This is a genomic window from Pantoea sp. USHLN256, from assembly GCF_037149875.1.
In the GTDB taxonomy this organism is placed as follows: domain Bacteria; phylum Pseudomonadota; class Gammaproteobacteria; order Enterobacterales; family Enterobacteriaceae; genus Pantoea; species Pantoea nemavictus.
The window spans coordinates 343,033-399,436 of record NZ_JBBCQO010000001.1 but is presented as its reverse complement, the minus strand read 5'-3'; the positions used below and the strand labels follow the sequence as shown (position 1 = coordinate 399,436).

General features: G+C 54.2%; 62 protein-coding genes (2 of these 62 running past the window's edge). 41 read left to right on the top strand and 21 right to left on the bottom strand.

Going from position 1 to position 56,404, the window contains the following annotated elements:
* From WFL93_RS01950 to WFL93_RS01940, 3 genes are all read left to right on the top strand, one after another.
* Positions 1-592, top strand: the final stretch of a protein-coding gene (locus WFL93_RS01950; protein ID WP_180823737.1) for a glucan biosynthesis protein G. Its footprint begins 944 nt before the window's first position; the window shows 592 of its 1,536 coding nt (coding positions 945-1,536); its start codon lies beyond the left edge, outside the window; it ends in the stop codon at positions 590-592.
* Positions 585-3,134 (top strand): glucans biosynthesis glucosyltransferase MdoH, encoded by a 2,550-nt coding sequence (mdoH, locus tag WFL93_RS01945; protein WP_180823404.1) that lies wholly within the window; start codon positions 585-587, stop codon positions 3,132-3,134. The genes WFL93_RS01950 and mdoH overlap by 8 nt, the downstream gene beginning before the upstream one ends.
* Before the next feature lie 143 nt (positions 3,135-3,277).
* Complete coding sequence (locus WFL93_RS01940) at positions 3,278-3,517, top strand: YceK/YidQ family lipoprotein (RefSeq protein ID WP_007893679.1); 240 nt, start codon at positions 3,278-3,280, stop codon at positions 3,515-3,517.
* Between the two features lie 3 nt (positions 3,518-3,520).
* Here the strand turns inward: WFL93_RS01940 and WFL93_RS01935 are convergent, their stop codons facing one another.
* From WFL93_RS01935 to WFL93_RS01925, 3 genes are all read right to left on the bottom strand, one after another.
* The gene (locus WFL93_RS01935) at positions 3,521-3,919 is read right to left on the bottom strand and encodes a MysB family protein (protein WP_007893677.1); all 399 of its coding nucleotides are present in this window, start codon (positions 3,917-3,919) and stop codon (positions 3,521-3,523) included.
* Positions 3,920-4,038: 119 nt separating this feature from the next.
* Positions 4,039-4,305 carry a hypothetical protein gene (locus WFL93_RS01930; protein WP_007893676.1) on the bottom strand — a complete coding sequence of 89 codons (267 nt, stop codon included), beginning with the start codon at positions 4,303-4,305 and terminating at the stop codon, positions 4,039-4,041.
* Positions 4,306-4,864: 559 nt separating this feature from the next.
* Positions 4,865-5,788: a Kdo(2)-lipid IV(A) acyltransferase gene (locus WFL93_RS01925; protein WP_049851077.1), complete on the bottom strand. Its 924-nt coding sequence runs from the start codon at positions 5,786-5,788 to the stop codon at positions 4,865-4,867.
* A gap of 267 nt (positions 5,789-6,055) precedes the next feature.
* On the opposite strand from WFL93_RS01925, the gene trhO reads away from it, so the two are divergent.
* Entirely contained in the window at positions 6,056-7,111 is a 1,056-nt protein-coding gene (gene trhO, locus WFL93_RS01920; RefSeq protein ID WP_336777144.1) for an oxygen-dependent tRNA uridine(34) hydroxylase TrhO, read from the top strand.
* Between the two features lie 36 nt (positions 7,112-7,147).
* Here trhO and WFL93_RS01915 read toward each other — a convergent pair whose 3' ends face one another.
* The 10 genes from WFL93_RS01915 to mdtH form a co-directional block, all read right to left on the bottom strand.
* The gene (locus tag WFL93_RS01915; RefSeq protein ID WP_007893670.1) at positions 7,148-7,723 is read right to left on the bottom strand and encodes a YceI family protein; all 576 of its coding nucleotides are present in this window, start codon (positions 7,721-7,723) and stop codon (positions 7,148-7,150) included.
* 1 nt (position 7,724) lies between these two features.
* Positions 7,725-8,297, bottom strand: coding sequence for a cytochrome b (locus tag WFL93_RS01910; RefSeq protein ID WP_336777143.1), 573 nt, complete (start codon positions 8,295-8,297; stop codon positions 7,725-7,727).
* Positions 8,298-8,592: 295 nt separating this feature from the next.
* Positions 8,593-9,708, bottom strand: a complete 1,116-nt coding sequence (gene solA, locus WFL93_RS01905; protein WP_336777142.1) for an N-methyl-L-tryptophan oxidase — start codon at positions 9,706-9,708, stop codon at positions 8,593-8,595.
* 106 nt (positions 9,709-9,814) lie between these two features.
* Complete coding sequence (bssS, locus tag WFL93_RS01900) at positions 9,815-10,069, bottom strand: biofilm formation regulator BssS (protein ID WP_007893664.1); 255 nt, start codon at positions 10,067-10,069, stop codon at positions 9,815-9,817.
* A gap of 278 nt (positions 10,070-10,347) precedes the next feature.
* The gene (locus tag WFL93_RS01895; protein ID WP_007893663.1) at positions 10,348-10,617 is read right to left on the bottom strand and encodes a hypothetical protein; all 270 of its coding nucleotides are present in this window, start codon (positions 10,615-10,617) and stop codon (positions 10,348-10,350) included.
* A gap of 143 nt (positions 10,618-10,760) precedes the next feature.
* Positions 10,761-11,006 (bottom strand): DNA damage-inducible protein I, encoded by a 246-nt coding sequence (dinI, locus tag WFL93_RS01890; protein ID WP_049851082.1) that lies wholly within the window; start codon positions 11,004-11,006, stop codon positions 10,761-10,763.
* 68 nt (positions 11,007-11,074) lie between these two features.
* Positions 11,075-12,121, bottom strand: a complete 1,047-nt coding sequence (gene pyrC, locus WFL93_RS01885) for a dihydroorotase (protein ID WP_336777141.1) — start codon at positions 12,119-12,121, stop codon at positions 11,075-11,077.
* Between the two features lie 135 nt (positions 12,122-12,256).
* Positions 12,257-12,820, bottom strand: a complete 564-nt coding sequence (locus tag WFL93_RS01880; protein WP_049851084.1) for a lipoprotein — start codon at positions 12,818-12,820, stop codon at positions 12,257-12,259.
* A gap of 112 nt (positions 12,821-12,932) precedes the next feature.
* Positions 12,933-13,580 (bottom strand): glutaredoxin 2, encoded by a 648-nt coding sequence (gene grxB / locus WFL93_RS01875; RefSeq protein ID WP_007885827.1) that lies wholly within the window; start codon positions 13,578-13,580, stop codon positions 12,933-12,935.
* An 89-nt stretch (positions 13,581-13,669) separates the two neighbouring features.
* The gene (gene mdtH, locus WFL93_RS01870; RefSeq protein ID WP_049851086.1) at positions 13,670-14,872 is read right to left on the bottom strand and encodes a multidrug efflux MFS transporter MdtH; all 1,203 of its coding nucleotides are present in this window, start codon (positions 14,870-14,872) and stop codon (positions 13,670-13,672) included.
* Positions 14,873-15,117: 245 nt separating this feature from the next.
* Between mdtH and rimJ the strand changes: the two genes are divergently transcribed.
* From rimJ to murJ, 4 genes are all read left to right on the top strand, one after another.
* Positions 15,118-15,711 (top strand): ribosomal protein S5-alanine N-acetyltransferase, encoded by a 594-nt coding sequence (gene rimJ, locus WFL93_RS01865; RefSeq protein ID WP_007885825.1) that lies wholly within the window; start codon positions 15,118-15,120, stop codon positions 15,709-15,711.
* A gap of 14 nt (positions 15,712-15,725) precedes the next feature.
* A complete protein-coding gene (locus WFL93_RS01860) occupies positions 15,726-16,367 on the top strand; it encodes a DUF480 domain-containing protein (protein WP_336777140.1) in 642 nt (213 codons plus the stop codon).
* Position 16,368: 1 nt separating this feature from the next.
* Complete coding sequence (locus WFL93_RS01855) at positions 16,369-17,289, top strand: Gfo/Idh/MocA family protein (RefSeq protein WP_336777139.1); 921 nt, start codon at positions 16,369-16,371, stop codon at positions 17,287-17,289.
* Between the two features lie 121 nt (positions 17,290-17,410).
* On the top strand, positions 17,411-18,949 hold the full coding sequence (murJ, locus tag WFL93_RS01850; RefSeq protein ID WP_180823410.1) for a murein biosynthesis integral membrane protein MurJ: 1,539 nt from the start codon (positions 17,411-17,413) through the stop codon (positions 18,947-18,949).
* Between the two features lie 319 nt (positions 18,950-19,268).
* Here the strand turns inward: murJ and flgN are convergent, their stop codons facing one another.
* From flgN to flgA, 3 genes are all read right to left on the bottom strand, one after another.
* Complete coding sequence (gene flgN, locus WFL93_RS01845; RefSeq protein ID WP_007885821.1) at positions 19,269-19,700, bottom strand: flagellar export chaperone FlgN; 432 nt, start codon at positions 19,698-19,700, stop codon at positions 19,269-19,271.
* Positions 19,701-19,705: 5 nt separating this feature from the next.
* Positions 19,706-20,011: a flagellar biosynthesis anti-sigma factor FlgM gene (flgM, locus tag WFL93_RS01840; protein ID WP_007885819.1), complete on the bottom strand. Its 306-nt coding sequence runs from the start codon at positions 20,009-20,011 to the stop codon at positions 19,706-19,708.
* A 105-nt stretch (positions 20,012-20,116) separates the two neighbouring features.
* Positions 20,117-20,776, bottom strand: coding sequence for a flagellar basal body P-ring formation chaperone FlgA (gene flgA, locus WFL93_RS01835; RefSeq protein ID WP_007885817.1), 660 nt, complete (start codon positions 20,774-20,776; stop codon positions 20,117-20,119).
* A gap of 153 nt (positions 20,777-20,929) precedes the next feature.
* On the opposite strand from flgA, the gene flgB reads away from it, so the two are divergent.
* The 11 genes from flgB (at position 20,930) to flgL (ending at position 30,844) form a co-directional block, all read left to right on the top strand.
* Positions 20,930-21,343 carry a flagellar basal body rod protein FlgB gene (flgB, locus tag WFL93_RS01830; protein ID WP_007885812.1) on the top strand — a complete coding sequence of 138 codons (414 nt, stop codon included), beginning with the start codon at positions 20,930-20,932 and terminating at the stop codon, positions 21,341-21,343.
* 2 nt (positions 21,344-21,345) lie between these two features.
* Positions 21,346-21,750, top strand: a complete 405-nt coding sequence (gene flgC, locus WFL93_RS01825; RefSeq protein ID WP_049851089.1) for a flagellar basal body rod protein FlgC — start codon at positions 21,346-21,348, stop codon at positions 21,748-21,750.
* 12 nt (positions 21,751-21,762) lie between these two features.
* Entirely contained in the window at positions 21,763-22,437 is a 675-nt protein-coding gene (gene flgD, locus WFL93_RS01820; RefSeq protein ID WP_049851090.1) for a flagellar hook assembly protein FlgD, read from the top strand.
* A gap of 25 nt (positions 22,438-22,462) precedes the next feature.
* Positions 22,463-23,683, top strand: coding sequence for a flagellar hook protein FlgE (flgE, locus tag WFL93_RS01815; protein WP_049851091.1), 1,221 nt, complete (start codon positions 22,463-22,465; stop codon positions 23,681-23,683).
* A 20-nt stretch (positions 23,684-23,703) separates the two neighbouring features.
* Complete coding sequence (locus WFL93_RS01810) at positions 23,704-24,462, top strand: flagellar basal body rod protein FlgF (protein ID WP_007885802.1); 759 nt, start codon at positions 23,704-23,706, stop codon at positions 24,460-24,462.
* 17 nt (positions 24,463-24,479) lie between these two features.
* Complete coding sequence (gene flgG / locus WFL93_RS01805) at positions 24,480-25,262, top strand: flagellar basal-body rod protein FlgG (protein WP_007885801.1); 783 nt, start codon at positions 24,480-24,482, stop codon at positions 25,260-25,262.
* Between the two features lie 63 nt (positions 25,263-25,325).
* The gene (locus WFL93_RS01800; RefSeq protein WP_007885798.1) at positions 25,326-26,036 is read left to right on the top strand and encodes a flagellar basal body L-ring protein FlgH; all 711 of its coding nucleotides are present in this window, start codon (positions 25,326-25,328) and stop codon (positions 26,034-26,036) included.
* Between the two features lie 12 nt (positions 26,037-26,048).
* Positions 26,049-27,155, top strand: coding sequence for a flagellar basal body P-ring protein FlgI (locus WFL93_RS01795; RefSeq protein WP_007885796.1), 1,107 nt, complete (start codon positions 26,049-26,051; stop codon positions 27,153-27,155).
* Complete coding sequence (flgJ, locus tag WFL93_RS01790; RefSeq protein WP_336777138.1) at positions 27,155-28,096, top strand: flagellar assembly peptidoglycan hydrolase FlgJ; 942 nt, start codon at positions 27,155-27,157, stop codon at positions 28,094-28,096. Before WFL93_RS01795 ends, flgJ begins: the two co-directional genes overlap by 1 nt.
* A gap of 119 nt (positions 28,097-28,215) precedes the next feature.
* Positions 28,216-29,862, top strand: a complete 1,647-nt coding sequence (gene flgK / locus WFL93_RS01785; RefSeq protein WP_336777137.1) for a flagellar hook-associated protein FlgK — start codon at positions 28,216-28,218, stop codon at positions 29,860-29,862.
* Positions 29,863-29,881: 19 nt separating this feature from the next.
* A complete protein-coding gene (gene flgL, locus WFL93_RS01780; protein ID WP_049851095.1) occupies positions 29,882-30,844 on the top strand; it encodes a flagellar hook-associated protein FlgL in 963 nt (320 codons plus the stop codon).
* Positions 30,845-31,135: 291 nt separating this feature from the next.
* Here the strand turns inward: flgL and rne are convergent, their stop codons facing one another.
* Entirely contained in the window at positions 31,136-34,453 is a 3,318-nt protein-coding gene (gene rne / locus WFL93_RS01775) for a ribonuclease E (protein WP_336777136.1), read from the bottom strand.
* Between the two features lie 251 nt (positions 34,454-34,704).
* Entirely contained in the window at positions 34,705-34,884 is a 180-nt protein-coding gene (locus tag WFL93_RS01770; protein WP_152929112.1) for a hypothetical protein, read from the bottom strand.
* Positions 34,885-35,025: 141 nt separating this feature from the next.
* Between WFL93_RS01770 and rluC the strand changes: the two genes are divergently transcribed.
* Entirely contained in the window at positions 35,026-35,982 is a 957-nt protein-coding gene (gene rluC, locus WFL93_RS01765; RefSeq protein WP_007885787.1) for a 23S rRNA pseudouridine(955/2504/2580) synthase RluC, read from the top strand.
* A gap of 11 nt (positions 35,983-35,993) precedes the next feature.
* Here rluC and WFL93_RS01760 read toward each other — a convergent pair whose 3' ends face one another.
* Positions 35,994-36,575, bottom strand: a complete 582-nt coding sequence (locus tag WFL93_RS01760) for a Maf family protein (RefSeq protein WP_200902257.1) — start codon at positions 36,573-36,575, stop codon at positions 35,994-35,996.
* Positions 36,576-36,718: 143 nt separating this feature from the next.
* On the opposite strand from WFL93_RS01760, the gene yceD reads away from it, so the two are divergent.
* The 14 genes from yceD to ptsG all read left to right on the top strand — a co-directional run bounded on the left by yceD (position 36,719) and on the right by ptsG (position 48,902).
* Positions 36,719-37,240: a 23S rRNA accumulation protein YceD gene (yceD, locus tag WFL93_RS01755; protein ID WP_007885785.1), complete on the top strand. Its 522-nt coding sequence runs from the start codon at positions 36,719-36,721 to the stop codon at positions 37,238-37,240.
* Positions 37,241-37,254: 14 nt separating this feature from the next.
* On the top strand, positions 37,255-37,425 hold the full coding sequence (gene rpmF / locus WFL93_RS01750; RefSeq protein WP_007885783.1) for a 50S ribosomal protein L32: 171 nt from the start codon (positions 37,255-37,257) through the stop codon (positions 37,423-37,425).
* 26 nt (positions 37,426-37,451) lie between these two features.
* Positions 37,452-38,492, top strand: coding sequence for a phosphate acyltransferase PlsX (gene plsX, locus WFL93_RS01745; protein ID WP_180823414.1), 1,041 nt, complete (start codon positions 37,452-37,454; stop codon positions 38,490-38,492).
* On the top strand, positions 38,493-39,446 hold the full coding sequence (locus WFL93_RS01740; protein ID WP_007885779.1) for a beta-ketoacyl-ACP synthase III: 954 nt from the start codon (positions 38,493-38,495) through the stop codon (positions 39,444-39,446). It begins immediately after the preceding gene.
* 16 nt (positions 39,447-39,462) lie between these two features.
* Positions 39,463-40,395 (top strand): ACP S-malonyltransferase, encoded by a 933-nt coding sequence (gene fabD / locus WFL93_RS01735; protein WP_336777135.1) that lies wholly within the window; start codon positions 39,463-39,465, stop codon positions 40,393-40,395.
* 10 nt (positions 40,396-40,405) lie between these two features.
* Positions 40,406-41,140 (top strand): 3-oxoacyl-ACP reductase FabG, encoded by a 735-nt coding sequence (gene fabG, locus WFL93_RS01730; RefSeq protein WP_007885776.1) that lies wholly within the window; start codon positions 40,406-40,408, stop codon positions 41,138-41,140.
* A 153-nt stretch (positions 41,141-41,293) separates the two neighbouring features.
* Complete coding sequence (acpP, locus tag WFL93_RS01725) at positions 41,294-41,530, top strand: acyl carrier protein (RefSeq protein WP_007885774.1); 237 nt, start codon at positions 41,294-41,296, stop codon at positions 41,528-41,530.
* A gap of 86 nt (positions 41,531-41,616) precedes the next feature.
* On the top strand, positions 41,617-42,858 hold the full coding sequence (fabF, locus tag WFL93_RS01720; RefSeq protein ID WP_049851100.1) for a beta-ketoacyl-ACP synthase II: 1,242 nt from the start codon (positions 41,617-41,619) through the stop codon (positions 42,856-42,858).
* A 75-nt stretch (positions 42,859-42,933) separates the two neighbouring features.
* A complete protein-coding gene (pabC, locus tag WFL93_RS01715; protein ID WP_336777134.1) occupies positions 42,934-43,746 on the top strand; it encodes an aminodeoxychorismate lyase in 813 nt (270 codons plus the stop codon).
* A complete protein-coding gene (gene mltG, locus WFL93_RS01710; RefSeq protein WP_336777133.1) occupies positions 43,743-44,762 on the top strand; it encodes an endolytic transglycosylase MltG in 1,020 nt (339 codons plus the stop codon). Before pabC ends, mltG begins: the two co-directional genes overlap by 4 nt.
* Complete coding sequence (gene tmk, locus WFL93_RS01705; RefSeq protein WP_336777132.1) at positions 44,752-45,387, top strand: dTMP kinase; 636 nt, start codon at positions 44,752-44,754, stop codon at positions 45,385-45,387. Before mltG ends, tmk begins: the two co-directional genes overlap by 11 nt.
* Entirely contained in the window at positions 45,384-46,373 is a 990-nt protein-coding gene (gene holB / locus WFL93_RS01700) for a DNA polymerase III subunit delta' (protein ID WP_336777131.1), read from the top strand. Before tmk ends, holB begins: the two co-directional genes overlap by 4 nt.
* Before the next feature lie 17 nt (positions 46,374-46,390).
* Entirely contained in the window at positions 46,391-47,182 is a 792-nt protein-coding gene (locus tag WFL93_RS01695) for a metal-dependent hydrolase (RefSeq protein ID WP_007885767.1), read from the top strand.
* Between the two features lie 286 nt (positions 47,183-47,468).
* The gene (gene ptsG, locus WFL93_RS01690; protein ID WP_049851105.1) at positions 47,469-48,902 is read left to right on the top strand and encodes a PTS glucose transporter subunit IIBC; all 1,434 of its coding nucleotides are present in this window, start codon (positions 47,469-47,471) and stop codon (positions 48,900-48,902) included.
* Positions 48,903-49,081: 179 nt separating this feature from the next.
* Here ptsG and bglB read toward each other — a convergent pair whose 3' ends face one another.
* Both bglB and WFL93_RS01680 read right to left on the bottom strand, forming a co-directional pair.
* Entirely contained in the window at positions 49,082-50,221 is a 1,140-nt protein-coding gene (gene bglB / locus WFL93_RS01685) for a beta-galactosidase BglB (RefSeq protein ID WP_336777130.1), read from the bottom strand.
* Positions 50,218-51,825 (bottom strand): MFS transporter, encoded by a 1,608-nt coding sequence (locus WFL93_RS01680; RefSeq protein WP_336777129.1) that lies wholly within the window; start codon positions 51,823-51,825, stop codon positions 50,218-50,220. Before WFL93_RS01680 ends, bglB begins: the two co-directional genes overlap by 4 nt.
* A gap of 355 nt (positions 51,826-52,180) precedes the next feature.
* On the opposite strand from WFL93_RS01680, the gene hinT reads away from it, so the two are divergent.
* The 7 genes from hinT to WFL93_RS01645 all read left to right on the top strand — a co-directional run.
* A complete protein-coding gene (hinT, locus tag WFL93_RS01675; protein ID WP_007885755.1) occupies positions 52,181-52,531 on the top strand; it encodes a purine nucleoside phosphoramidase in 351 nt (116 codons plus the stop codon).
* Positions 52,532-52,548: 17 nt separating this feature from the next.
* Positions 52,549-52,914, top strand: a complete 366-nt coding sequence (locus WFL93_RS01670) for a YcfL family protein (RefSeq protein WP_007885751.1) — start codon at positions 52,549-52,551, stop codon at positions 52,912-52,914.
* A 10-nt stretch (positions 52,915-52,924) separates the two neighbouring features.
* Positions 52,925-53,521 (top strand): penicillin-binding protein activator LpoB, encoded by a 597-nt coding sequence (gene lpoB, locus WFL93_RS01665; protein ID WP_007885749.1) that lies wholly within the window; start codon positions 52,925-52,927, stop codon positions 53,519-53,521.
* Between the two features lie 16 nt (positions 53,522-53,537).
* Positions 53,538-54,323, top strand: a complete 786-nt coding sequence (gene thiK / locus WFL93_RS01660) for a thiamine kinase (protein ID WP_442955876.1) — start codon at positions 53,538-53,540, stop codon at positions 54,321-54,323.
* 15 nt (positions 54,324-54,338) lie between these two features.
* Complete coding sequence (nagZ, locus tag WFL93_RS01655; protein ID WP_049851112.1) at positions 54,339-55,382, top strand: beta-N-acetylhexosaminidase; 1,044 nt, start codon at positions 54,339-54,341, stop codon at positions 55,380-55,382.
* A gap of 39 nt (positions 55,383-55,421) precedes the next feature.
* Positions 55,422-55,964, top strand: a complete 543-nt coding sequence (ycfP, locus tag WFL93_RS01650; RefSeq protein WP_007885741.1) for an alpha/beta hydrolase YcfP — start codon at positions 55,422-55,424, stop codon at positions 55,962-55,964.
* Between the two features lie 212 nt (positions 55,965-56,176).
* Positions 56,177-56,404, top strand: the 5' end (the start) of a protein-coding gene (locus tag WFL93_RS01645) for an NAD(P)/FAD-dependent oxidoreductase (RefSeq protein ID WP_336777128.1). The gene runs 1,077 nt beyond the window's last position; the window shows 228 of its 1,305 coding nt (coding positions 1-228); the start codon lies at positions 56,177-56,179; the stop codon falls past the right edge of the window.

The window sequence follows — 56,404 nt, the reverse complement described above, 5'->3', positions numbered from 1 at the left end:
CACGCGTGATTTCAGCCGTTTCCAGGATCTCGACGATCGCTACGATCTGCGCCCAAGTGGCTGGGTTGAGCCGCAGGGTGACTGGGGCAAAGGCCGCGTTGAACTGGTAGAGATTCCGACTGCCGATGAAACCAACGATAATATCGTCGCGTTCTGGACGCCGGAAAAACTGCCAGAGCCAGGCAAAGAGATGAACTTCCAGTATCGTCTGCACTTTACGCGTGATGAAAATCAGCTGCATTCAGATGACATCGCCTGGGTGAAAGATACGCTGCGTTCAGCGGGTGATGTGAAACAGTCGAACCTGGTGCGTCAGCCGGATGGTTCTATCGCCTTCACCGTGGATTTTGTCGGCAAAGCGATGAGCAAGCTGCCGGAAGATACGCAAGTGGCACCGCAGGTTAGCGTGGGTGACAACGCTGACGTGGTTGAACAGAGTGTACGCTACAACCCGGTAACCAAAGGCTGGCGTTTAGTGTTGCGTCTGCGTGTGAAAGATAACAAGCAGCCGACCGAAATGCGTGCGGCGCTGGTAAGCGGCGACAAGACATTGACGGAAACCTGGAGCTATCAGCTACCTGCCAATGAATAAATCGATATTTTTACCTCAATCTTACGTGGAGGCTCTGCCGCTTGATGCGGCAGGGCGCGCCCGTCTGAGCGATTCGCTACAGAATGCGCAGGCGTTCCACGCTATTCATACGTCGCTGGGGCACGATATTGCCGCCAGCGAGCGCCCGGATGATGCGCCGCTGAAATCGGTGTCATCCCGTGTGCAAATGGCCTGGCCAGACTCATTGGCGGATGGTCAGCAGCTGAGCAAGGATTATCTCGACCGCACCACGCTGAAGGCGATGCCGAAGGTGAAGCGTTCGCTGATGTTCCCAGAGATCTGGCGCACTAACCCCATTGCGCGCGCCTGGGATTCTGTCCGTGGTAAGAAATCCACGCCGCGCTATGCCTCGGTGGAAGAGCAAAAAACCGAGGACAAGTGGCGTCACGTGGGTTCAATGCGTCGTTACGTGTTGCTGATTCTGACGATTCTGCAAACCGTGGTGGCCACCTGGTACATGAAAACCATTCTGCCGTATCAGGGCTGGACGTTGATCGATCCGATCGAGATGTTTAACCAGAACTGGTTGCAGTCGGTTGAATTGATTCTGCCTTATATCTTGCAGACCGGGATTCTGTTCCTGTTTGCCATTCTGTTCTGTTGGGTTTCAGCCGGTTTCTGGACCGCGCTGATGGGCTTCCTACAGCTGCTGATTGGCCGTGATAAGTACAGTATTTCGTACTCGACCACCGGGGATGAACCGCTGAATCCGGAACATCGTACTGCGTTAATCATGCCGATCTGTAATGAAGACGTTGAGCGCGTGTTCGCGGGCCTGCGTGCGACCTGGGAATCGGTCAAACGTACGGGTAATGCCGAGCATTTCGACGTTTACATTCTGAGTGACAGCTACGATGCGGATATCGCTATCGCCGAGCAGAAAGCCTGGATGGAGCTGGTACGCGATGTCGGTGGTGCGGGTAAGATTTTCTATCGTCGTCGTCGTCGTCGTGTGAAGCGTAAAAGCGGCAACATCGATGACTTCTGCCGTCGCTGGGGCGTCAACTACAGTTACATGGTGGTGCTGGACGCCGACAGCGTGATGAGCGGTGAGTGTCTTACCGGTCTGGTGCGCATGATGGATGCTAACCCGAACGCCGGTATTATCCAGTCTTCGCCAAAAGCGTCTGGCATGGATACGCTGTATGCGCGTTGTCAGCAGTTTGCCACGCGTGTTTACGGTCCGCTGTTTACCGCCGGTCTGCACTTCTGGCAGTTGGGTGAATCGCACTATTGGGGCCATAACGCCATCATTCGTGTGAAACCGTTCATTGAGCACTGTGCGCTGGCTCCGCTGCCGGGAGAAGGTTCTTTCGCCGGTTCGATCCTGTCGCATGACTTCGTTGAAGCGGCGCTGATGCGTCGTGCGGGTTGGGGCGTATGGATTGCCTACGATCTGCCGGGTTCTTATGAAGAGCTGCCACCGAACCTGCTGGATGAACTGAAGCGTGACCGTCGCTGGTGCCACGGTAACCTGATGAACTTCCGCCTGTTCCTGGTAAAAGGTATGCACCCGGTACACCGTGCGGTGTTCCTGACGGGCGTGATGTCGTATCTCTCTGCGCCGTTGTGGTTCATGTTCCTTGCGCTCTCCACCGCCTTGCAGGTGGTGCACACGCTGATGGAACCGACCTACTTCCTGCAGCCGCGCCAGCTGTTCCCGGTGTGGCCGCAGTGGCGTCCTGATCTGGCGATCGCGCTGTTCTCGACCACGCTGGTGCTGCTGTTCCTGCCGAAACTGTTGAGCGTGGTGTTGATTTGGTTCAAGGGAGCGAAACCTTACGGTGGTGCCATCCGCTTGTTCTGCTCGCTGATTCTGGAGATGCTGTTCTCGGTGCTGTTAGCACCGGTGCGCATGCTGTTCCACACCGTCTTCGTGGTCAGCGCGTTCCTTGGCTGGGAAGTGGTATGGAATTCACCGCAGCGTGACGATGATGCGACGCCGTGGAGCGAAGCCTTCCGTCGTCACGGTTCACAGATGCTGTTGGGTATCGTGTGGGCGGGCGGCATGGGCTTGCTGGATCTGAACTTCCTGTGGTGGCTGTCGCCGATTGTCTTCTCGCTGATCCTGTCGCCATTTGTGTCTGTGATGTCGAGCCGTGCGACGGTAGGGCAGAAGAGCAAGAACGCTAAGCTGTTCTTGATTCCCGAGGAGTACGAGCCGCCAAAAGAGCTGGTCGATACCGATCACTATCTGCAGATCAACCGTCAACGTGCGCTGAAAAATGGCTTTATGCACGCGCTGTTTAACCCTGCGTTTAATGCGCTGGCGACGGCGATGGCCACATCGCGTCACAAACAGAGTGATTTGCTGGACCATGCGCGCGATCGTCGCGTTGATCAGGCACTGAGTGATGCGCCAGAAAAACTTAACCGCGAGCAGCGTTTGCAGCTGATTAGCGATCCGGTGGTGCTGGCACGTGTTCACTCACGCTTGTGGGAAAGTGCGGACAAATATCATCAGTGGGTGGAAAGCTATCAAAAGCTGAAGCTCAACCCTGAGGCGCTGCCACAGCGTTAAGGTTAATAAAGTAAAAAGCGGCAGAGATGCCGCTTTTTTTATGCCGTTAATCTGCAGGGAATAACGCAACCTTTACACCTGAAGAAGTAGTCACTCCCCGTAGAGAGGGTTAAACTGGCGCCAGTTCATTGTGAGTACACGTCGTGAATGCTTTCCTGAAAATAACTGCGCTTAGCGCCACCATTCTGCTGCTTACCGGCTGTGGCAGTATTATTAGCCGCACCTTTCCCGGACAGGGGCATGGCAACCAATATTATCCCGGCGTGCAGTGGGACGTTCGTGACGGACCGTGGCGTGTGCTGACCATTCTCGATTTACCGCTATCGCTGGTCATGGACACGCTGTTATTGCCGGTTGATGCCAATCACGGCCCGTACGAATAACGCTTAAGGCAAGTTGTCAGAAGGGCTGTTGTCGTCTTCCCACTCCTGCGCCGCCGCTTCACCTTCTTCAAGGTCGCGCGGTGGCTCTAACTGAAATTCGCCCTCATCCCATTCGTGCAGGGTATTTTCAGCTTGCCACTCCTGACGTAACTCGACTTCATCGAAATCACCGTCGAATATCGCCTGTGCGGCTTCACCGCTGGAGATGGGCAGGCATTCGCCCTGGCCATCCTCTTCAGCGAAAAATTCGGCCTGCCACATAATGTCGCCGTCCTGCATCACGTACTTTTGCAGGGCGAACTGGCTGACATTGGCATCTTCTTGTGCAATCTCGGGTTGGCTGGCGAGAAACTCCTCGCGTGCCGCTTCAATGGCTTCTTCCAGGGTGCTAAACAGGCTCATCATCAACTCCATGTCTGTAAAAAAGGGATTTCACAGAAGGATAGACGAAAAAACAGCAAGTGAAGGGAAGAGAGTGAATATCGGTTGGGCGGTTGAGTGAAATTCAACCGCCCAACCCTTCAGGCTAATTTCTGGGGAAAGTGTAATACCGGGCGTACTGACTCATGAATAATGGGAGCAGAGTAACGAATGCAACATTTAATACAGGGCTTAACTTTTTTGAAATTAATACGAGCGGTTGTAAGTGCCTGATTTAAATTATACAGCGTGCCGATAAAAACCATATCCTCCTTCACAGGTAAACGTTTGCACTCTTTCCGATGCAGCAGATGATAACCTTCTTGATCGGTACTGACCGTCACGTAGTAGTAGATGCCTTTATTCATATAATATGTATCCTGAGATATATTTGCTGTGTGAAATCTTTTTATATTTTTTAAAATTTGAACTTATTATGCTAACTGTCATCACCGAAATTAACTGCATTCGATTTTGGCGACAAATTCCATAATGATATAAGAAGGCTGATTATTTTGCCTGTATGGAATATGGCGTTTTTTGTTCAGACAATGCCTTGTTTATTAAGTTAATTTTACTGCATTGATAAGTGAAGTCGAAGGGTTTAGCAATATTAAATAGGAATAGCCCTGGAAATGATCGGAATCAGGTCCGTAGTGGCACAATTTGGTGAGTAAATATTAATGAGGCGCAAATCAATAATCAGCTCGAAGCGCAGATTTTCGCGCTGGTTAACTCACTTAATCCTCACTTTTAGCAAGCTTGTCGCAGGATATCCGCATGCTGTCTGACTTTATCTGGCGCTAAGTTAACTATCAGCCTAAGTTCAGGCTGGTCCGACTCGCTTATTAATAACCGGCGAAAATCGCGGGATAAGGCAAATTAGAATGGAGATGTGTGGGGCACCAGCAGTACCCCGAAAAGATTTTAATAAACGGAAGGTTGTCCTTCAGGACGGGTTTTAAAGCGGCGGTGCAACCACATATATTGCTCTGGAGCCAACAGGACCGTTTCTTCAACCACTTTATTCATCACTACCGCGGTATCAAGCTCAGTTTCAAGTGTGAACTTATCGCGGATGTCCGGCATCATTTTAAGTTCATAGCCGCGCGCATTCGGCAGGCGTCGTGCAAGGAACGGCACTACGCTCGGATTGGCGAGACGGATCAGCATATGTGTCCCGGTGGTGGTCGCCGCATCCGGCACCGCAAAGAAAGGGGCAAACACACTACTGCGCGGGCCGTAATCATGATCCGGTGCATACCAGATAATGTCGTTGTTCTTCATGGCGCGGATCATGCCTTTGAGATCTTTACGGTCGAGCATGCTTTTGTTGGAGCGCATGCGGCCCCAGGTTTGCAGCCAATCGATCAGCTTGTTGTCGTTGGGGCGATACACGCCAATGCCTGGATTGTGCATGCCAAATACGCGGGCACCCAGTTCCAGCGTCAGGAAGTGCATACCTATTAATAAGATGCCACGCTTCTGTTCCAGCGCATGGGTAACATGCTCAAGTCCGCTGGTGGCCACCCATTTACGAATACGCCAGTCCGGCCAAAACCACGCCATCCCCGTTTCAATCAGTCCCATACCCACCGATTCAAAATTGTGTTTCACCATCGCTTCACGTTCATTAGTCGGCATAGTCGGGAAGCACACCTCCAGATTGCGTTGTGCCACCTCGACGCGCCGCTTCATAAAGCGCATCGCGATGCGTCCCAGTCCGCAGCCAATCGCGTGTAGCACTGGATAAGGTAAGAGCACCAATAAATAAAGAAAACCAATGCCGATCCAGGTCGGCCAATAGCGTGGATGAAGCAGTTCGCGGGTGAGTTGGGGAAGTTGAGTCATGAAAATGTCAGTATCCTGCGTCTTATGCCAGAGAGTCCGGTTTCTGTAATTTTTTAGCATTATGCCATTTTTTCACTCTGGCTGAAATCAAGCATAGACGGTGGACTGTCATCCGGCAGCAGCTATGCGCACGAAAATGCAATTGTGACGCAGAATTACGTCGGTTATGTCTCGCGTTAGGCTTAACACACCAAAGATTTTGCATCCGGCAGAATTCGGGTATCATACGCGCGCTTAATTTCTCTGATTGCTAACAGGACGAACACCATGCCAGTGTTACATAACCTTGTTTCCAATAAAGAGCTGAAGGAACGTATGTTGGCGGAAACCGAACCACGTACCACAGTCTCTTTTTATAAATACTTCCAGATTGCCGATCCCAAAGCGTTCCGTGATGCCCTCTACGTTGAGTTAACTAAGCTCAAGGTGTTTGGCCGCGTCTATGTGGCGCATGAAGGCATCAACGCGCAGATCAGCGTGCCCGCCAGCCGTTATGAAAAAATGAAGGCGACCTTGTACGCCTTCGATGCGGCGCTGAATAATCTGCGCATGAATATTGCGCTGGATGATGACGGCAAGTCCTTTTGGGTTCTACGTTTGAAAGTGCGTGAGCGCATTGTTGCTGATGGAATTGAAGACAACAGCTTTGATGCCAGCGATGTAGGCGCTTACCTGAAAGCCGCCGACGTTAATGCGCTGCTCGACGATCCTGATGCGTTATTTGTCGATATGCGCAATCACTACGAATATGAAGTAGGGCGTTTTGATAATGCGCTGGAAGTCCCCGCAGATACCTTCCGCGATCAGCTGCCGATGGCAGTGGATATGCTGCAGGATAAGAAAGACAAAAAGATTGTTATGTACTGCACCGGCGGCATTCGTTGTGAAAAAGCTAGCGCCTGGATGAAACATAACGGCTTCAATGATGTTTACCACATTGAAGGCGGCATTATTGAGTACACCCGTCGTGCGCGTGAGCAGGGTTTACCGGTGCGTTTCAAGGGCAAGAACTTTGTCTTTGATGAGCGCATGGGCGAACGCATCTCCGACGATATTCTTTCCAGCTGTCATCAGTGTGGTACGCCTTGTGATAGCCATACCAACTGCATCAATGATGGCTGTCATTTGTTGTTCATTCAGTGCCCAAGCTGCGCTGAAAAGTATAACAACTGCTGCAGCCCGATCTGCATGGAAGAGTCAACGCTGTCGCCAGAAGAGCAGCGCACACGCCGTGCGGGCCGTGAGAATGGCAATAAGGTGTTCAATAAATCGCGTGGTTTACTGAACATGACGATGGCGATTCCGGCACCGGATAAAAAGTAATTTCAGTGCAGCCTGAAGCGCTCAGGCTGCATTTTATTACTTGCGCACGCCTTCAACCGAAATAATCAGTTCTGCTTTTTGTGATGCCGGGCCAAGGTCTTTGCTGATATTGAACTCTTTCAGCACAATCTCTCCGCTGGCTTCAAATCCGGCACGATAACCGCCCCACGGATCTTTGCCTTCGCCCATCAATTTTGCATCCAGGGTGATCGGTTTGGTCACGCCATTCAGCGTCAAATCGCCGGTGATTTTGTAATCCTTACCCTCTTTCTTCACCGCGGTTGAAGCAAAAGTTGCCTGCGGGAATTTGCCGGTGTTAAGAAAATCTGCGCTACGCAGATGCTTATCGCGTTCGGCATGGTTGGTATCGAGACTATTCGTGTTAATGGTGACATTCACTTTGTCCGCCGACGGATTGGCTTCATCGAAGGTAAAGCCGCCATCGAAATCTTTGAACGTGCCGTATAACCAGCTGTAGCCCAAATGCTGAATACGGAACTGGACAAACGCATGCTGGCCTTCCTTATCAAACTTATAATCCGCTGCGCTGGCGGTCAGGCTGGCGCTTAATAATCCGGCCGCGGCTACTGCCAGTAATGTTTTCTTTAACATGTTACTTTTCCTTTTCAGAGGTTAACGGGATGCGGTAGCCCAACATCCTTTTCAGAGTCACATCACGGTCGATGAAATGGTGTTTCAAGGCAGCCAGCGCGTGCAGTGCTGAAAGCAGCACTAAACCCCAGGCCAGCCAAAGATGAATGGCCCCAGCCAAATCGGCTTGTTGGCCGGCGCCGCTGAACAGGGCTGGCACGTCGAACCAGCCAAATACGGAGATGGCTTTGCCATCGGCGGTGGAGATGAGGTAGCCGCTGATCAGCAATACGCTCAGCAGGCTGTATAGCATCCAGTGTGCCGCAGTGGCTGAACGACGCACTGCAGGTGAATAGCCTGGCAACGGTTTAGGCGGCGGCGAGATAAATCGCCAGCCGACACGCAACAGCAGAGCGGCAAAAAGCAGAATGCCGATGCCTTTATGAATCTCAGGTGCATCGTGATACCAGCCGTCGTAATAACCTAATCCAACCATCCATAATCCCAGCGCAAACATGCCGTAAATAACCAGCGCCATGAGCCAGTGCATGAAAATTGAGACGATGCCGAAGTGCTGTGTGGAATTGCGCCACATATTAAATGTCCAGCAAAATGAAATAAGTGGTAATGAGCATCTACATTTTGTAATACAAAATCAATTCACCTTACTTTTCTATAAAGTTGAAAATGATCTTCGGATTAAATGAGTAATTAACGTTAACTCCTTCAGGATAATTGAAAGGGTTAAGTCATAGTGAAAGGCTATCGTGCAAGCGAGGGGGAATACTTCACTAAATGCGCTGAATGAGGAAATTAAGCGTCATGAAAGGTAATTTATTGTCAGGTTGCGTCAATTGAGTCGGCGCACTTTATGCGCCGACCAGAAAATATTAGTAAAAACGGCTCAGCGAGAAGGGCTTAATATCGAAAGAGAAGGGTTTATTTTGCGCAAATTCGCTGGCAAGCTCGCCCAGCACGCTGGCGAATTTAAAACCATGCCCGCTCAGGCCGGTAATAATCAGGCGATTGGGCTCACCTGGCAGCGTATCAATAATGAAATCTTCATCCGGCGTATTGTCATAACTGCACGCTTCGCCGTGCAAACAGACACCGACGCCCGGCAAAAACTTGCGCAGGAAGTTAAACGACTCGTTACCGTCGACTGCGATACTGCCAAAAGGTTTACGATCTTCAGGTGCATGCATTAACTGCCCACCATCATGACGTCCCACTTTCAGAGCATTGTTATCCGCCGGGAAGCCGTAAAAATGGCTGCCATCACTCATCTCCACGGTAAAACCTGGGAACTTGTTATTCTCGCTATAGCGGCCATCGGCCTGATACCAGGCGAACACTTTGCGCACCGGCGCCACCGGCAAACCATCAACTAAATGACTAACCCAGGTTCCGGCGCTGATCAATAACTTGCGAGCGCGGAAAATACCGTCGCTGGTGGTGACCTGCTGTAAATCACCGTCGCGGCCGATTTCCGTCACCGGACAGTTAAACAGTTGCGCGCAGCCCGCCTGCTCAGCCAGCTGCACCCAGCTGCGCACCGCCTGCTCGCATTTGAGGAAGCCGGAGTTGGGTTCGAACACGCCGATATAACCATCCGGCACGGTAAATTGCGGCCAGCGTGCCCGCACTTCGTCAGCCTGCAGCAGGGTGACATCCAACTGCCACGCTTTTGCGCTGTCGATGACATTTTGAATAAACGGGGAGGTGATCGGCGCTAAATTGAGAATGCCGCTACGATGCATAATGCGCTCGCCGCTCTGACGCTCCAGTTCATCCCATAACGTTTGGGCGCGCAGCACTAACGGGACGTAGCGTTCGCCTTCGCCGTAAGCATGGCGAATCAGGCGGGTTTCACCATGATGGGTGCCCTGATTGTGCGGTGGATGGGCGCTGTCAATCATCAGCACGGATAAGCCAGCCTGAGTCGCGTAAAAGCCAGCGGCTGCACCTACCGAACCGCTTCCTACCACAACCAGATCATAAACCATAACGACATCACTCCAGCAAAACGGCGAAATTTTTCAACAGCATATCAAAAGAGAGCGCCCATGAAAAAGGCACCCTGTTGGGTGCCCTTTCACGCGATAGTGGAAATTAATGCTTTTGATTGTCGCGTAGGTACTGCTCGGTCGACTCTATTTTTGCAATGCCAGCTTCGAGTAGGGAGATAAACTGTCTGGCGACATCGGTAGTCAGCCAGTAGGTCGGGCCCACGTCAGCTTCTTCTTCTTTCTGATCCTGCGAGGAGAGCGAGTGCAGGCGAATCATCATGGCGTCATAACTGTCTACGGTGCTGATGTCCCATCCCACCAACGGATGAGTCTGGATGACGTCTTTATTTCTGTCCATTATAACCTCCGTATTACTCGTTAAACGAAGTGCTTCTTGAGGTTCAATGCGGCTGTATCGTGCACTAGCGAAACAATTATAACATGGATCAGCGGGTACAATAGTTAAAAGGTATGACGAAAGTTAACGGCGATGAAATAAACGCGTTTATAAAACCCTTTTTACCGAATAATAAAATGCCCGAAGCGCCAGGCATTTTATTGGCAATATTACTGCCGGGACGTAAGAGATTATCGGCATTTTTACCGCGAAACTTTAACGTAAAAAGGGTGGTGCTGTTACGGTTGTGACTCTGCCGGCAGCAGGCCGTGACGCTTCTGAATCTCTTCGGCCAACCGGGTAAAATGCTGCTGTAACTGCTCGTCGTGGTTCTGGTTTTGCGCTTCAAGCGTCAAATTGTGTACCAGCAGCTGGTTGGCACGATCGTCGAGACAGAAGGTCAGCGTGGCAAAAGCATTTTCTAATACGGTTAAGCGGCGCTGTTGGTCAGCAATAAATGCCAGCAATTCCCCAAAGGTCATCGCCTCTTCTGGTTTTTCAGTAGTCATGTAAAACACCTCCTGTAAGCATGACGAGGCAAGAATAGGGGATCGTTTAACATGAGTCTAGATGCAGGAAGTTTTTCTGGCGAGAGCGAAATAAAAACAAAAAAGCCGGGTGGCGAAACCCGGCAAAAACGGCACAGTGGCAGTTAATCGTTATTAAACCAGTCGTCAGCGCTTTCCCAGGTTTCTTGTAATAGTTCGCTGATGCGCTCACGTGACGCTTTACAGCCACCAAAGACGCTGAGCTGATTGCCGCCGGCATAACGGACTTTGACGTGATGATCGTCGTCAGGAAAATCCTGCGTAATGCGACGGACCAGTTCGATGCTCAGTGCGTCCAGTGCACCTGCGGGCAGGGGCGAAGTTTTTGCTACGGTAATTTCAACACGCATAGAAGCCTCCGGAATAATATACTGTTTATTTGTACAGTATAGTTATCCCGAAGGCAAGCAGCATTGAATTAATCTTTAATGCGCCAGTTCAGGGTTTCACCGGCAAGGAACGGCACCAACGTATCGTCAGCCAGCGCAATACTCTCCTCAACCTTCCAGGACTCACGCACCAGCGTTATGGTGCCTTCGTTCAACGGCAGACCATAGAAGTTGGCGCCGTTCTCAGAGCAGAAAGCTTCGAAATGTTCTAACGCATGCAACTCTTCAAATACCGTGGCGTAAGCCGGCAGCGCGGTAGGGGCATTAAACACGCCTGCACAACCGCAGCTGGCCTCTTTCAGGTGGCGCAGATGCGGTGCGGTATCGGTACCGAGAAATACACGACGATTACCGCTGGCGACCAGCTTGCGCAGCGCTTCCTGATGGATATTGCGCTTCAGAATCGGCAAGCAATAGAGATGGGGACGTACGCCGCCCACCAGCATGTGGTTTCGGTTAAACATCAGGTGCTGCGGCGTAATTGTTGCGCCCAGCAGATCGTTACCTGCAGCCAGATACTCGGCGGCTTCTTGGGTGGTGATATGTTCCATCACCACTTTCAACGCCGGGAACTGTTTGCGCAGCGGTTCCAGCACGGTTTCGATAAAGCGGGCTTCACGGTCAAAAATATCGATATGCGCATCGGTCACTTCGCCGTGCACCAGCATTGGCATTCCGATTTGCTGCATGCGATCCAGCACCTTAGCAATGGAAGCGATGTTGGTGACACCATGGCTGGAGTTGGTGGTGGCGTGTGCAGGATAGAGTTTGGCTGCGGTAAAGGTCCCATCACGGAAACCGCGTTCGATCTCATCAGGATCGAGCGAATCGGTGAGGTAGCAGGTCATCAGCGGAGTAAAAGCATGCTCAGCAGGCAACGCGGCCAGAATACGTTCGCGATAAGCTACGGCAGCCGCCACGCTAATGACCGGTGGCACCAGATTTGGCATGACAATCGCACGACCATTCACGGCGCTGGTATAAGGCAGCACGGCGTTAAGCATCGCGCCATCGCGCAGATGGATGTGCCAGTCGTCAGGGCGGCGAATAGTGATTTGCTGAGGTTGGGCTGTCATTCAAAAAGACTCCGGCTGAGAAGAAAACGAGAGGCGCGTTTAGGCCGGGGAGTAATCATAAGGATGTGGGCAACCGTTTGCACGGGATTTTATCGTGACATACAAAAACCGCACCCGGAGGTGCGGTTGCGCGGATTATTCGGTAAACGGAATCACTAATTGTCCCGGTTTTACTTCAATCCCTTTAGCGAGTTTCTTCGCCAGCGCTTCGCCTTTACTGCGGTCTGCACTCAGCACATAGGCCGGCTTCTCATTGAAGTAGCGTTTCAGCGACTCATTGAGATAAGGCGTCAGCGTTTTCATGATTGAAGCCATTTTCTCTGGCTGCACCTGCGCATCAACAATCTCCATGTCATGCAGATAAATCGCGCCTTCCTGGGCGTTATACACCGGCTGCGCCTTCATTTTCAGCAGCATTTCTGCCTGCTGCGGACCAAACAGCGAGCTGACATTGATATTGGCTTTACCGGAAAGCGTGATTTTGCCCGGCTCTTCGCGGCCAATTTGGCTATTGAGTTCACTCAGCACGATATGCGCATTTACCAGCCCGGAAACGCCGATGTCTTTTTCAAAGTTATTGCGCTTTTGCAGCGCCTGATTCACTTCCTGCTCGCTGATGGTGTATTGCGTTAATTGGTTACAGCCGCTGAGTAGCACGGCTAAAAACAGGGCCAGCAGCCCGGAAAACGCCTTTTTCATAGTGTCCTCATCCTGATCGAAACGGCAAAACAGCGATAGCCTGCCTGAATATGGACAAGGTGTCACCAGGCCAGAGCTGAGAAGCGCGACTGCGCTTCTCATTGCAGGATGATTAAGCGGCGATAGAGGAGAGGAGATTAACCTGGGTTTGTTTCGCCATATTGTCGCGATAATCGGCCACACGGCTCGGCCATTCAATGCCGCTAACCAGCGTCAGGGAGCGCAGCAGCGGGAACAGATGAATGTCATCTTCGGAAAGCTCGCCGTTAACGGCGTTAGGTTTGACAATCAACTTATCGAGCTGGCGCAGATCATCGCTGATGTTTTTGATCAAACCCGGCGCGTGTTTACGCAACTCAGTGAAGTCACCGATGCTGGCCTGTTTTTTCTCGCTAAAGTAGCGGCGTGCTTCCGGCGTGGCAAATTCGGCAAAGGACGCATCGGCGATGCGCGGTATCAGCAGCTTATTGACGTAGCCGTTCACGCGGCGCAGCCAGTCGCTAATCGCGGGATTACTTTTGCCATTCAGCAGCGGTTCATGATCGGATTTATCCACCAGACGTACAATATCCATGCTTTCCGGCACGGCACTGCCATCGGCTTTTTGCAGAATCGGCGCCATTTTCTGGCCAATCAACCTCTTCGGTGTTTGCTCATCGTCATTGAGCATCACGATCAGTTCTAACGGCAGATTTTTTAACCCGAAAATCATGCGTGCCTTCACGCAGAAAGGGCAGTGATCGTAGATGTAAAGTTTCATCCCGTTTCTCCTGTGGTTCTCAGGGTGACGGAGGTCACCCTTTTTTCGGACGTGCGGGAAGTATGGAAGAGATCTTTGGCCGGGGCAAACTAGCTGCTGAAAATCGCCGGAGCCACCGGGCGCGGCTGGAACTGCCACCACAGAGCGAAAAGCGTGACCATGCCCACGCTGCTGAGCAGCATCCACGGCAGTTCGGGTAGCGCCCATTGCTGGCCCATATCGAACATCCAGCCGCCGCCGGAATAGCCGATTAAGCCGCCAATGGCGAGGCCGAGACGACTAAAGCCCATATAGCTGCCACGCGCGCGCGAACTGGCCAGCGACGCGCTGAGCGTTTCACGCGCCGGTTCGGCAATAATCGAACCGAGGTAAAATATCGCGATCAGCATAAACAGCGACGGCAGTGAATCGGTCATGCCAACCGGTAGCAGACTGAAAGTCATCAGGAACAATCCTGCCATCAAACGCGTTTCGAGGCGGAAGCGTTTTTCGCTCCAGCGCGCCAGCGGATAGAGCAGGCTCAACGACAGCAGCGCTTCAATGGCGTACATCCACTTCACGGCAGCCGGTGCCCCAGCCACCTGATTCACCATCACCGGCAGCATCAACATCACCTGTACGGCGAGAATGTAGTAGCCGGTCAACGTCAGTACATACAGGCGGAAGCGCTTGTCCTGCCAGACGCGCTGCATGCCCGCACGCATCGCGATGCGTTCGGTCGAGATGCGCCATGCCGGTAGCCAAATCGCGTTAAACAGTGCTGCGCTAACAAACACCGCTGCGCCAACCCAGCATACCAGACGAAAATCCCACGCCAGCAACCAACTACCTATGAGCGCACCCAGTACCGCGCCAGCGCTGTCCTGCATCATCAACAGTGAGAAGAAGCGACCGCGTTCACGCGCGCGCACCAGTTTCATCACCAGCGCACTGCGTGGTGGATCAAACAGCGTGCCGCCCAGACCAGAGAGCAAACAGGCGAGCCATAACAGCCAGGGCTCATGCGCCAGCGCCATGCAGGCAAAACCCGCCGCACGCATCAGCATGCCGGTCACAATCAGCGGACGCGCACCGAAGCGATCGGCGATAGCACCGCCGAAAATGCCAAATCCCTGCTGAACGAATTGACGCAAGCCGAGCGCGATGCCAACCATCAGCGCGGCCCAACCCAGCTGTTCAACAAAATGGATAGAGATGAGGGGAAATACCACGAAAAATCCCAACACCACCAGCATGTTATCAACTAAAAGAAAAGTTTTACCGAGGCGTCGTGCCCGCGCAACCCGAGACATGCTAATTCCTGAGCAAGTGAGAGGAGATAAGAGACCAGTTGGTCTATTTTCCACCTGCAGCAGGGCGAAAAACAGCTTTCTCAGGATGATATTTTTTCATCGAATCCGCAGAAATATTAATCCTAATTCAGGATCAATCACCTGGAACGCGTTGCAGGGTTTTACCGCAAGCGGGGTGGCGGTTATAGTGAGAAGTATCGCCGCTGGCGTACATCTTTCTTAAGTTATGGATTTCAGGAGTCATGATGTTTGGCTATCGTTCTGCTGGCCCACGCGTGCGCCTCACTACCGATCGCTTAGTGGTCCGTTTAGTACATGAACGCGATGCCTGGCGGTTGGCCGATTATTATGCGGAAAATCGTGCATTTCTTAAGCCCTGGGAGCCGGTTCGCGACGAAAGCCATTGTTATCCTTCGGGCTGGCAAGCACGCCTCGGACTGATCGCCGACATGCATAAACAGGGCTCTGCCTACTATTTTGTGCTGATGGACCCGGAAGAGCATGAAGTGCGTGGCGTTGCTAACTACAGCAACGTGCTGCGCGGATCGTTCCACGCTTGCTACCTTGGCTATTCGCTCGGGGAGAAGTGGCAAGGTCAGGGGCTGATGTTTGAAGCGCTCAGCACCACGATTCGTTATATGCAGCGGCAGCAGCGCATTCACCGCATTATGGCCAATTACATGCCGCATAATCAGCGCAGTGGCGACTTGCTGGCGCGCCTCGGATTTGAAAAAGAGGGCTACGCCAAAGATTACTTATTGATTGATGGGCGCTGGCAGGATCACGTGCTGACTGCGCTCACTTACCGGGAGTGGACCCCGGATCGCCGTGGACAATAAAAAAGGATATCCCAATGAAAATGGCCTTATCCGCGCAGGCGTTGCGCGTGATTGGTTGCCTGCTGGAGAAGCAGGTCACCACACCGGATCAATATCCGCTCTCACTCAATGGCGTAGTGACCGCGTGTAATCAAAAATCCAACCGTGAACCGGTGCTGAATCTCAGCGAAATGGAGGTGCAAGCGCAGCTCGATGAGCTGGTGAAAAAGCATCTGGTGACGGCCAATAACGGTTTTGGCCAGCGCGTGAGTAAGTATGAGCAACGTTTCTGTAACTCGGCTTTCGGCAATCTGCAATTGAGTAGCGCCGAAGTGGCGGTGTTGACGCTGTTATTCCTGCGCGGTGCGCAGACGCCCGGCGAGCTGCGTACGCGCAGCGGCCGCCTGCATGAATTCAGCGATATGAATGAAGTGGAGCAGACACTCAACGGATTATCCACGCGCGATGATGGTCCGATGGTGGTGCGGCTGGCGCGTGAGCCGGGCAAACGTGAGAGCCGCTATATGCACTTGTTCGGTGGCGAGGTAGTGGAAGAGGCGGCCAACGGCGAAGCCGCAGCGGATAATGACACGCTTGCGGCGCGCGTGGCGCAGCTGGAAGAAACGGTTGCACAGTTGCAGTCGCAGTTGGAACAGCTGCTGGCAAAGGAGAACTGAGATGACGCTACGTATTGGCATTGTGGGTTTAGGCGGCATCGCGCAAAAAGCGTGGCTGCCGGTGCTATCTCAGGCCAGCAGCTGGCAGCTGGCGGGGGCATTTTCTCCCAACCAGGCAAAGGCACAACCGATTTGCGACAGCTATCGCATGCCGTACTTTGGCCAGCTGGATGCCCTGGCGGCGGCCAGCGATGCGGTGTTCGTGCACAGTAGCACCGCTAGCCATTACGAAGTCGTCAAGGCGCTATTGCTGGCGGGCAAGGATGTGTGCGTCGATAAGCCATTAGCCGAAACCCTGCAGCAGGCCGAGGCGCTGGTGGCGCTGGCTGACAAGCATAAGCGTAAGCTGATGGTGGCGTTCAATCGCCGTTTTGCGCCGCGTTATCAGCAGCTGAAAAGTGAAATGCCGCGTGCCGCATCCTTGCGCATTGAGAAGCACCGCGCAGATAGCGTCGGCCCGCACGATCTGCGTTTTACCTTACTGGACGATTATCTGCACGTGGTTGATACCGCGCTGTGGCTGGCTGGCGGTAGTCTAAAGCGCGAGTTGGGACACATCGAAACCAATGATGATGGCGCGATGCTTTTCGCCGAGCACCACTTCTCCGCCGGATCGCTACAAATCACCACCAGCATGCACCGTCGTGCGGGTACGCAGCGCGAGGTGGTGAGCGCCATCTGTGAAGGCGATTACATTGAAATTAATGAGATGCGCGACTGGCAGCAGGAGAACCGTAGCGGAATCGTGCGTGATGTGCCGCCCGCGTGGCAAAGTCATCTTACCCAGCGCGGTTTCAGCGGCGCAGCGCAGCATTTCATCCAGTGTGTAGAAAATCAGACGATGCCTGAAACCAGTGGCGAGCAAGCACTGGCGGCGCAGCGTCTGGTGGAAAAACTGTGGCGCGATGCCGAACAGGAATAACCCCTTGTAACACTCAATGCTGGTCATTTCCCGCCGTGTCAGTAGACTATCGCCGGACATCAAGGGATGTCCGCGCTAAGTCGCTCATTTCTCCGACACTTTTCAGGATGCGCCACTCAATATGAATTTGTTGAAATCGCTGGCTGCGGTCAGTTCGATGACCCTGTTTTCCCGCGTGCTGGGCTTTGCCCGCGATGCCATTGTGGCGCGTGTGTTTGGTGCTGGCATGGCAACCGATGCCTTCTTTGTTGCCTTCAAACTGCCCAACCTGCTGCGTCGTATTTTCGCTGAGGGCGCGTTCTCTCAGGCCTTTGTGCCGATTCTCGCGGAATATAAAAGTAAGCAGGGCGAAGATGCCACCCGTGTATTTGTCGCCTACGTCTCCGGTTTATTAACGCTGGTACTGGCGGTGGTGACCGTATTGGGGATGATTGCGGCGCCCTGGGTGATTGTGGTGACCGCGCCAGGCTTCGCCGATACGCCCGATAAATTCGCCTTAACCAGCGCACTGCTGCGCGTCACCTTTCCCTATATTCTGCTGATCTCGCTGGCCTCGCTGGCGGGGGCCATTCTTAATACCTGGAACCGTTTTTCGGTGCCGGCGTTTGCGCCAACATTGCTAAACATCAGCATGATTGGGTTTGCGGTGTTTGCCGCGCCGCATTTCCATCCGCCGGTGATGGCGCTGGCCTGGGCGGTGGTGATGGGCGGCGTGCTGCAGCTGTTCTATCAACTGCCGCACCTGAAGAAGATTGGCATGCTGGTCTTGCCGCGCCTGAATTTGCGCGATGCGGGCGTGTGGCGCGTGATGCGTCAAATGGGGCCGGCGATTCTCGGCGTCTCGGTCAGCCAGATTTCACTGATCATCAACACCATCTTCGCCTCGTTTCTGGTGTCCGGTTCGGTTTCGTGGATGTACTACGCCGATCGTCTGATGGAGTTTCCTTCTGGCGTGCTCGGTGTGGCGCTGGGGACCATTTTGCTGCCATCGCTGGCGAAAAGCTTTGCCAGCGGTAACCAGGATGAGTATTCACGCTTGATGGATTGGGGCCTGCGTCTCTGTTTCCTGCTGGCGTTGCCGAGCGCGGTGGCGTTGGGCATTTTGTCCGGCCCGCTGACGGTAGCGCTGTTCCAGTACGGTAAATTTACCGCCTTTGATGCGTTAATGACGCAGCGCGCGCTGATTGCCTATTCGGTAGGTTTGATGGGACTGATCGTGGTGAAAGTGCTGGCACCGGGCTTTTACTCACGTCAGGACATCAAAACGCCGGTGAAAATTGCCATCGTGACGCTGGTTGTCACGCAGTTGATGAACCTGGTGTTTATTGGTCCGCTGAAGCATGCCGGTTTGTCACTGTCGATCGGTTTGGCCGCTTGCCTGAATGCCGCGCTGCTCTACTGGCAGCTACGTAAACAGGATATCTTCCAGCCGCAGCCAGGCTGGTTCAGCTTCCTGTCGCGCTTGCTGATTGCGGTGGTGGTGATGGCTGCGGCGCTGCTGGGTATTTTGCAGGTGATGCCGGCCTGGGAAGAGGGGCAGATGTGGTGGCGCCTGATTCGTCTGGCCGCAGTCTGCGCCATCGGCGGCGGGGCTTATTTTGTGATGCTCGGCCTGCTTGGCTTCCGTCCCCGCGATTTTGCGCGCCGTACGCTGGCGTAATAATTATGCACTCACGCAGACGGGAGTTTATTTTGGTCCGGCGGTCCTCGCGCCACTGCGCGGTACCTTCACGTCGTACGTCAGCCTGACGGACCGGCTCAGACGGGACCTCCTTGTCCCGGCTGAGCCTTTTGCCCGCGTCCTGCGGGCAAATCCTGGCTTCCTTTCTCCGTTCAGCGCTGTGGATGCCTGCCCAAAATAAACGCCCGACTGCTATTTATCTCTCATGCCTTCTGTCTAAAAGCAAAACAAAAAGGCCGCCATCCCGCAAGATGGCAGCCTTAATCAAACCCGCAATATTACGCCACGAACAGCGTTTTTACCCTTTACGACTCAAGGTCGCCTGACCTTTACCTAAACCATCCGGGCCGTAAAATGCCTGAGTTTGATGGGGTCGCAACACCGCCAGGGCTTCATTGGTGAAGCCAATCTGATGCTGCAGCAGAATCCCGTTATGCGTGTTGGTATCACGCAGGCGGCGCGTATGCTGCTGAATGCGTGTCCAGCGGATCTCGCGTTCACTGTGATCACCATAGGGCGCCTGTGTACCAAGGGTTTTCTCGGTATTACGGCGCATTTCGTCCAGATAATTCAACGTCGTCAGCAGCGCGCTTTTATCTTCGGAGATACGCTGCAGCATGTTGCCATTAACCTGACCGGCAGAAAGTTGCTGCTGCTCCTCATCCATTATCACGGTTAGGGAAGCCAGCACGTCCTGCATTTTATCTAAGGTGATCAGCAGATTGTCCATTGGGATTAGTTACCCTCTAAATACGCCTTGGTATCGGCGATCAGCGCATCGGCGATCTTACCGGTATCCATTTTCAGTTCGCCATTACGAATGGCCGTTTTCAGCTGCTCAACGCGCGCTGTATTAATATCTTTGCTGCCAGGCTGCATCAGCTGCGCCTGCGCGGTGCTCAACTTCACTTCCGCACCGCTTTCACTGGTGGTGCTGGCTGCTGGCGTGGCGCTCTGGCGCACTTTGCCGCTGTTATCGTTGTTGTCGCGTGTTTGAACAGTGCTAACCGGGTTAGTAGGCTGCGTTCTGTCGATGCTCATGGTAAGGCTCCTGTAAGGTCAGTTGGGGGTCAGCCAACTGAGTCAGCATAGGGTAATGTCTTTGTTGATATCTCTATCGGCAGAACAACAGGGTTCTTTAACGCTTTATAGCGATATCAGAATATTCCCATCCGCGTCGACGCGACCACTGACAACCTGACCATTTCCCATCCTCACGCGCACCATTTGGGCCGCGCTGGCGTTGTTCAGCGCACGTCCTTCGCTGCTGGCATTAAACCCGTTTCCGCTCGCCACCACCATCACATTTTGACCGGCTTTCACCCGCCACGGCTGACGCACCATGGTCGCGGTCACTGGCTGTCCTGGCGGGATATCGCGCAGTGCTACTGCATCAATGACGCCGCTGCTATCCATCAATGCGCGTGCCGGCAATTCATCCAGGCGGCCGGTTTCCAGACGCACGTCCGCCGGGCTGAGATTGCTGCCGCGCGCTACCTGACGGCTCGCCACCAGATATTGGCCGGTGACCTGCACCTGCACCTGCAAGAAACGCCGATTTTGATCGCAGTTGGCGGCAATGCTGATGTTGCCCCACTGGCGGCTGTTGCCCGGCAGCTGTAACTCCGGGGTTTCACAGCTTGGCCATTGCGCCTGCGGTGTACGCACCACCACCGTCATACCGGCGGCATGTTGCGGGTCGCGCGCTTTAAAGAATTGCGTCAACTGTGCGGTGAGATCCGCAGCATGACTGGGTAGCGCCAGTGCCAGCCAAAGTGTGGTTAGCAAGGTGGAATATCTGCGCATAACGCCTCCTGACGAGAAGATGGCACTGAGTCTACGCCTTGCGCAAAAAAATCAATGTCAAAAATAGCCGTCATTTTTGCTGCTATTCAGACGATCACCCTTGCTTTTGTCCACTTAAGCTGTCAGCTCAAAATTCTCATTCGCGGAGGAAGCATGCTCGACAAACTCGATGCCGCGCTGCGATTTGGTACTGAAGCGTTAAACCTACGTGCTCAGCGTCAGGAAATTCTGGCGTCAAACATTGCCAACGCCGATACCCCAGGTTACCAGGCCCGGGATATCGACTTTGCCAGCCAACTGAGCAAGGTGATGCAAAACGGTCGCGCCGAAGGCAGCAGCCTGGCGCTGAATGTGACGTCCTCACGCCACATTGAAGCGCAAACCAACTCTCAGCCGTCACTGGATCTGATGTACCGCATTCCCGATCAACCCGCCGCGGATGGCAACACCGTGGATATGGATCGCGAGCGTACGCAGTTTGCTGATAACAGCCTGAAATACCAAACCGATCTCACCCTCATCAGTAGCCAGATCAAAGGCATGATGAGCGTACTGCAGGGGCAATAAGCATGGCATTGCTGAATATCTTTGATATCGCCGGTTCTGCGATGACAGCGCAATCTCAGCGCCTCAACGTCAGCGCCAGTAACCTGGCGAATGCCGACAGCGTAACCGGGCCCGATGGCCAACCGTACGTGGCAAAGCAGGTGATTTTCCAGACCGATGCGGCGCAGGGCGCAGCCACCGGCGGCGTGAAAGTCGCCGGCGTGGTTGACGATCCGACACCGGCAAAACTGGTGTATGACCCAGGCAATCCGATGGCGGATCAGAAAGGCTACGTCAAGATGCCGAACGTTGACGTCGTGTCTGAGACCGTTAACACCATGTCAGCGTCGCGCAGCTATCAAGCCAACGTGGAAGTGCTGAACACGGTGAAGTCAATGATGATGAAAACCCTCACCATGGGTCAATAACGGAGAGACATGATGGGCATTGCAGTAGGTGTTAACGAGTCACTGGACCCCACGGTACTGAGCTCCTCCAGCAGTTCGAGCACGGGTAACAGCGCGCAAGATTTGCAGAATCAGTTTCTGACCATGCTGGTGACGCAGCTGAAAAACCAGGATCCCACCAATCCGATGGATAACAGCCAGCTGACAACACAGCTGGCACAGATCAATACCCTGAGTGGCATTGAAAAGCTGAATACCACGCTGGGTTCAATTTCCGGACAGATTAGCTCAAGCCAATCGTTGCAGAGTGCGACCCTGATTGGCCATGGCGTAATGGTCAAAGGAAGCCAGGTTCTGGTGGGCAGCGGCACCACCACGCCATTTGGTGTGGAGCTTGGTAGCGCATCCACCGCCACAACCGCCACCATTAAAGATGCCAGCGGCACCACGGTTCGTACCATCGATTTGGGCGCATTGACCGCGGGCGTGCATACCTTCTCTTGGGACGGCACCCTGACCGACGGCAGCACCGCGCCAGATGGCAAATATACCGTTTCACTGGCCGCCAGCAATGGCAGCACCCAACTGGTGGCACAACCGCTGAACTATGCCTACGTCAATGGCGTGAGCACCGTGGATGACACCGCAAAACTGGATCTCGGCACTATGGGCTCCGCAACCCTCGATGAAATTCGTCAGATTCTCTGATTAACCTTTTAGCAGGAGAAATACTATGTCTTTTTCACAAGCGGTGAGTGGTCTGAGTGCTGCTTCCAGTAACCTCGACGTCATCGGTAACAACATCGCCAACTCCGCCACAGCCGGTTTCAAATCCAGCACCATCTCGTTTGCCGATATGTTTGCCGGTTCAAACGTCGGCATGGGTACTAAAGTTGCCGCGGTAATCCAGAACTTTAACGACGGTACCACCACCACCACCAGTCGTGGTCTGGACGTGGCACTGAGCGGTAACGGCTTCTTCCGTATGACCGATACCAGCGGCGCGGTTTACTACTCGCGTAACGGCCAGTTCACGCTGGATGAAAACCGTAATCTGGTGAATACCCAAGGCTTATCCGTCACCGGTTATCCGGCAACCGGCACGCCGCCAACCATTCAGACCGGTGCTAACCCGGTGGCGCTGAGCGTACCGACTACCCAGATGTCAGCCCGTGCCACTGGCACCGCGACGCAGGTGGCTAACCTGAACTCCACCAGCACCGCGCTGGATGACACTAAATTCGATGCATCTAACGTGGATACCTATAACGCTAAAAGCACCGTGACCGTGTATGACTCGCAGGGTAACGACCACGCGCTGGATTTGTATTACGTCAAAACCGCGGATAATACCTGGTCGGTGCATGCTATTGACTCCACCACCGGTAAAAGTGCGGGTGATTTTGCAGCGGGCTTCGACGCCAGCGGCAATATGACCAGCCTAGGCGGCACGGCTGGCGCAACCAGCGTAAATCTGACCATTGATGGTAGCAACGGCGCAGCTGCGGGGCAGGTTATCTCCCTGAGCATGGCCGGCAGCCTGCAGCAGAACACCGGCACCACCACTTTTGGTAACCCAACGCAAGATGGTTACGCACCGGGCGATCTCACCAGCTACGCCATCAATGATGACGGCACCATCACTGGTACCTATTCCAACCAGAAAACCCAACTGCTGGGTCAGGTTGTGCTGGCTAGCTTCTCCAACCCGGAAGGCCTGAAGTCAGAAGGCGACAACGTCTGGTCCGCTACCAGCTCTTCAGGTCAGGCTGCTATCGGTTTAGCCAACACCGGCACCTACGGTTCCCTGACGGCAGGCGCGCTGGAAGCATCCAACGTCGATATGAGCCAGGAACTGGTCAACATGATCGTGGCACAGCGCAACTATCAGGCTAACGCCCAGACCATCAAAACTCAGGACCAGATTCTTAACACCCTGGTTAACTTACGTTAATTCGCTAAGGGGATTGCTTTATGGATCACGCAATATATACCGCGATGGGCGCGGCCAGTCAGACGCTGGATCAGCAATCGGTTACCGCCAGCAACCTCGCCAACGCCTCAACGCCGGGCTTCCGTGCTCAGCTCAATGCGTTGCGCGCCGTGCCGGTCAGTGGCTGGTCGCTGCCGACGCGTACCCTGGTTGCTGCTTCAACGCCGGGCGCTGATATGTCGCCCGGCGCGATGGACAACACCGGCCGTGCGCTGGATGTGGGCGTACAGCAAGACGGCTGGCTGGCGGTGCGTACCGCTGACGGTTCTGAAGCTTATACCCGCAACGGCAACATGCAGATCAGCTCAACCGGTATTTTGACCATTCAGGGCAATCCCGTGATGGGCGATGGCGGTCCAATCGCCATACCGCAAGGCTCCGAACTGACGATTGCGGCAGACGGCACCATCACCTCGCGTAACGCTGGCGATGCGCCTAACGCGACGGTACAGATTGGCAAACTGAAGCTGGTACGTGCCACAGCCAAAGAGTTACAGCGCGGTGATGACGGCATGTTCCGCCCAACCCAGCAGGCGCAGGCCACGCGCGGTGCCGCATTGGCCAATGATGCCACGGTGAGCGTTATGCCTGGCGTGCTTGAGGGCAGTAACGTCAAGCCGGTGGAAACCATGGTCGATATGATCGCCAACGCCCGACGTTTTGAGATGCAGATGAAAGTGATCTCCAACGTCGATGAAAACGAACAAAAAGCTAACAGCTTGCTCAACATGAGCAGCTAAGGCGTAAGGAAAACACCATGATTCGTTCTTTATGGATCGCCAAAACCGGTCTTGACGCTCAGCAAACCAACATGGACGTCATCTCCAACAACCTCGCGAACGTGAGCACCAACGGCTTTAAACGTTCGCGCGCGGTATTCGAAGATTTGATGTACCAAACCCTGCGTCAGCCGGGCACGCAGTCGTCGGAGCAAACCACGCTGCCGTCAGGTCTGCAGATCGGTACCGGTGTGCGTCCCGTCACCACCGAACGTCTGCATCAGCAGGGTAACCTGTCGCAGACCAGCAACTCGAAAGACGTGGCAATCAACGGCCAGGGTTATTTCGAAGTGCAGATGCCGGATGGCACCTCAGCCTATACCCGTGATGGTTCGTTCCAGGTGGATCAGAACGGCCAGCTGGTAACCAACGCCGGTTATCCAGTGCAGCCGGGCATTACCATTCCGGCCAATGCCACCAGCATCACCATCTCGCGTGATGGTGTGGTGAGCGTGACGCAGCAGGGCCAGACCAACCCGGCGCAGGTTGGTCAGCTGACGCTGAGCACCTTCATGAACGATGCCGGTCTGAATAGCCAGGGTGAAAACCTCTATCAGGAAACCCAGGCATCGGGCGCAGCCACGCAGAGCACGCCGGGCCAGAACGGCGCGGGCTTGCTGTATCAGGGTTATGTGGAGACCTCGAACGTCAACGTGGCGGAAGAGCTGGTCACCATGATTCAAACGCAGCGCGCTTACGAGATTAACAGCAAGGCGATCAGCACCTCCGATCAGATGCTGGCGAAATTAACCCAGCTGTAAGGCTGGTGTCGTTGGGCCAGCTTAGCTGGCCTGATTAAGCAACATGAATAAGGTCAGAACTCCGTGGCGAAGCAAGTGATTCTCAAGCCTGGTCATTGGTTGGTAGCCACGCTGCTACTCACTCTTAACGGTTGTGCGCTGGTACCGCGCACGCCACTGGTACAAGGATCGACAACGGCTGAGCCGACGCCATCCGCACCGCCGGTGGTGAACGGTTCCATTTTTCAGGGCGTCGCACCGCTGAACTACGGCTATCAGCCGCTGTTTGAGGATCGCCGTCCACGCAATATTGGCGACACATTGACGATTACCTTGCAGGAAAACGTCAGCGCCAGCAAAAGCTCCTCCGCCAACGCCAGCCGCGATGGCAGCAACAGTTTAGGCGTCACGGGCGTGCCAACCGGTCTGAGTGGCCTGCTGGGTGCGAGTGGCGAAAAAGCCACGCTTGATGCCAATGGCAAAAATGACTTCGCAGGTAAAGGCGGCGCGACCGCGAATAACACCTTTACCGGCACCATCACCGTCACCGTGAATCAGGTGTTGTCGAACGGCAACCTGCGCGTAGTGGGTGAGAAACAGATCGAAATTAACCAGGGCACCGAATTCATCCGGTTCTCCGGTGTGGTAAATCCGCGCACCATCAGCGCCAGCAACGCTGTGTTATCTACACAGGTGGCCGATGCACGTATTGAGTACGTCGGAAACGGTTATATCAATGAAGCGCAGACGATGGGCTGGTTCCAGCGTTTCTTCCTGAACGTCTCGCCGATGTAAGAGGTAGTAAGAATGACTATGACGACTCTGCTCCGCCTGAGCCTGGGCTTGCTGCTCGGTTTCAGCGTAATGGCACATGCTGACCGCATCCGCGATCTCACCTCGGTGCAGGGCGTGCGCGATAACCAGCTGATTGGTTACGGTTTGGTGGTGGGCCTCGACGGCACCGGTGACCAGACTACGCAAACCCCATTTACCACGCAAACCGTTAGCAACATGCTCTCGCAGCTCGGTATTACGGTACCTGCGGGTACCAACATGCAGCTGAAAAACGTGGCGGCGGTGATGGTCACCGCCAAGCTGCCGACGTTTGCGCGTCAGGGGCAAAACATCGACGTGGTGGTTTCCTCGCTGGGTAACGCCAAAAGTTTGCGCGGCGGTACGCTACTGATGACGCCGATGAAAGGCGTCGATAACCAGGTGTATGCGCTGGCGCAGGGCAACATTTTGGTCGGTGGTGCCGGTGCATCGGCCGGCGGCAGCAGCGTGCAGGTTAACCAGCTCAACGGTGGCCGTATTACCGGCGGCGCTACGGTGGAGCGTGAACTGCAGAGCAACTTCGGTAGCCAGAACACCATTAACCTGCAGCTGAATAATGAAGACTTCAGCATGGCGCAGCGTATCGCCGACGCGATCAACAGCCGTGGTATCGGCTCGGCGCAGCCGCTGGATGCGCGCACCGTGCAGATTCGCGTCTCACCAAATAACAGTTCGCAGGTACGACTGCTGGCAGAGATTCAGAACCTCGATGTTTCGGTACCGCTGGAAGATGCCAAGGTGATTATCAACTCACGTACCGGTTCGGTGGTGATGAATCGCGAAGTGACGCTGAACACCTGTGCCGTAGCGCAGGGCAATCTGTCGGTTACCGTCAATCAGCAGCAGAACGTCAGTCAGCCTGATACGCCATTGGCCGGTGGTCAGACCGTGACGACCAACAATACCCAGATCGATCTGCGTCAGAGTGGTGGCGCGCTACAGCGTGTGAACTCCAGCGCCAATCTCAACAACGTGGTGCGTGCGCTTAATGCGCTCGGTGCATCGCCGATTGATCTGATGTCGATTCTGCAATCGATGGAAAGCGCAGGTTGCTTACGCGCCAAACTGGAAATTATCTGATGACCGACACGCAATCGCTGATGAATGCGGCCTATGACAGCCGCTCACTGAACGACCTAAAACGTGAAGCCGCCGCCGATCCGAAAGGGAAGGCGATGCAGGTGGCAAAGCAGGTTGAAGGGATGTTTGTGCAGATGATGATGAAGAGCATGCGCGCAGCGCTGCCGCAGGATGGCATGCTGAGCAATGACCAGACGCGGCTTTTCACCTCAATGTACGATCAGCAGATTGCGCAGGAGATCGGGAAACGCGGGCTGGGGATGGCGGATCTGATCGCTAAACAGATGCAGCCCGCGCAGGAGCCAGACGAAACGGCGGGCACGGTGCCGATGAAGTTGGATAACAGCTTCATTTATAGCAATCTGCCCTCCAGTCAGCTCGAGCAGATGGTGCGTAAAGCGGTGCCACGTCTGCCAGTTTCACCGAGCAGTTTGCCCAGTGACAGCAGCGACTTTATCGCGCAACTGGCGCAGCCGGCTCAGGTCGCCAGCCAGAAGAGTGGTATTCCGCATCACCTGATTCTGGCGCAGGCCGCGCTGGAATCAGGCTGGGGCCAGCGTCAGATTCTGACGCGCGATGGCAAACCGAGTTACAACGTGTTTGGCATCAAGGCGAGCGGCGACTGGAAGGGGCAAACCACCGATATCATGACCACGGAATATGAAGGCGGCGAAGCGAAAAAAGTGCGCGCCAGCTTCCGTGTCTATGGTTCGTATATGGAAGCGCTCAGCGACTACGTCAAACTGCTTTCCAGTAATCCGCGTTATGCCGCCGTGGCGAATGCGCCAAGCGCCGAGCAGGGCGCCCGTGCTCTGCAGGCCGCCGGTTACGCCACCGATCCGAAGTATGCGCAAAAATTGGTGGGAATGATCCAACAATTCAAAAACATGGGCGAAAAAGTGGTGAAGGCGTACAGCAACGATATCACCGATTTGTTCTGATTTTTGCCCTCAAGTTTCACTTAAGCACGCCGATAACAATCACATGCCGCGGGCGTTCTCCGCCCGCGCAATCGCACTGATGACTGCCAGCCCGGTTAACGGGAAATTAAGGAACCGAGATGTCCAGCATAATTAACTCAGCGATGAGTGGGCTGAGCGCCGCACAGGCTGCATTAAGCACCACCAGTAATAACATCAGCAATTACACGGTAGCGGGCTATTCGCGTCAGACTATTTTGTTAAGCCAGGCCAACAGCACGCTCTCCGGCAGCAGTTACTACGGAAATGGTGTCAACGTGACCGGCGTCCAACGTGAATACGATCAGTTCATTACTGCGCAGCTGCGCGGCTCAAGCGCCAACTACAGCGCGGTAAACACCCAGTACTCGCAGATCTCCAATATTGATGATTTGCTGTCAACCTCGACCACCAGCCTGTCGACGTCGATCCAAAACTTTTTCACCAACGTGCAGAGCGTGGTGAGCAATGCGGACGATCCGTCGGCACGCCAGTCAATGCTGAGTTATGCGCAAGGCCTGGTTAACCAGTTCCAGACCACCGCGCAGTATCTCAACAATATGCAGAGCAGCGTCAATACCGACATCGGCTCCAGCGTTGACCAGATTAATACCTATACCAAACAGATCGCCGATCTTAATACGCAGATTGCGAAGCTGACCACCGGCGGTGGCGCGGCGCCTAACGATCTGCTCGATCAGCGCGATCAGTTAGTAAATAACCTGAATAACGTGGTTGGCGTCAGCGTGTCGCAGCAGGATGGGAGCTATGTGGTTTCCATGGGCAGCACCACGCTGGTTAACGGCAAAAACACCACGCAGCTGGTGGCAATGCCATCCAGCAGCGATCCTTCGCGCACCACTGTGGGCTATGTCGATAAGCTGGCGGGTAATGTCGAAATTCCGGAAAAAACCCTGACCACCGGATCGCTAGGCGGTTTACTGGCATTCCGTACTCAGGATTTGGATACCGCACAGAACCAGCTGGGCCAACTGGCTGCTGCATTCACCACCAGCTTCAACGCGGTGCAGACTCAGGGCTACGACAGTAACGGCGACAAGGGTACCGATTTCTTCACCATCGGTAGTCCTACCGTGGTCAGCAATAGCAAGAATACCGGCAGCGCAACCGTCAGCGCCGCCTGGTCTGACAGCAGTGCGTTAAAAGCCTCGAACTACACCGTGAGCTATGACGGCAGCAACTGGTCTGTGACGCGCATGTCGGACAACGTGAAAATTACCCCGACGCAGGGAACGGATGGCAGCGGCAATACCACGTTGAGCTTTGATGGTCTCGATCTCACTGTGAGCGGTAGCGCGAGCGCAAAAGATAGTTTCCTGGTGAAACCGGTACAGAACGTGATCGGTGGCATGACGGTGGCGATTACCGATGAGTCGCAAATTGCAGCAGCCTCGTCAGCCACCAGCGGCGAAAGCGATAACACCAACGCGCAAAAAATGCTGGATCTGCAGGACGCTAACCTGGTCAACGGCAATGCCACCATTGCTCAAGCCTACGCCAGTATCGTGAGCACCGTGGGTAACAAAACCAGCTCGCTGGAGACAGCCAGCACCACTCAGGAAAACGTGGTCAATCAGTTAACCGATCGTCAGCAATCCGTATCGGGCGTTAACCTTGATGAGGAGTACGCCAACCTGACCAAGTATCAGCAATTTTACATGGCGAATGCGCAGGTGCTGCAAACAGCGAGCACCATTTTCAGCGCGCTGATGAACATCCGCGGCTAAGCAGAGAGGATAAAAGTCCATGCGTTTAAGTACAAATATGATTTTTAACCAGCAGGTACGCGGAATTACCGATTCCCAGGCTTCCTGGTTAAAAGTGGGTGAGCAGCTTTCGAGCGGCCTGCGCGTTAACAATCCCTCTGACGATCCGATTGCTGCTTCACGTTCGGTCGTGCTGTCGCAGTCACAGGCAAAAAGTAGCCAGTATGCCACCGCGCGCAGCTTCGCCGATCAGAGTCTATCGATGGAAGAGAATGCGCTCTCCAGTGTCACTGGCAGCATTCAGGATGCGCAGACGCTGATTGTTTATGGTTCTACCGGTACGCTGAGTGATGATGACCGCGCGTCGATTGCCACCCAGTTAGAAGGCATCCGTTCGCAGTTACTCAACCAGGCAAACAGCCAGGATGGCAACGGCCGCTACATTTTTGCCGGCTACAAAACCGATACGGCACCTTTCACGGATTCTGGCACCGGCGTGACCTATACCGGCGGCAACGAGGCCATTTCGCAGAAAGTGGATTCCAGCCGCACGATGACAGTGGGTGATACCGGCGACTCGGTCTTTATGTCGATCACCGGCAACGCAAAAGCCGAGCCTAACGGCGATCCTAGCGAAACCAACCTGTTTAATATGCTGGATAGCGCAATTGCCGCTTTAAAAGTCCCGCAGGATAACGCTGATGATGCCACTAAACAGACCTTCCAGGATGCACTGGACAAGACTAACCGTGGCTTGAGCAACTCACTCAACAATGTGTTGACCGTGCGCTCTGCCGTGGGAACCAAGCTGGCTGAACTGGATACGTTGGATGCGCAGGGCGACGATCGTGACACCATTATGGCGTCGCAGATGAGTGACCTGGTTGAAGTGGACTACACCTCGGCGATTTCCAGCTACACCATGCAGCAGACGGCCCTGCAGGCGTCATACAAGACCTTCACCGATATGTCGCAGATGTCGCTGTTCCAGCTTAATTCGTAATTGATCTGAACATTTGAGCGTACTTTAACCGGGTGCGCTTAGTTTCTCCCACCGCCTTTCGGGGCTGTGGGATTTTTTTTGCCTGCTGCTCGGGTAGCCACAAATGGCGTCATGCCGCTCACTCAGGCAATCATTGGCCTACATATGCAGATGCGCTTGAATACGCACCCTACAAAAACTCAGCTAAAAAAACGTAGGAGTGTCAGTTATGGTATCAATCTAACGCCGCCAATCGCAGGCAATAAAAAACCCCGGACTGGCCGGGGTTCGATTTTACTGACTTGCTAACGCTTAGGCGCTTTCCGGACGGGTAGCCGGAGCGGTTGCCTGATGCGTTGCGCTGTGACCACCTGCAGAACCACGACCTTCGAAGCCAAACGCGGGACGAACCCAATCGCTATGACGAGCCGGTTCAGGTTCCCATGCCGGTGCCGGTGCTTTGGTCATCGGGGCGGTAGCATGATGTTTGAAGCGCGTTTCAACGGTCGTTACCGCAGTGTCACGTGCCGCAACCGGCGCATGCGGTTCCGTTACCGGTGTGACATCAGCTTCTGCGGCCACTGGCGCAGCCAGTACTTCTTTAACCTGTGCTTCCACTGCTGGCGAAACATTAGCCGGCGCCTGCTCAACAACGTCAGCCACTGCGCTAACTTCAGGCTGCGCTTCTTCAACGCTGGCCGCCGGTTCCGCTTCAGCTGCGGTTTCCTGCGCAACTTGTTCATCAGCAGCAGAAATCACTGATGGTTCTTCGTTGACGGGCGCTGCAATCGGCGTGACGTCATCAGTGTTCACTACCGGCACCTCAGTATGCGCCTGCGGTTCAACCTGATGCACGGCTTCTTCAGCGGCAACCTGCTCAACGGCCGGTTCAACAGTAGCTGGTTCAACAGCAGCTGGTTCAACCGTAGCGGTTTCAACAGCAGCGGTTTCAGCCACGGCGGCGGTTTGTTGATAGCCGTAATCCGACACTTCATGCATGGCATCTTGCGTGGTGTACTCTTCCTGCGCTTGCGCAACCGGGTAAGAAACCCACACTTTACCGGATGCCATTTCTGGCGAAGCTGCAGCAGACTCCAGCGGCATTGCAGACTGCGTTGGGTAACGCTCGTCACGATAACGACGACGACGCTGGCCGCTTACGCGCAGGTGACGCGGTGAACGACGTGAACGACGTGGCATATTGGCGCTGTCACGGTTCTCGCTATCATCTCGCTCGTCATTGCTGGCTTCCGGATGTTCGATGTACTGAGCACGTGGTGCAGTTTCAGCGGCGGCTTCATGCACAACTGGCGCTGGCGCTTCAGCGGTGACTTCACCGGTGTCACCCACACGTACGCGTTGTGACAGCTGACGCTGTTTACGACGCGGCATAACCTGTACACGCTCTTCTTCCTGCGCAACATTTTCGTCTACGACGTCAGCCTGAACGACCGGTTCAGCGACTTTCTGATCCTGCTGCTGAGTACGTTTTTCTTCCTGACGACGACGCTGGCGATCGGCACGCTGTTCGCGGCGCTGTTGCTGCTGCTCATCACGTTGCTCAAGTGCTTCATCGCTCAGTACAGGACGCGCTTCACGCGGTTCGTTCTGACGCTTGTTGCGACGATTGTCCTGATTGTCACGCGGTTCGCGGGCTTCACGTGGCTCACGTGCTTCGCGCGGCTCGCGTGGTTCACGCGCTTCGCGACCTTCACGCACCTGACCATTCTCGCCATTACGCGGTGTGCGCTCACGACGATTATTACGACGGTTGTTATTGTTGCGACGTTCGCCACGCTGTTGCGTATTTTCCGCTTCAACAGCCGCTGGCGTCTCTTGCTGAGTTTCAGCCGGAGCCACAGCAGGCGTATCGCCGGCAAACAGTTTCTTCAAGCCGTTCAGCAGGCGTGCAACGAAGCCGGTGCTGGTCACTGCAGGTGCGGCAACAGCAGGTTTGGCTTTCGCTTCAACGGCTGGCGCTGGCTGTGTCTCTTTCACCACTTCAACCGGTGCTGGCGGCGCATCTGGCATCGCGAAGGCGGCCAGGGCTGGCTGCTCCGGACGACGACGCTCAGCGTGCTCTTCTTCAGAAGGCAGCGCCATTTCCGCTTCGTGCAGTTTTGGCAGATGGTAGCTCAGGGTTTGCGTCTCTTCACCGGTGCGGACACGCAGTACAGAGTAATGTGGCGTTTCCATCTGATCGTTTGGCACGATGATGGCACGCACGCCGCCCTGACGTTTCTCGATGGCGCTCACCGCATCACGTTTTTCGTTCAGCAGGTAAGAGGCCACCGGAACCGGCACGATCGCATGCACTTCTTTGGTGTTGTCTTTCAGCGCTTCTTCTTCAATCAGACGCAGAATAGACAGCGACAGCGATTCGTTATCACGGATGGTGCCGGTACCGCTACAGCGTGGGCAGACATGATGACTGGATTCACCCAGTGACGGGCTGAGGCGCTGACGCGACATCTCCAGCAAACCGAAGCGTGAAATGTGGCTAATCTGGATGCGTGCACGATCCTGACGCACGGCTTCACGCAGACGGTTCTCGACGGCGCGCTGGTGACGCACTGGCGTCATATCGATAAAGTCGATAACAATCAGGCCGCCTAGATCGCGTAGACGCAGCTGGCGAGCGATTTCATCGGCCGCTTCCAGGTTGGTATTAAACGCGGTCTCTTCGATGTCACCGCCGCGCGTAGCACGTGCGGAGTTAATATCGATGGCGGTCAGCGCTTCGGTGCTATCGATAACAATCGAGCCGCCTGACGGCAGGCGCACTTCACGCTGGAAGGCAGATTCAATCTGCGATTCAATTTGGTAATGGCTGAACAGCGGGATTTCACCGGTGTACAGTTTGATTTTGCTGCTAAAGTCGGGACGGCCTAGCGCAGCAATGTGCTGACGCGCCACTTCCAGAACTTTCGGGTTATCGATGAGGATTTCACCAATATCCTGACGCAGATAATCGCGGAAGGCACGGACGATAACGTTGCTCTCCTGATGAATCAGGAAAGGTGCTGGGCGGCTGTCTGCCGCTTTCTTGATCGCTTCCCAGTGCTTCAGACGGAAGCTGAGATCCCACTGCAGCGATTCGGCAGATTTACCGACGCCCGCGGTGCGAACAATCAGACCCATGCCATCTGGAAGTTCCAGTGCGGAAAGGGCTTCTTTCAACTCGGTACGATCGTCACCCTCAATACGGCGAGAAATACCGCCAGCACGAGGGTTGTTCGGCATCAATACCAAATAGCTACCGGCCAGCGAAATAAAGGTAGTCAGTGCTGCTCCTTTATTACCGCGCTCCTCTTTATCAATCTGAACGATAACTTCCTGGCCTTCACGCAGCACATCTTTAATATTCGGACGACCATGTGCGTTGTAGTTGGCAGGGAAGTATTCGCGGGAAATTTCTTTCAGAGGGAGGAAACCGTGACGTTCAGCACCGTAATCGACAAACGCTGCTTCAAGGCTGGGCTCAACGCGGGTGATTTTACCTTTGTATATGTTGGCTTTTTTCTGTTCGTGTCCAGGACTTTCAATATCCAGATCGTACAGACGTTGTCCATCAACCAGGGCAACGCGCAACTCCTCCTGCTGAGTTGCGTTAATTAACATTCTTTTCATCGTGACTTACTCGTTATTCTCACATGAGTGATGTAGCTGCGGGCATCGTTACCCTGGACGAGAATCAACCGATGACCCCGTGTCTTAATGCACAGACGTCAACCTCACGGTTGTCGGCGGCTAAAGGGGCGCAAATCTTGTCGGTGGCCTGTTTTTCATAAGGAAATCCAGCGCCTGAAGGTGGAAGTGTTACAGAGTATTCAAAAATCCACTCATCCTAGTCTGTCGTCCAGGCCGCAACCCGCAGCCCGCTAAGTGCCTGATTTAACATTACGTCTTACGCCATTGCTGCGTGTCCGTTCAATCCGGCAAAATGACTTATTTCGCTCTTTTTCCTGCCTGAATCTTTCCAGGGCAGAAACACCTGCATTATTCCATTGCTCACCAACATATAGCAAGGCGACTTTTGCCAAGCTGAGAAGTTTATTCATCCTTAACCTGTTCATTTGCAGGGCTAATCATCGCATCGTTGAAAATGTCGCCATTTTCAACGTTTCGTGACGCGACAAAGAGAGAGTTAAGCACAGAAAAAGGGGTGGCGCTATCCAGGGACACTAATTAGAATCGCCGCCATGAAAACAGAGAATCCCGGCGTACAGTATGTCGCCATTACGGCTGAAAATGCCGGACAACGTATTGATAACTTTTTGCGCACCCAACTCAAGGGCGTGCCAAAAAGCATGATTTATCGCATTTTGCGTAAAGGTGAAGTGCGGGTGAACAAAAAACGCGTGAAACCCGAATATAAGCTGGAGGATGGCGACGAGCTGCGCATTCCGCCAGTGCGGGTTGCCGAGCGCGAGGAAAATACCGTTTCACCAAAGCTGGATAAAGTTGCGGCTCTGACCAACGCCATTCTGTATGAAGATGACTATTTGATGGTGATGAATAAACCCTCCGGTACGGCGGTGCACGGCGGCAGCGGATTAAGTTTTGGCGTAATTGAAGGATTGCGCGCGTTGCGTCCGGAAGCGCGTTTTCTCGAGTTAGTGCATCGCCTCGATCGCGATACTTCTGGCATCTTGCTGGTGGCGAAGAAGCGCTCGGCGCTGCGTTCGCTGCATGAGCAACTGCGCGAGAAGGGCATGCAGAAAGATTATCTGGCGCTGGTGCGCGGTGACTGGCCATCGCATCTGAAAGTGGTGCAGGCACCACTGCTGAAGAATATTTTGCAGAGTGGTGAGCGCGTAGTGCGCGTGAGTGCTGAGGGTAAGCCCTCCGAGACGCGCTTTAAGGTTGAAGAGCGCTTCGGCTTTGCGACCCTGGTTAAAGCGAGCCCGGTGACGGGGCGTACGCATCAGATCCGCGTCCATACGCTGCATGGCGGACATCCCATCGCTTTTGACGATCGCTATGGCGATCGCGAATTTGACGCGCAGCTTAGTTCGACCGGCTTATCTCGGCTGTTCCTGCATGCCGCCGCGTTGACTTTTACCCATCCAAACACCGGAGAAGTGCTGCGGATGGAGGCGCCACTGGATGGCGCACTGAAGCACTGCCTGGCACAGCTGCGCCAGAAAAAAGCCTGATTACGCGGGCATCAACATAGCGCGTTGATGCCCGCCGCTCTTAGCATCTCATTCAAAGCAATCAGCGGTAAGCCAATTAAGGTATTGGGATCGCGTCCTTCCAGTTTATCGAACAAACAAATCCCTAATCCCTCACTTTTAAAGCTACCTGCGCATTGCAGCGGCTGCTCCTTCTCCACATAACCGCGTATCTCTTCTGCACTTAACTGACGGAAATGGACAGTAAAAGGTTCGCAAATAACCCACCGTTTGCCGCTCTGCGGTTGTATCAGCGCCAGCCCGGTATAAAAGGTTATGGCGTTGCCGCTGGCAGCAGCGAGCTGACGGCAGGCGTTCTCTACGGTATGCGGCTTGCCGGTAATCTCGCCATTTAACACGCAGACCTGATCGGAACCGATAATCCAGCTATTGGGATGATGTCCAGCAAGCGCCTCTGCCTTGGCTAACGCCAGACGCTGCACCAGCTCGGGTGCCGATTCATCCATCAGCGGTGTTTCGTCACAATCGGGCGCAGCGGTAATAAAAGGCAGGCCCAATTTGTTCAGCAGCGCCTGACGAAAAGGGGAGGTTGAAGCTAATACCAAAGGTGTCATCATTTTTTTTCAGAATAGATAGCGTAAAGATGACAGTCATTTTAAACTATGCGCCGCACTGGATGCGACTAACGGGTGAAAGATGCCGTAAACCGGCCTTTTTCTTTGACTCTATGACGTTACAAAGTTAATATGCGCGCCCTATGCAAAAGGTAAAATTACCCCTGACGCTCGATCCGGTCCGCGCCGCGCAAAAACGCCTTGATTATCATGGTGTTTATGCACCTGAATTGGTGGCGCGCTTGGCCGAAACGGTCGTGAGTGTGGACAGTGAAGTTGAATGCGATATGTCGTTTGCGGTTGACAACCAGCGCCTCGCCGTTCTGCAAGGAACAGCCGAAGTGCAGGTGACTCTGTCATGTCAACGCTGCAACCAGTCGTTTCCACGTCATGTTCACGTAAGCTATTGCTTCAGTCCTGTCTCTTCTGATGAACAGGCCGAAGCACTACCGGAAGCCTACGAGCCAGTTGATGTCAATGATTTTGGTGAGATCGACTTGCTGGCGGTGATCGAAGATGAACTCATCCTCGCGCTGCCCGTGGTTCCGGTGCATGATTCTGAACACTGTGAAGTGTCCGACGCGGACATGGTATTTGGTCAATTGCCTCCAGAGGCAGAAAAACCAAATCCGTTTGCCGTATTAGCCAGTTTAAAGCGTAAGTAATAGGAGTAAGGTCCATGGCCGTACAACAGAATAAACCAACCCGTTCTAAGCGTGGTATGCGTCGTTCACACGATGCTCTGACCACTGCTGCTCTGTCAGTAGATAAAGTTTCTGGCGAAACTCATCTGCGTCACCATATCACTGCGGATGGTTACTACCGCGGTCGCAAGGTTATCACCAAGTAATCCTCGCGATTACACAAGGCGATACCTTGACACGTTTGACCCTGGCAGTTGATGCCATGGGCGGGGATTTCGGTCCCTGCGTGACAGTGCCTGCAGCCTTGCAGGCACTGGCCTCTCATTCGGAGCTGGTTCTTCTTCTGGTCGGTGATCCCGACATCATCTCGTCATTTCTTGCCAAAGCGGATTCCTCGTTACAGAGGCGTGTGCAGGTTATTCCTGCCGAATCGGTTATTGCAAGTGATGCCAAACCCTCTCAGGCAATTCGTAACAGCCGCGGCAGTTCAATGCGTGTGGCGTTAGAGTTGGTGAAAGAGGGTAAAGCGCAAGCCTGTGTCAGTGCGGGAAATACCGGCGCGTTGATGGGGCTGGCGAAAATGTTATTAAAACCGCTGGATGGCATAGATCGTCCGGCGCTGATGACGGTTTTACCGCATCAGCAACATGGCAAAACGGTGGTGCTGGATCTCGGTGCCAACGTCGAATCTGACAGCGCCATGCTGGTGCAGTTTGCGATTATGGGCGCAGTGATGGCCGAAGAAGTGCTGGAGATCGCCCAGCCGCGGGTGGCGTTGCTGAATATTGGTCAGGAAGAGACTAAAGGATTGGAAACAATCCGCGCCGCATCTGCGGTGCTGCGAGCGTCACCGCAAATCAACTATATTGGTTATCTTGAGGGGAACGATCTCCTCACCGGCAAGACGGATGTGCTGGTCTGTGATGGCTTCGTGGGTAATGTCACGTTGAAGACCATGGAAGGCGTGGTAAGAATGTTCCTCTCTCTGCTGAAATCATCAGAGGAAGGAAAAAAACGGGCCTGGTGGCTAAAATTGTTGGGGCGCTGGATTCAAAAGCGCCTGGCAAAGCGTTTCGGCCACCTCAACCCCGACCAGTACAATGGCGCTTGTCTGTTAGGATTGCGCGGGACAGTGATCAAAAGCCACGGTGCGGCGAATCAACGTGCATTTGCCGTGGCGATAGAGCAGGCAGAGCAGACGGTGCGAAGGCAAGTCCCAGAGAGGATTGCGGCGCGCCTTGACACTGTATTAGCCAGGAGTGACAAAGCGTAGATGTTTACCAAAATTATCGGTACGGGCAGCTATTTGCCTGAGCAGATTCGCTCTAACGCGGATCTGGAAAAAATGGTCGAGACGACGGACGAGTGGATTGTTACCCGTACCGGCATCCGTGAGCGCCGCATTGCAGCACCGGATGAAACGGTCGCCACCATGGGCTTCACCGCAGCACAACGCGCGCTGGAAATGGCGGGTGTGAATGCGAGCGACGTTGGCCTGATCATTGTGGCCACGACGTCCTCCAGCCATGCCTTCCCAAGTTCTGCATGCATGATCCAGCAAATGCTGGAGATCAATGACTGCGCCGCTTTCGATTTGGCCGCTGCCTGTGCGGGCTTCACCTATGCACTGAGCGTTGCCGATCAATACATCAAGAATGGTGTCGTTAAACATGCTCTGGTGATCGGCGCAGACGTGTTAGCACGTACGCTCGATCCCAACGATCGCGGCACCATTATTCTGTTCGGTGATGGCGCGGGCGCTGTAGTGCTGAGCCAGAGCCAAGAGCCAGGCATCCTTTCCACTCATCTGCACGCCGATGGCCGTTACAGCAAGCTGTTAACGCTGCCGTATCAGGATCGTGCCCATCAGGATGAGCCGGCTTATCTGACGATGGCGGGCAATGAAGTCTTCAAAGTGGCGGTAACTGAACTGGCGCACATTGTTGATGAAACCCTGCAAGCCAACAATCTCGATCGTGAAATGCTCGACTGGCTGGTGCCGCATCAAGCGAACCTGCGCATAATTAGCGCCACCGCCAAAAAGCTGGGCATGGGCATGGAGAAAGTGGTGGTCACGCTGGATCGCCACGGCAATACCTCAGCCGCTTCCGTGCCAAGTGCGCTGGATGAAGCGGTGCGTGATGGCCGTATCAAGCCGGGACAACTGATTTTGCTGGAGGCCTTTGGTGGTGGTTTCACCTGGGGTTCTGCACTGGTTCGCTTTTGATTGACAGGAACGAAAGATGACGCAATTTGCTTATGTTTTCCCAGGACAGGGATCGCAGACTGTCGGCATGTTAGCCGAGCTGGCTGCCGAAAATCCGCAGGTTGAAGCCACTTTCCGTGAAGCTTCTGACGCGCTGGGTTATGACTTATGGCAGTTAGTCCAGCAAGGACCGGCTGAAGAGTTGAATAAAACCTGGCAGACGCAGCCTGCGTTGCTGGCAGCTTCAGTTGCTATCTATCGTGTGTTGCAGAGCAAGAACGCAACGCAGCCAACGCTGATGGCTGGTCACAGCCTTGGTGAGTATTCTGCACTGGTTTGTGCTGGTGTACTCGACTTCGCGGATGCAATTAAACTGGTTGAGCTGCGTGGCAAATTAATGCAGGAAGCGGTGCCAGAAGGCACGGGCGCAATGCAGGCTATTATTGGTCTGGACGATGCGTCCATTCGTAAAGCCTGCGAAGAGAGTGCGCAAGGCCAGGTGGTTTCACCGGTCAATTTCAACTCGCCAGGTCAGGTAGTGATCGCCGGTAATAAAGAAGCGGTTGAGCGTGCAGGTGCAGCGTGTAAAGCTGCTGGCGCCAAACGTGCGCTGCCATTGCCGGTAAGCGTGCCGTCACATTGCGCGCTGATGAAGCCGGCTGCCGATAAACTGGCGGTTGCGCTGGAAACTATCACCTTTAACGCACCTGTCGTACCGGTGGTTAATAACGTTGATGTGAAGTGTGAAACCGACGGCGCTGCGATTCGAAGCGCGCTGGTACGTCAGCTGTATAGCCCAGTGCGCTGGACCGAAGCGGTCGAATTTATTGCTACGCAAGGCGTAGAACAGCTGCTGGAGATCGGTCCAGGCAAAGTCCTGACCGGTCTGACCAAACGTATTGTGGATAGCCTGAGTGCCGCTGCCGTGAACGATTCTGCTTCACTGAGTGCGGCGCTTACACAGGAATAAGAGGAAAAACATGAGCTTTGAAGGTAAAGTAGCGCTGGTTACCGGTGCAAGCCGTGGTATCGGTCGCGCCATTGCGGAAACGCTGGCTGCGCGCGGTGCAAAAGTGGTGGGAACCGCCACCAGTGCAAGCGGTGCAGAAGCAATCAGTGCTTACCTCGGCGACAAGGGCAAAGGCCTGCTGCTGAACGTCACTGATGCAGCCTCAATTGAGAGCGTCCTCGAACAAGTTCGCGCCGAATTTGGCGAAGTGGACATTTTAGTCAATAATGCAGGCATTACGCGTGACAATCTGTTGATGCGCATGAAAGACGATGAATGGGCGGATATCCTTGATACCAACCTAACATCGGTCTTCCGTCTTTCTAAGGCGGTTATGCGTGCCATGATGAAAAAACGCGTGGGCCGTATCATTACCATCGGTTCTGTAGTTGGGACCATGGGTAACGCGGGTCAGGCAAACTATGCGGCAGCAAAAGCAGGTTTGATTGGCTTTAGCAAATCACTGGCGCGAGAAATTGCGTCACGTGGCATTACTGTAAACGTCGTGGCTCCGGGCTTTATTGAGACGGACATGACGCGTGCACTGAACGAAGATCAACGTTCGGGTATTTTGGCAGAAGTTCCTGCAGGTCGTTTAGGTGACCCGCAGGAGATTGCCAATGCTGTTGCATTCTTAGCCTCTGACGAAGCAGCCTACATCACGGGTGAGACGCTTCATGTCAACGGCGGCATGTACATGGTCTGATAATCACGAAAACATTTGCTTTATCTGCGGTAAACACCGCAGAATAACGCAAAATCGTGGTTCGACCAGCCGGGATTTTGTTGCATCTTTTTCAACATTTTATACACTACGAAAACCATCGCGAAAGCGAGTTTTGATAGGAAATTAAATAGTATGAGCGATATCGAACAACGCGTTAAGAAAATCGTAGCTGAGCAGCTGGGTGTTAAAGAAGACGAAGTGATTAACACTGCTTCTTTCGTTGAAGACCTTGGTGCAGATTCTCTTGACACCGTTGAGCTGGTAATGGCTCTGGAAGAAGAGTTTGATACTGAAATTCCAGACGAAGAAGCTGAGAAAATCACTACCGTTCAGGCAGCGATCGACTACATCAATAGCCATCAAGGCTAATGAATATCTTCAGGCGGTCACCTCGACCGCCTGAGTTTTATGTTTGCCCCACATAGCGTTATTTTTTCCCTCCCTGGAGGACGTGCGTGTCTAAGCGTCGTGTAGTTGTGACTGGTCTTGGCATGTTGTCTCCTGTCGGCAATACCGTAGAGTCTACCTGGAGTGCTCTCCTTGCCGGTCAGAGCGGCATTAGCCTGATCGACCATTTTGATACTAGTGCCTACGCAACGCGTTTTGCAGGCTTAGTAAGAGATTTCAATTGCGATGATTTCATCTCGCGCAAAGATCAGCGCAAGATGGATGACTTCATCCAATACGGCATCGTTGCTGGTATTCAGGCTATGGCAGACTCAGGTCTGGTCGTAACTGATGAGAATGCGGGTCGCATTGGTGCGGCAATCGGTTCTGGCATTGGCGGACTGGGTTTAATCGAAGATAACCACAGCTCGCTGGTCAACGGTGGTCCGCGTAAAATCAGCCCGTTCTTTGTACCTTCTACCATCGTAAACATGGTGGCAGGTCACCTCACCATTATGTATGGCCTGAAAGGCCCAAGCATCTCAATCGCAACGGCGTGTACCTCCGGCGTGCATAACATTGGTCATGCGGCGCGAATTATTGCGTATAACGATGCGGATGTGATGTTGGCCGGTGGTGCGGAAAAAGCCAGTACGCCATTAGGTGTCGGTGGTTTTGGTGCTGCACGTGCGCTCTCTACCCGTAATGACAATCCGCAGGCGGCAAGCCGTCCGTGGGATAAAGATCGTGACGGTTTCGTGTTGGGTGACGGTGCTGGCATTGTCGTACTGGAAGAGTACGAACACGCGAAGAAACGTGGTGCGAAGATTTATGCTGAAATTATTGGTTTCGGCATGAGCAGCGATGCTTACCACATGACGTCACCTCCGGAAGACGGTTCAGGCGCTGCAGCCGCGATGGTTAATGCACTGCGTGATGCGCAGCTGAACGCTGAGCAGATCGGCTATGTCAACGCGCACGGCACCTCGACGCCAGCCGGTGACAAAGCGGAAGCGCAGGCGGTGAAATCGGTGTTTGGTACTGCAGCTCACAGTGTGATGGTCAGTTCAACCAAGTCGATGACCGGTCATTTGCTGGGCGCTGCTGGTGCGGTAGAAGCGATTTATTCGATTCTGGCGCTGCGCGACCAGGCGATTCCACCGACCATCAACCTCGACAATCCTGACGAAGGTTGTGATCTGGACTTCGTGCCACATACGGCGCGTCAGATCAGCGGACTGGAGTACACGTTGTGTAACTCCTTCGGGTTTGGCGGCACGAACGGCTCGCTGATCTTCCGTAAGGTATAATCGCTCCTGAGCTATACAGAGGCCCGCAATGCGGGCCTTTTTTATATTGCTATTGTGGTGTTCAAGGTGGCCAGCATGTGGATCAACGGTATACAACAAACCGAGCTTTCAGCACGCGATCGCAGCGTGCAATTTGGTGACGGCTGTTTTACCACCGCCGCCGTAATCAACGGAAAGGTTGTTTTACTGGATGCTCATCTGCAACGTCTACGTGAGGGCTGCGAACGCTTATTCATGGCTGCACCCGACCTACCGCAACTCTCCGCTGAAATGTGTCAGGCTGCTCATGGACAGATGCAGGCAGTACTCAAAGTTATTTTAACGCCAGGCGCAGGTGGCCGCGGTTACAGCCGCACCGGTTGCACCTCACCTACGCGTATTGTTTCGCTCTCTCTGTGGCCGCAGCACTACGCCGCTCTGCAACAACAGGGGGCAGTGCTCCATACTAGCCCCATTCGTCTGGCGTGCAATCCGTTGCTGGCCGGTGTGAAGCACCTGAATCGCCTTGAGCAGGTAATGATTCGCCACCATCTTGACCAGACGGGCGGCGACGAGGCGCTGGTGCTTGACACTGAAGGGACGGTGGTGGAATGCTGTGCGGCCAATTTATTCTGGCGCAAAGGCGGCAACGTTTTTACGCCGCGCCTTGAACAAGCTGGCGTGGATGGCATTATGCGTCGTTATCTGATGGCACAGATGGCCGCGAATGGCCAAACTTGTCAGCTGATTGATGGCAGCAGGGACGAGGTGTTGAACGCAGATGAAGTGGTAATTTGTAACGCCCTGATGCCCGTTTTACCCGTGCGACAAATTGACGACGTTTCGTTTACCGCACGCTCGCTGTACCAGCAACTGCGCGCCAGTTGCCCGACGATGGAAGCATCATGACTCGAATGAAAAAAATTCTCGCAGGCGTAGTGGTTGTCGCAGGACTCGCCGCCGCCTTTAGCTATTGGCAGATTGAACGCTTAGCCGATACACCATTAACACTGCAGCAGGAAACCATTTACACCTTGCCCGCCGGTAGTGGCCGCGTGGTGTTAGAAGCGCAGTTGGAAAGCCAGCACATTATTCCACAAAGTATCTGGTTTGGGCCGTTACTCAAACTGGAGCCCGAACTGGCAAAGTTTAAAGCGGGTACCTATCGCCTTGAAACTGGCATGACGGTGCGCCAGCTACTGCAACTGCTGGCAAGCGGTAAAGAAGCGCAATTCCCGGTGCGCTTTATTGAAGGTTCACGCTTAACCGAGTGGTTAGCGGAGCTGCGTAAAGCACCCTATTTGAAACATACGCTGACCGACGATCAATTTGCCACCGTTGCCGCTGCGCTCAAGCTTGAGGTTAACCAACTGGAAGGTAGCTTCTATCCAGATACCTACCTTTATACCGCCAATACCAGCGATGTGGCGCTGCTGAAACGTGCGCATGCGCGTATGAATAAACTGGTTGATGAGATTTGGCAGGGGCGCATGGATAATCTGCCTTACAAGAAAGAGCAGGATTTAGTCACCATGGCGTCTATCATCGAAAAAGAAACCGGTGTAAGTGAAGAGCGCGCGCGCGTGGCATCAGTGTTTATCAATCGCCTGCGCACCGGCATGAAACTGCAAACCGATCCCACTGTCATTTATGGCATGGGTGATAGCTATGCTGGCACGTTAACGCGTAAAAACCTGGAAACGCCAACCGATTACAATACCTACACCATTAGCGGTTTACCGCCGGGACCGATTGCGATGCCAGGCCGTGCGTCACTCGAAGCGGCGGCGCATCCAGAGAAGACCAACTACCTCTATTTTGTCGCAGATGGCAAAGGTGGGCACACCTTTACCACCAATCTGGCCAGCCATAATAAAGCGGTGCAGGTTTATCGGTTGGCCATGAAGGAAAAAAATGAAAAGTAAGTTTATCGTCATCGAAGGACTGGAAGGCGCAGGCAAAACCACCGCACGTGATGCGTTGGTCGCCGTGCTGCATGAGCATGGCATTAATGACGTCGTCTACACGCGTGAGCCCGGCGGTACGCCATTGGCGGAACAGCTGCGGGTGTTGGTGAAGCAGGGCATCGAAGGTGAACAGGTTACCGATAAAGCCGAGCTGCTGATGCTGTACGCAGCCCGCGTGCAGTTGGTCGAAAACGTGATTAAACCCGCGTTGGCACGCGGTGCCTGGGTAGTCGGCGATCGTCACGATCTCTCATCACAAGCGTATCAGGGCGGCGGACGCGGCCTGGATGCGCAGCTGATGACCACGCTGCGCGATGCGGTACTGGGCGATTTCCGTCCCGATCTGACGCTGTATCTTGACGTAACGCCAGAAATTGGCTTACAGCGCGCTCGGGCTCGCGGTGAGCTGGATCGTATCGAGCAAGAGTCGCTGCGCTTTTTTGAACGCACACGTGAACGCTATTTAGCGCTGGCGGCTGAGGATCCTACCATCCTGACCATTGACGCCACACAAAACATCGCAGACGTGACACTGTCACTTAAAAATGCATTACGTCACTGGCTGGCAGATCAATCGGTATGAACTGGTATCCGTGGCTGAATCAGCCTTATCGACAGATCATCGCGCGTCATCAAAGTGGTCAGGCACATCACGCCTTGCTGGTACAGGCCATTGAAGGGATGGGCGATGATGCGCTGATATGGGGCGTAAGCCGTTGGTTGATGTGTTTGCAGCCGGAAGGGCTGAAAAGCTGTGGGCACTGCCACGGCTGCCAACTGATGCAGGCGCACACGCATCCGGATTGGTATCGCCTTGAAGCGGAGAAGGGCAAGTCTTCGCTCGGCATTGACGCGGTGCGCGATGTTACTGAAAAGCTTTACCATTTCGCTCAGCAGGGCGGCGCGAAGATCGTCTGGTTGCCCGACGCGTCACAGCTGACCGAAGCCGCTGCCAATGCGTTATTGAAAACGCTGGAAGAGCCACCGGCCAACTGTTGGTTTTTCCTCAGCGTGCGCGAGCCTTCGCGACTGCTGGCCACGCTACGCAGTCGCTGCATGACGTGGCATCTATCGCCGCCGGAAGAGGCTCTGAGTTTGCAATGGTTGCAAAAACAGCAGCCGCAGCCGGAAGCTAAACTGCGTGCAGCCTTGCGCTTGAGTAATGGCGCACCTGCGGCCGCGTTGACGCTATTACAGCCTGAACGCTGGCAGGCACGTGAAACGCTGTGTGAGACGCTGATCAAAGCGCTTAACGGCGATGTGCTGCACCTGCTGCCCGCGCTGAACAGCGAGGATGTCGGCGAGCGTCTTAGTTGGTTGATTTCGCTGCTGGTTGATGCAATGAAAGTGCAGCAGGGCGCGAGTCACTGGCTAAGTAACGGCGATCGTCCCGATGTGGTTACGCAACTGGCGCAGCAAATGAATAGCAGCTCGCTGAACAGCAGCGCGCAGCATTGGATGCAATGCCGCGATCAACTGCTGCATGTAGCCGCGCTCAACCGTGAATTAATGCTCACCGATCGTTTACTCGCCTGGGGACGTTTACTCTCACCAGCAGTCGTCGGCTAAGCGAAAAAGAGATTTCTATGTTTATTGTCGATTCACACTGCCATCTTGATGGCCTTGATTACGAAAAACATCATCGCGATCTGGATGATGTCATCGCAAAAGCCGCCGCGCGCGATGTGAAGTTTATGCTCGCGATCGCCACCACCTTGCCGGATTACTACAAAATCAAACAGCTGGTTGGCGACCGTGAAAACATTGCGTTGGCCTGTGGCGTACATCCTCTGAATCAGGAGGCGCCGTACGACGTTGAAGAGTTTCGTCGCCTGGCCGCGGAAGATCGCGTCGTGGCGCTGGGTGAAACCGGGCTGGATTACTTCTATCAGCAGGAAACTAAAGCGCAGCAGCAAGCCTCGTTCCGCGAGCACATTCGCACCGGCATCGCACTGAATAAACCGATTATTGTGCATACGCGCGATGCGCGTGAGGATACGCTGGCGATTTTGCGTGAAGAGCAGGTAGAAAAATGTGGTGGCGTGCTGCACTGCTTCACTGAAGATAAGGAAACCGCGGCCAAGCTGCTGGATCTCGGCTTTTATATCTCTTTCTCCGGCATTTTAACGTTCCGCAACGCCGAGCAGATCCGCGATGCGGCGCGCTATGTGCCGCTGGATCGTATGCTGGTGGAGACGGATTCACCCTATCTGGCGCCGGTGCCGCATCGTGGTAAAGAAAACCAGCCCGCATTTACCCGCGATGTTGCGGACTACATGGCGGTGTTAAAAGGTGTCGATATTGAGACGCTGGCCGCAGCCACCACGGAAAATTTCTCCCGCCTGTTCCATATCCCAATGAGCCGTCTCGGCTGCTAACTGCTTTATTTCAAACACTGTAATTAATCACAAATTATACAGCTGCACTGCGTCTTCATCGACGCAGGCAGTGTTTTATTGCTGTTTATTAGCTCAAGTCAGTAAGAAATGACTGAAAGGACATGCCTATCCTTAGCGAAATGTGATGGCCGTCAATTTAACAATTAGCGATTTATTTTACTCTTCGTAATAAATCAAAAGACGCTCAGCGTCACTCCGGCGAAGGATCCTCCCCCTGAGCCATGCGCACTGCGCAAAAAAATTGCACTCATACTCAGGAGTTTCTATGTTCAAGAACGCATTTGCGAACCTGCAGAAAGTAGGTAAATCGCTGATGTTGCCGGTATCGGTTCTGCCGATTGCCGGTATTTTGTTAGGTGTTGGTTCTGCAAACTTTAGCTGGCTGCCGGAAGTGGTTTCCCACGTAATGGCCGAAGCGGGTGGTTCGGTATTTGCCAATATGCCGCTGATCTTTGCGATTGGTGTAGCGCTAGGCTTTACCAATAACGACGGCGTTTCAGCGCTGGCGGCTGTGGTTGCTTACGGCATCATGGTGAAAACCATGGCGGTGGTCGCGCCACTGGTGCTGCATATCTCGGCTGCGGAAATCGAAGCTAAGCATCTGGCAGATACCGGTGTGCTCGGCGGGATTATTGCCGGCTCGATTGCTGCCTATATGTTTAATCGCTTCTATCGCATCAAGCTACCTGAGTATCTCGGCTTCTTTGCGGGCAAGCGCTTTGTGCCGATCATCTCGGGCCTGGCGGCAATTTTCACCGGTGTGGTGCTGTCGTTCATCTGGCCACCAATCGGTACCGCTATTCAGGACTTCTCGCAGTGGGCAGCCTATCAAAACCCGGTGGTCGCCTTTGGACTGTACGGTCTGATTGAGCGTTCGCTGGTGCCGTTTGGTCTGCATCACATCTGGAACGTTCCTTTCCAGATGCAGATTGGTGAATTCACCAATGCGGCAGGTCAGGTATTCCACGGTGATATTCCGCGCTACATGGCGGGTGACCCAACCGCAGGCAAACTCTCTGGCGGCTTCCTGTTCAAAATGTATGGTCTGCCAGCCGCTGCTATCGCGATTTGGCACTCGGCTAAACCAGAAAACCGCGCCAAAGTGGGCGGCATCATGATCTCGGCCGCGCTGACCTCGTTCCTGACCGGTATTACCGAACCGATCGAGTTCGCCTTCATGTTCGTCGCGCCGATTCTGTATGTGATCCACGCGATTCTGGCAGGTCTGGCATTCCCAATCTGTATTTTGCTCGGTATGCGTGACGGCACCAGTTTCTCACACGGTTTGATCGACTTTATCGTGCTGAGCGGCAACAGCAGCAAAATCTGGCTATTCCCGATTGTCGGCATCATTTACGGCCTGATTTACTACACCGTATTCCGTTTCCTGATTGTGAAACTGAACCTGAAAACACCTGGCCGCGAGGACACTGCAATGGAGCAGAGCAGCGCAACCGGCAGCGAAATGGCGGGCAAACTGGTTACCGCGTTTGGTGGTAAAGAGAACATCACTAATCTGGATGCCTGCATTACCCGTCTGCGCGTGAGCGTGGCGGATGTGGGTAAAGTGGATCAAGCTGAATTGAAAACGCTGGGTGCACGAGGCGTCGTGGTGGCAGGTTCAGGCGTTCAGGCAATTTTCGGTACTAAGTCCGATAACCTGAAAACCGAAATGGATGACTATATCCGCAGTATGTAACCTAAGTTGGCGGGCAGAGCCGGTGCGATGAAGCGGCGTCAGATCGTAAAGACGCCATAAACCATCCCTGGGGCTCGCCCCAAGCCATCCATGGCTTGGGATGCTTTACTCCTCTGCCGCCGCTTCAACGCACTTTAATTTCGGTGCCTAAAAATGCCCTCCAATGAGGGCATTTTTTATTACAAGTAGACCCGCAAATACTCCGTCAAACACAGCAGCGCCATTGCCTGGCCATACGGCATCGAGGTAAGCGGTATCTGGCGGTAATACTCCAGATCGCTGCCCATTGCCGTGCCGAACGATACCTGCTTCAACTCCCCATCCTGGTCGATATTGCCGATTACCCCGCGCAACGCTTTCTCCGCCATGGGGAGATATTCTGCGGAGAGATAATGTTTGCGCACCGCCTTGAGAATGCCGTAGGCGAAACCGGCGGTAGCAGAGGCTTCTGGGTAGCTATTGGGATCGTCGAGCAAGGTATGCCACAAACCGCTGCTGTGCTGACAACTGCTCAGTGCCTTCACCTGACTCTCCAGCACCTGCTGCAGGAAACGGCGCGTTGCATGCTGTTGTGGCCAGTTCATCATTTCGAGAAAATCAGGGATCACGATGGTGAGCCAGCTGTTGCCACGCGCCCAACGTGCGTTGGCAAAATTGTGTCGCCCATCAAACGTCCAGCCGTGGAACCACAAACCGGTTTGGCGATCCATCAAATATTGGGTATGAATCAGGAACTGATAGCTGGCTTCCTCCACAAACTCTGGGCGATCGAGCAGCTGACCAATCTTCGCCAGCGCCATCACGCTCATCATTAGCGTATCGTCCCACAGCTGTTGGGTATTTTCGTTGTTATAGACGATGTGCTGCAAGCCGCCTTGCTCGGTGCGTGGCATCTCATACATTACCCATTCTGCCCAACGCTCCAGCACTGGCCGCCATGCCGCATTTCGCGTCTCTTCATAACGGTAGGCCAGCGTCAAAAACGGACAAACCGTATTGACGTTCTTGGTCGGCGTACCTTCCGCCAACCGCGTACTGAACCAGTCATCAATAATCTTCAACGTCGCCTGATCGCCGGTTTGTTGATAATAGTGCAGCATGCCGTATAGACCGATGCCATGCGTCCACTCCCAACCGGTCCAGCCTTTAGTATCGATCACCCGCCCATCGTCAAGGCGCAGCAAAAACTCACCGCTATGGTCGGTAATATTCACCAGATTCTGCGTGAGCTGATGAATCAACTGCACCAGTTCGGTACGTGGCAACAGATACTCAGGTTGACGCAGCAATGCGCTGTGCTTTACAGGAAATACAGTCATGGTTCATTCCTATCATTAATCAGGGTAGTAGGTAGAGAAGGTAAAGATCGCGGCTGGCTCGGCAGCGGCGGCGCAGCCGCTTTATGGCGATTGAGATAACCGACGTTGTTATTGCCCCACAGATTTTCATACGGCATGCCCGCCAGCATTTCGACGATGCCGCGCGCCTGTGGCGTAATGCGTTCAGGCACCACGCGTCCGGCTGCGCGCATCTTCAGCGTCTCTTCACGCAGCACGGTGTGAGTTTGCAGGTTGAGCTTGAAACGTAGTGAGATAATGAAGCCGCAGGCCAGCACGCAAAGGGTGCCAACGCTGAGAATCGCCAAAATGGTATGGCCGACGGCAGGCACCTGAGTGGCTTGGCCGGAGGAGAAACCGGCTAACTGTAATACGATGCCGACAAACATCACCGCACCCGCCTGCGACGCCTTACGCGTCAGCGTCATAATGCCGGCGAAAATGCCTTCGCGACGCTGGCCGGTAATCACTTCATCGACGTCAGCAATATAGGTGTAGGTGTTCCACGGCACATAATTGATGCCGCCGCGACCAAGACCGGCAAGGCCTGAAATCAGCACCAGCAGCGCGAAGTTGTCGTTCATGCCGGCGTACCACAAGCCAGCGTAGGAGAGGGCGCTGAGACCGAACAGTACGACCACCATGCGATAGGCGGGGGCGGGTCCAAGGCGGATACACAGCGGAATCATCGCCATCACCGCAATAAACTGCATCACCGCCATGGTGCCCATCAGATTGGACGCGATTTGGGCACTTTGCATCAACACAAACACCACATACCAGGTGAATACCGCGTTGAACACGTCCTGCGCTATATAGCCGCCAAGATACATCCCAAGATGCTGACGAAAAATGCGAATGCGCAGCGTTGAGGCCAACTCGGTGTAGAGGCGTTTCAGGCTCTGCATCAGCGTTAGCTGTGATTTCTCCTGCTCTGCACGACGTGATTCGGCAGAGAAGTCGTCTGGATCGCGCTCCCAGGTAAACAGCCACACCAGCGTTAACACCAGCGCACAAATTACCGAGAACACCAGGCTGGCGTAGAAGAAGGAGATAGGATTTTCTTTGCCAAACCAGCCAATCAACACGCCCGGCAGGAATGCCGCCAGAATGGCCGAGAGTTGCGCCAGGCCAATACGCGCGCCGGAGAAGCGGGTTTTCTGTTTGAAATCGTCGGTCATCTCCGGTACCAGCGTTTCATAAGGCACCAGGATCATGGTGTAGACCATATCGAACAACAGATAGGTCAGCAGATACCACCAGAAACTCATGTCGCCAACCCACATCAGGCTGTAGCTGAACACACAAGGGATGCCGAGCAGGATAAAGAACTTACGGCGGCCAAAACGTTTGCCAAGCCAGGTTGAACCGAAGTTATCGGTCAGGAATCCCATCAGCGGGCTTACGACCGCATCCAGCACGCGGGCGGCGGCAAAAATGAACGTGGCCTGAATCGGCGAGAGCCCGCAAAAGGTGGTGTAGAAGTAGAGCAGCCAGGCGGCAGTCAGCGCCGTGGTGCCTGCACCGAGGAAATCCCCGGAACCATAGGCCAGATAATGGCCCAGGCCAATCTTACGAGAGCGCATGGCAGGTTCTCCTTGAATTAGTCGGTAAACACATCCCTCATCACTCCGTACAACTTGCTCGGATTGGATTGAAAGTAGAGCGGCTTAAGCCGGCAAACCTTCGTGATTTCGCAATGCTTTAAAACGTCGTGGCAAAATCACAAAGAAAATGGCGTGATATCTCTAATTTATAAAACAGTGTTTCATTTTTGTGGTTAATCAGATGTGAGAAATGCGAGGTGCAGCACAGGGCAGGCAAAATGACAAAACGGCGTAAACGCAGCCATTTAATGCAGGAATTGTGGTCCTGAGGTTGAAAGAAATGGAATTCCTCACGCATACTGCCTGACTGAACTCAGGCTTAAGGAAATGCACCATGGCTGAAGAAACCATTTTCAGTAAAATCATCCGTCGCGAGATTCCCGCCGACGTGGTTTATCAGGACGAACTGGTCACCGCCTTCCGCGATATCGCGCCCAAAGCGCCTACCCATATTCTGATCATTCCTAACGTATTGATTCCTACCGCTAACGATGTGCAGGCTGCGCATGAGCAGGCGCTGGGCCGCATGATTACCGTGGCGGCAAAAATTGCCCGTGATGAAGGCATTGCAGAAGATGGCTATCGCCTGATCATGAACTGTAATAGCCATGGCGGTCAGGAGGTTTATCACATCCATATGCACCTGGTCGGCGGTCAGCCGCTGGGCCCGATGCTGGCCATCTAACTCAGGCGGATAATGTGATGCGTCAATGGCTGAGTGGCTTGCTGTTGCTGACCCTTGCGGGTTGCAGCAGCGATAAGCCGATGATTAATACTTCGCAGTCGCTGGTGATGGAGTCGGCGGTGCTGTCAGCAGGCATCATTACCGATGATCCAACGTTGACTGAACAAGATGGTCAGCAGCGTGCCATGAGCGTGTTGTACAACCAGCGTGAAACGCCGGTAAAAGTGCACTATCGTTTCTATTGGTACGACGACAAAGGATTGGAAATTACGCCAGAAGAGCCGGCACAGAGCCAAATCGTACCGGCGCATGGCAGCGTAGAAGTGGCCTCGCAAATGGGCAATCCGACCGCCAGTAAGGTGCGTCTCTATCTTTATCTTTGAGGAGTAAGCTGTGATTCGCAGTGTAAAACGTTCGGGCGCGCTGTTATTTGCGCTAATGCTCACCGGTTGTGTGGTGCAACAACAGACGCCGGCACCGGTTGAACCGACGCAGCCAACCCCGCCAACCCAGCCGGTAGAACCGCCGACGCAGCCAGTGCCGCCGCCGCAAACCGTGCCACAGCCGCCAAAGCTGAAAACCATTAACTGGGATGCCAGCGTGCAGCCGCTGGTCGGCAAGATGGTGCAATCATCCGGTGTGAATCCAGGCAGCGTGCTGCTGGTGGACCGCATTAAAAACAGCACCAACGGATCGTTGCAGACCGACAAGGCCACCGACGCGATTCAGAACGCCCTGGCTAACAACGGTAAATTCACCCTGATCACCCCAGAACAGCTGGCGCAGGCCAAGCAGACGCTGGGCTTGTCGCCGGATGACAGTCTGAACTCGCGCAGCAAAGCGATTGGCCTGGCACGTAACGTCAACGCGCAGTATGTGCTGTACAGCAATGCGCAGGGCGATGTGAAAGCACCCACGCTGCAAATGCAGCTGATGTTGGTGCAGACTGGTGAAATCATCTGGTCAGGAAACGGTGTTGCTCAACCCTGATCCTCAGCTGCAAAACATGATTCAGCAACAATGGCCGACGGCGCAAGCTGCCGGTCATTTTTTCGCGCAGCCGGGACTGAGCGGACAAAGCGTGCGCGTGCAAACCGAGCAGGGCGAGCTGCTGGCGCGTCGTGCGCCGCCGCAGCCGATTCCGTTTGTCGATCGCCAACGCGAATACCGTGTGCTGCGCCAGCTGCGTCATGCGCAACTGGGGCCGCAGCCGTTGGCGTGGCACGATCCGTGGCTGCTACAGAGCTGGTTACCGGGCGAGGTGCTCACGCCCGCGCAGTTTAATGCGCAGCGCGAGGCCATTCTGGCGCTGCTGCAGCGTCTGCATCAACAGCCGCTCACCGGCTACCGTTTACGTTTAGCGCCGCTGCTGCAGCGTTACTGGCAGCTCTGTCGTCAGCGTCACTGGCGCTGGCAGCGTCGGCTGCAACGCTTATTACAGCAGGCCGAGCCGCAGCCGCTGCGCCTTGCACCTCTGCATATGGACGTGCATGCCGGCAACCTGGTCGCCACACCCACGGGTTTACGCCTGATCGACTGGGAATATGCCGCCGACGGCGATGTGGCGCTGGAACTGGCGGCGGTTTGCGCGGTTGATGGTGATATGCGCCCGGCGTGGATTGCCGGTTACGCCGCGCGCGCGCAGCTTGATGAGCGGGTACTGGCGCGCCAGATGCAGCGCTGGCAGCCGTGGCTGCAACTGCTGATGGCCAGCTGGTACCAGCTGCGGGCCGAGCAGAGTCAGGATGAAACATTACAACAGCTGGCGCAGGCCAGCTGGCATGACCTTTAACCTAGGATTTTAATCATGACCATGAACACGCCTGGACCGCTGATGCTTGACGTCGAGAGCTATGAGCTTGATGCCGAAGAGCGCGACATTCTGCAGCATCCGTTGGTGGGCGGGCTGATTCTGTTTGCCCGTAACTTCCATGATGTTGCGCAGCTGGCAGAGCTGGTGCGCCAGATTCGCGCCGCTTCGCGTAATCGGCTGGTGGTCGCCGTGGATCAGGAAGGGGGCCGCGTGCAGCGCTTCCGCGACGGCTTTACCCAATTGCCAGCGATGCAATCTTTTGCTGCGCTGCACGATCTCAACAGTGCCGGTGAACTGGCGCAGCAGGCTGGCTGGCAGATGGCGGCGGAGATGATCGCCATGGACATCGATATCAGCTTCGCCCCGGTGCTGGATATTGGCCACATCAGCGCGGCAATCGGCGATCGTTCATTCCATGCAGATCCGGCGATTGCGCTGCAGATCGCGCGTCGTTTTATCAACGGCATGCATGAAGCCGGCATGAAAACCACCGGCAAACACTTCCCCGGTCACGGCGCGGTCAGCGCGGACTCACATAAAGAGACGCCGCGCGATCCGCGCGATGCCGCCACGCTGCGCCAGCATGACATGGCAATCTTTAAGCAGTTGATTGACGAACAGCTCCTCGATGCGGTGATGCCGGCGCACGTTATCTATACTGAGGTGGATCCGCTTCCTGCCAGCGGTTCGCCCTACTGGCTGCAAACCGTGCTGCGTAAAGAGCTCAGCTTCAACGGCGTGATCTTCTCCGATGATTTGTCGATGGAAGGCGCGGCGGTGATGGGCAGCTATGCTGAACGCGCGCAGCAGTCGCTGAATGCCGGTTGCGATATGATCCTGGTGTGCAATCAGCGAGCAGGCGCAGTAAGCGTGTTGGATAACTTGACGCCGATCGGGGCAGAGCGCGTGACGCAGTTATACCATCAGGGCCGTATGACCCGTCAAAGCCTGCTGGCAAGCGAGCGCTGGCGGCAGAATCAGCGTCAACTCAGCGCGTTGCAACAGCGCTGGCTGGCGCATAAAGCTTCGGTCAGCTAAGCGTCGCTGCCCGGATCTCACTTCACGCTGAGGAAAATCATGATCATCTATTTGCACGGTTTTGATTCCAACAGTCCGGGCAACCATGAAAAGGTGCTGCAGCTGCAGTTCATTGACCCGGACGTCAGATTAGTCAGTTACAGCACCCGTCATCCCAAACACGACATGCAGTTTCTGCTGAAAGAGTGCGATAAGTTGCTGCAACAGGGCGACGATGCGCATCCGTTGATTTGCGGGGTTGGCCTCGGCGGTTATTGGGCCGAGCGTATTGGTTTTCTTTGCGGCATGCGTCAGGCGATTTTCAATCCCAATCTTTTTCCCTTCGAAAACATGGAAGGCAAAATAGATCGGCCGGAAGAGTATCTCGATATTGCCACCAAATGCGTCAGCGATTTCCGCGCAACGAATCGCAACCGCTGTCTGACCATTTTGTCGCGCAATGATGAAGCGCTGGATAATCAGCGCAGCGCGGCACAGCTGCAGCCGTTCTATGAAATCATCTGGGATGACGAAGCCAGCCATAAATTTAAAAATATTGCGCCGCATTTACAGCGTATCAAAGCCTTTAAACTCCTCGCCTGACCTCCCGTGCGCCGTGTGATGCGGCGCATAAAATGTGTAACATTCTGATAATGCTGTTGAAAGATTGATCCACATCAATTTTCTTATGTTATGTCTCCGACGCCGTGATATTCTGCCCTTAGCTCGCGATTTAACGTCGCCAACCCTATGTTTATTAAGGTTTTTATTAACCATTAATTAACTATTGGTTTACAACTTTGAGGGGGTCTTTGTTGACTACATCTATGGAAAAAATCGTTATCATCGGCGGTGGTGCTGGAGGCTTAGAACTGGCCACGCAGCTGGGTCACAAGCTGGGACGCAAGAAAAAAGCCGAGATCATTCTGGTCGATCGTAACCACAGCCACCTGTGGAAACCGTTGCTGCATGAAGTGGCGACCGGTTCGATGGACGAAGGTATCGATGCGCTGAGCTATCTGGCGCACGCGCGCAATCACGGC

Bases quoted from the DNA above. Each gene is read 5' to 3' on its own strand.
- WFL93_RS01930 (WP_007893676.1), bottom strand. From the start codon at position 4,305: ATGAATAAAGGCATCTACTACTACGTGACGGTCAGTACCGATCAAGAA.
- rimJ (WP_007885825.1), top strand. From the start codon at position 15,118: ATGTTTGGCTATCGTTCTGCTGGCCCACGCGTGCGCCTCACTACCGAT.
- murJ (WP_180823410.1), top strand. From the start codon at position 17,411: ATGAATTTGTTGAAATCGCTGGCTGCGGTCAGTTCGATGACCCTGTTT.
- ycfP (WP_007885741.1), top strand. From the start codon at position 55,422: ATGATCATCTATTTGCACGGTTTTGATTCCAACAGTCCGGGCAACCAT.
- fabD (WP_336777135.1), top strand. From the start codon at position 39,463: ATGACGCAATTTGCTTATGTTTTCCCAGGACAGGGATCGCAGACTGTC.
- acpP (WP_007885774.1), top strand. From the start codon at position 41,294: ATGAGCGATATCGAACAACGCGTTAAGAAAATCGTAGCTGAGCAGCTG.
- fabG (WP_007885776.1), top strand. From the start codon at position 40,406: ATGAGCTTTGAAGGTAAAGTAGCGCTGGTTACCGGTGCAAGCCGTGGT.
- WFL93_RS01935 (WP_007893677.1), bottom strand. From the start codon at position 3,919: ATGAGCCTGTTTAGCACCCTGGAAGAAGCCATTGAAGCGGCACGCGAG.
- flgL (WP_049851095.1), top strand. From the start codon at position 29,882: ATGCGTTTAAGTACAAATATGATTTTTAACCAGCAGGTACGCGGAATT.
- nagZ (WP_049851112.1), top strand. From the start codon at position 54,339: ATGACCATGAACACGCCTGGACCGCTGATGCTTGACGTCGAGAGCTAT.
- WFL93_RS01680 (WP_336777129.1), bottom strand. From the start codon at position 51,825: ATGCGCTCTCGTAAGATTGGCCTGGGCCATTATCTGGCCTATGGTTCC.
- dinI (WP_049851082.1), bottom strand. From the start codon at position 11,006: ATGCGTGTTGAAATTACCGTAGCAAAAACTTCGCCCCTGCCCGCAGGT.
- rpmF (WP_007885783.1), top strand. From the start codon at position 37,255: ATGGCCGTACAACAGAATAAACCAACCCGTTCTAAGCGTGGTATGCGT.
- WFL93_RS01910 (WP_336777143.1), bottom strand. From the start codon at position 8,297: ATGTGGCGCAATTCCACACAGCACTTCGGCATCGTCTCAATTTTCATG.
- WFL93_RS01880 (WP_049851084.1), bottom strand. From the start codon at position 12,820: ATGAAAAAGGCGTTTTCCGGGCTGCTGGCCCTGTTTTTAGCCGTGCTA.
- WFL93_RS01795 (WP_007885796.1), top strand. From the start codon at position 26,049: ATGACTATGACGACTCTGCTCCGCCTGAGCCTGGGCTTGCTGCTCGGT.
- trhO (WP_336777144.1), top strand. From the start codon at position 6,056: ATGCCAGTGTTACATAACCTTGTTTCCAATAAAGAGCTGAAGGAACGT.
- solA (WP_336777142.1), bottom strand. From the start codon at position 9,708: ATGGTTTATGATCTGGTTGTGGTAGGAAGCGGTTCGGTAGGTGCAGCC.
- ptsG (WP_049851105.1), top strand. From the start codon at position 47,469: ATGTTCAAGAACGCATTTGCGAACCTGCAGAAAGTAGGTAAATCGCTG.
- yceD (WP_007885785.1), top strand. From the start codon at position 36,719: ATGCAAAAGGTAAAATTACCCCTGACGCTCGATCCGGTCCGCGCCGCG.
- rluC (WP_007885787.1), top strand. From the start codon at position 35,026: ATGAAAACAGAGAATCCCGGCGTACAGTATGTCGCCATTACGGCTGAA.
- mdtH (WP_049851086.1), bottom strand. From the start codon at position 14,872: ATGTCTCGGGTTGCGCGGGCACGACGCCTCGGTAAAACTTTTCTTTTA.
- flgJ (WP_336777138.1), top strand. From the start codon at position 27,155: ATGACCGACACGCAATCGCTGATGAATGCGGCCTATGACAGCCGCTCA.
- flgB (WP_007885812.1), top strand. From the start codon at position 20,930: ATGCTCGACAAACTCGATGCCGCGCTGCGATTTGGTACTGAAGCGTTA.
- rne (WP_336777136.1), bottom strand. From the start codon at position 34,453: ATGAAAAGAATGTTAATTAACGCAACTCAGCAGGAGGAGTTGCGCGTT.
- bglB (WP_336777130.1), bottom strand. From the start codon at position 50,221: ATGACTGTATTTCCTGTAAAGCACAGCGCATTGCTGCGTCAACCTGAG.
- mltG (WP_336777133.1), top strand. From the start codon at position 43,743: ATGACTCGAATGAAAAAAATTCTCGCAGGCGTAGTGGTTGTCGCAGGA.
- flgN (WP_007885821.1), bottom strand. From the start codon at position 19,700: ATGGACAATCTGCTGATCACCTTAGATAAAATGCAGGACGTGCTGGCT.
- grxB (WP_007885827.1), bottom strand. From the start codon at position 13,580: ATGAAACTTTACATCTACGATCACTGCCCTTTCTGCGTGAAGGCACGC.
- flgD (WP_049851090.1), top strand. From the start codon at position 21,763: ATGGGCATTGCAGTAGGTGTTAACGAGTCACTGGACCCCACGGTACTG.
- flgK (WP_336777137.1), top strand. From the start codon at position 28,216: ATGTCCAGCATAATTAACTCAGCGATGAGTGGGCTGAGCGCCGCACAG.
- bssS (WP_007893664.1), bottom strand. From the start codon at position 10,069: ATGGACAGAAATAAAGACGTCATCCAGACTCATCCGTTGGTGGGATGG.
- WFL93_RS01760 (WP_200902257.1), bottom strand. From the start codon at position 36,575: ATGACACCTTTGGTATTAGCTTCAACCTCCCCTTTTCGTCAGGCGCTG.
- WFL93_RS01855 (WP_336777139.1), top strand. From the start codon at position 16,369: ATGACGCTACGTATTGGCATTGTGGGTTTAGGCGGCATCGCGCAAAAA.
- flgC (WP_049851089.1), top strand. From the start codon at position 21,346: ATGGCATTGCTGAATATCTTTGATATCGCCGGTTCTGCGATGACAGCG.
- WFL93_RS01895 (WP_007893663.1), bottom strand. From the start codon at position 10,617: ATGACTACTGAAAAACCAGAAGAGGCGATGACCTTTGGGGAATTGCTG.
- WFL93_RS01670 (WP_007885751.1), top strand. From the start codon at position 52,549: ATGCGTCAATGGCTGAGTGGCTTGCTGTTGCTGACCCTTGCGGGTTGC.
- flgM (WP_007885819.1), bottom strand. From the start codon at position 20,011: ATGAGCATCGACAGAACGCAGCCTACTAACCCGGTTAGCACTGTTCAA.
- mdoH (WP_180823404.1), top strand. From the start codon at position 585: ATGAATAAATCGATATTTTTACCTCAATCTTACGTGGAGGCTCTGCCG.
- WFL93_RS01860 (WP_336777140.1), top strand. From the start codon at position 15,726: ATGAAAATGGCCTTATCCGCGCAGGCGTTGCGCGTGATTGGTTGCCTG.
- hinT (WP_007885755.1), top strand. From the start codon at position 52,181: ATGGCTGAAGAAACCATTTTCAGTAAAATCATCCGTCGCGAGATTCCC.
- flgE (WP_049851091.1), top strand. From the start codon at position 22,463: ATGTCTTTTTCACAAGCGGTGAGTGGTCTGAGTGCTGCTTCCAGTAAC.
- WFL93_RS01770 (WP_152929112.1), bottom strand. From the start codon at position 34,884: ATGAATAAACTTCTCAGCTTGGCAAAAGTCGCCTTGCTATATGTTGGT.
- tmk (WP_336777132.1), top strand. From the start codon at position 44,752: ATGAAAAGTAAGTTTATCGTCATCGAAGGACTGGAAGGCGCAGGCAAA.
- WFL93_RS01740 (WP_007885779.1), top strand. From the start codon at position 38,493: ATGTTTACCAAAATTATCGGTACGGGCAGCTATTTGCCTGAGCAGATT.
- pyrC (WP_336777141.1), bottom strand. From the start codon at position 12,121: ATGACAGCCCAACCTCAGCAAATCACTATTCGCCGCCCTGACGACTGG.
- WFL93_RS01695 (WP_007885767.1), top strand. From the start codon at position 46,391: ATGTTTATTGTCGATTCACACTGCCATCTTGATGGCCTTGATTACGAA.
- flgG (WP_007885801.1), top strand. From the start codon at position 24,480: ATGATTCGTTCTTTATGGATCGCCAAAACCGGTCTTGACGCTCAGCAA.
- WFL93_RS01925 (WP_049851077.1), bottom strand. From the start codon at position 5,788: ATGACTCAACTTCCCCAACTCACCCGCGAACTGCTTCATCCACGCTAT.
- WFL93_RS01915 (WP_007893670.1), bottom strand. From the start codon at position 7,723: ATGTTAAAGAAAACATTACTGGCAGTAGCCGCGGCCGGATTATTAAGC.
- pabC (WP_336777134.1), top strand. From the start codon at position 42,934: ATGTGGATCAACGGTATACAACAAACCGAGCTTTCAGCACGCGATCGC.
- WFL93_RS01810 (WP_007885802.1), top strand. From the start codon at position 23,704: ATGGATCACGCAATATATACCGCGATGGGCGCGGCCAGTCAGACGCTG.
- holB (WP_336777131.1), top strand. From the start codon at position 45,384: ATGAACTGGTATCCGTGGCTGAATCAGCCTTATCGACAGATCATCGCG.
- thiK (WP_442955876.1), top strand. From the start codon at position 53,538: ATGATTCAGCAACAATGGCCGACGGCGCAAGCTGCCGGTCATTTTTTC.
- flgA (WP_007885817.1), bottom strand. From the start codon at position 20,776: ATGCGCAGATATTCCACCTTGCTAACCACACTTTGGCTGGCACTGGCG.